Here is a 49,981-nt window from a genome sequence, read left to right as displayed (position 1 = left end):
CCGTAGGGGCCTCGGGTCCCGTAGGGGCCTCGGGTCCCGTAGGGGCCTCGGGTCCCGTAGGGGCCTCGGGTCCCGTAGGGGCCTCGGGTCCCGTAGGGGCCTCGGGTCCCGTAGGGCTGTAGGTCACGGAAGGCCGTGGGTCCCGTAGGGCCATGGGCCCTGTAGGCCCCGCGGAACGGAACCCCTTGGGGCCCGTGGGTCCTGCGGGGGACGGCCCGGAGGCGGCCGGGAGGGCGGTGTACGGACGGACGTACCCGCCCCCTACGGGTCCCCCGGAGAGGGCCGCCCCTCCCCGGAGGGCCGGGCCGGGATCACTCCAGGCTCAGCGGCACCGCGGCACCGGGCCCCCGGCCGGGACTCCCCGTAGGGGACGCCTCCCGGTCGCGGCGGGCGGCGAGCTCGAAGGCGGCGAGGACGACCCGGCTCTGGTACTCGACCTGCCGCGCGACCGGTATCCAGCGGGCGCCGCAGCCGTCGTGGTAGTCGGCGCACCACTCGTCGACGGCCGCGTCCAGCTCGGGCAGCACCGCCGCCGGGTCGCGTCCGGTCCGGGTCACCAGCTGGTGCAGCAGCCCCGCGGTGCGCAGCGCCAGCCGCCGCCCGGCGAGCCGCAGCGCGACCAGATGGGCGGTGGTCATCGGGGGCAGCGCGCGATCCGTCCCGTCGTCGGTACCGGGGTCCCAGGCGTCCGCCAGCCGGGGGGAGACCAGCAGGTAGTCGTCGACCGGCGCGAGCAGCCGGGCGGCGTCCGGGCCGGGCGGGACGTGCGGCCGCAGCCGGGCGAGGAGCCGGTGCAGCCGCCGGGTGTCGCGGCGCAGGGCGTCGCTGACGGTGCGCAGCTCCGCGTCCCGGTCGTCCGGGGGCGATCCGTCCCCCACCGTGGCGACGCCCCACATCGGGGCCTCGACGACGGCGGTGACCGTGCCGTAGCGACGCGGGTGGCACCACGTCGAGTCGACGGCCGCCTCGGTGATCGCGGCGGTGAAGTCGCCCTGGCGGGGCAGCGGGATGCGGTACAGGGCGGGGCCGAGACAGGGCCAGTACAGGGTGTCGTAGGAGCCCAGCTCGCGGGGGATGCCGAGACGGGCCGCCGCGAGGGCCATGCGGTCGGCGAGACCGGGCAGGTCGTGGGTCAGCTCGGCGAAGCCGCCGCCCACGTCGACGCCGTGCAGCGAGCACTGGAGGAACGGGCGCAGCTCCGCCTGGAGCCGCAGCAGGGTCCGGGTCTCGGGCAGGGTCGCGCGGTCGGGGCCGTCGGGCAGCCACTCGGGCTGCTCCAGAAAGCCGGGCCGGTAGAAGTTCCGGGCGTAGCGGCCGAGGGTGTACGGGCCGGTCAGCCAGCCCTCGTTGCGGCGCAGCCCGTCGGGGTCGGCGCACAGCAGCAGGTTCCACGTGGCGTCGGCGCCCTCGGTGAGCCGGGGGTCCTCCAGCGCCCGTTCGGCCAGCCGCAGGACGGTGGCGCCGCCCACGGGTTCGTTGGCGTGCGGCCCGGCGACGACGAGCACCTGGCGGCTGCCGCCGCCCACGGAGAGCAGCAGCATCGGGGCACCGGCACGGGAGGTGCCCACGCGGCGCAGCCGGGCCTGCCGGGGATGGCGTTCGACGAGGTCGGCGGCCCGGTCGCCCAGCTCGTCCACGGTCGGATAGCGCAGGATCGGCGGCAGAGCACACCTCCACGATGCGTGCCGTCGGGTCACCTGGTGTGCTCGGTGTACGCACAGTCAGTCACGACTTGGCAGGCGCGTCAACACCTTGAAAGGCAAAGGGTCATATGCCAACACGGCCCGAGTCGCCCCCGCGGAGCCCCTCGGGGGACGGGGAGGGGACGGTTCCGGGAGGACCCGACGGCACGGCGGGACCCGGGGGCGGGCGCGGCGCGGGCCCGGGGGCGGGCGCGGGCCCGCGAGGCCGGGAAGGACCGGGGCGGACGCGACGGACGGGCGCCGGTGCGTGCGGGGCCCGGTACGGGCGCCCGCCCCCGGGCCGGAGCCCCCGACGGCGGGGGCCCGGCGGGATGCCGGTGCCACCCGGACCGGGGCCGGACGCACTGATGGGTGGAGGGCGGACGGACCGGCGTGCCGGGCAGGCGGAAGGCCGGCTCGGCCCCGGGCCGGGGGCTCACGCGGCGGGTGCACGGGAATGCCCGGCCGGTCCCCGCAGCCGGGCCGGACGGGGCATGCCGTACGGGCGGGAGGTAGGCGGGCGGGCACACGCGACCCGGCGGAGGGCACCCCTACGGGCCGAGGCACGCGCACGCGGGCGCACCCGCGGGGGGCCGTGGCGCTGGACGCCGAGGACCACTACGACCACGCGGGCGCACGCGCGAGGAGGGGCCGGGCAGCGGCCGGATCCGGGAGGGGCAACCTGGCAGCGGCCGAATCCAGGGGGCCGCGGGGTGTGCCGTGCCGGCCGGGGGCCCGGAGAGGTCGTGCCGGGAGGGAAGGGCGCGGCGGGGACCCACCGCTCCGGGTCAGCCCGCGGAGAGGCGGAAGGACATCCGCCCGAACCCGATCTGGTCGCCCTCGCGCACCACCGCCGCGCCGATCACCCGACGGCCGTTCACCGTCGTGCCGTTGGTCGAGCCGAGGTCCCGCAGCACCCACATCCCGCCCTGGAGGGAGAGTTCGGCGTGCACCCGGGAGACCGTCTCGTGGGTCAGCCGCAGCCCGTTGGCCGGGTCGCGCCCTATGCGCAGCGCCCGGCCGGTGCCGGGGTGCGGCAGCAGCAGCTTCGGCAGCCGCTCGGCCTGCCACGCCCTGCGCAGCCGCACGGTGAAGCCGGAGACCGCCTCGACGCCCCCGAGCACCAGCCGCGACAGGCGCCGCTCCCGGGGCAGGTCGGCGGTGAGCGCGGCCAGCTCGTGGGAGTGGTGGGCGGCCAGGGCCAGTTCCATCCGGCGGATGAAGGTGTCGTGCGACAGACGGCCCATGGCGACGCCGTCCCGCAACGCCTTCAGCGCCTTGTCCCGCTCCGCGTCGGACAGGCGCGCGGGGTACGTGTTGAACTCGAAGGACGACGTCACCCTGGTGATTCTCGGTCAGCCGCGGCGGGGTGTCCAGAAAACCGGAGAACAGCGCCCCTCCCACCACCCCGGGCCCACGCCCCACCACCGCGCCGCCCGCCACAGGGCCCCGGCCGTCCCACCACCCCTCCCCCCCCCGCCCGGCCGTCCCGCGATCCCGCCGGGCCGTCGCCGACCCGCCACCGCGGCCCGCGCACCGCCGTACCCGCACCGCCGCACCCGCACCCGGAGCGCACCGCGCTCCCCCGTCCCGCCCCCTCCGGTACCGCGTCCGGCCCGGCGGCCCGCGCGAACGGCGGCATTCGAAGGCGGATCGCCCCCGGGTGCAGGACCATGGACGGACGAGACCACGGTGAGCGGCCGAAGGGGAACCGTCCGTGCAGTTCGAGGTGTGGGCACCGCGGGCCGACCGCGTGACGCTGGTGTGCGACGGGACCGGGTACGCCCTGGAGCGCGATCCGGAGCGCGCCGGCTGGTGGTGCGGCCGGGCCCCGGCACGGGACGGTTCGCGCTACGGCTTCTCGGTGGACGGCGGCCCGGTGCTGCCCGACCCGCGCTCGCGGCGCCAGCCGGAGGGCCCCGACGGGCTGAGCGCGGTCGTCGACCAGGGCCGCCACACCTGGCGCACCGAGTGGGCCGGACGGCCGCTCCGGGACGCGGTCCTCTACGAGCTGCACGTGGGCACCTTCACGCCCGGCGGCACTCTGGACAGCGCCGCCGAGCGTCTCGGCCACATCGCCGGACTCGGCGTCACCCACGTCGAGTTGATGCCCCTTTGCCCCTTCCCCGGCCGCCACGGCTGGGGGTACGACGGGGTGTCGCCGTGGGCCGTGCACGAACCGTACGGCGGGCCCGCGGCGTTGAAGCGCTTCGTCGACCGGGCGCACGCGCTGGGCCTCGGCGTCGTTCTGGACGTGGTCCACAACCACCTGGGGCCGTCCGGCAACCATCTGCCCGCCTTCGGACCGTACTTCACGGACACCCATCGCACGCCCTGGGGCGCCGCCGTCAACCTGGACGCGCCCGGCTCCGACGAGGTGCGGGCCTACCTCGTGGAGAGCGCCCTCTCCTGGCTGCGCGACCACCGCCTCGACGGGCTGCGCCTGGACGCCGTGCACGCCCTCGCCGACACCCGCGCCGTGCACTTCCTGGAGGAGCTGTCGACGGCCGTCGACGTCCTCTCCGCCGAGCTGCGCCGCCCGCTGTTCCTGATCGCCGAGTCCGATCTGAACGACCCCCGGATCATCACCCCCCGCGGCTACGGCGGACTGGGCGTGCACGCGCAGTGGAACGACGACTTCCACCACGCCCTGCACACCGCGCTGACGGGTGAATCACAGGGCTACTACGCCGACTTCGCGCGGGACCCGATGGCGGCGCTGGCCAAGACGCTCTCCCGGGGCTTCTTCCACGACGGCACCTACTCCTCCTTCCGCGGCCGCGGCCACGGACGCCCGCTGGACCGGGGGCGGGTGGCCGCGCACCGGCTGACGGGCTACGCCCAGACCCACGACCAGATCGGCAACCGGGCCCGGGGCGAACGGCTTTCCGCCCTGGTCTCCCCCGGGCTGGCGGCCTGCGCGGCGACGCTGACGCTGACGGCGCCGTTCACGCCGATGCTGTTCATGGGCGAGGAGTGGGCGGCGGGCACCCCCTGGCAGTACTTCACCGACCACACCGATCCCGCGCTGGCCGAGGCGGTGCGGCGGGGCAGGCGGCGGGAGTTCGCCGCGCACGGCTGGGCCGGGGACGAGGTGCCCGACCCGCAGGACCCGGCGACGCGCGACCGCTCCGTCCTCGACTGGTCGGAGCCGGAACGCGAGCCGCACGCACGGATGCTGGCCTGGTACCGGCGGCTGATCGCCCTGCGCCACGAACTGCCGGACCTCGGCAACCCGGACCTCGCGGACACCAGGGTGGCGTACGGTCCCGGGACCCGCTGGCTGGCCTTCCGGCGCGGCGACGTCCGGGTCGTCGTCAACCTGGGCCCCGACGAGGCCGCCGTCCCCCTGGGCAGCAGGGCCGCGGCGGTGCTCGCCGCGTGGGAACCGCTACGGGGGCCAGACGAGGACGGGATGCTGCGGCTGCCGGGCGAGTCGAGCGCGGTACTGCTCCAGGAGTGACCCGCGCCCCACGACCCTCCGGACGGAGCCGGGCGACGGGTGCGGGCGCAGCCCGGGGTGCACGCGCCGAGCCCGGGGGTGCGGGCCGAGCCCAGGGGTGAGGAAGCAGCCCGGCGGTGAGGACGCAGCCCGCTGGAACTGCGACCCACGCCGGAACAGGCTCTCACCGGCCCGGAAGCCCCCCGTGGACTGAGCACGGCAGGACGGCCCCGGCAGAAGGCGGACGCAGGACCCCGCGGACACGGACTCGACGGCAGGACACGGAGCCGGTGGTACGGGCGGGGCCGGCGGGTCCGGGAGGGGACGGACGAGAGCCCGGCCGGGCTCCGGGCGAGGCACGGCAGGAGCGCGCCCGGCACGAGCACGGCCGGAAGCGGGCGCGGGCGCCGACGGCCCCGGCGGGACCGTCCCGGCGAAGGGGCCCGCGGCCGGGCCCGGCTCCCCCGCCGGGGGCTCCCGTGCGCCGCTCCCTCCCGTCCCCGCCGGGGGCTGCTACGCCCCGTCCCCGTCCTCCCCCTCGCCCGGCTCGGTCACCCGTTCCAGCAGGATCGGTTCCCAGGCGCGGCGCAGCCGGGCCCTCGGCCGGGGCGGGGCGGCGGCGGGACCCCTGGCCAGGGCGTCCGCGAGCTGGACCACGGTGTCGCAGCGGGCCAGCCACAGCCCGCGCAGACAGAAGCGGGCGCCGTAGCCCGCCAGTGTGGCGGCGCGGACGGCGGCGGGCGATCCGACGGAGGCGGCGAGCCCGGCGATGTCCTCCGCCGGGTCGCCCAGCACCGCGTCGGCCCAGCCGAGGACCCCGCGCACCCGGCCGTCGGCACGGACCACGAGGTGCTCGCCCGACAGCGCCCGGTGGACCAGGACGGCGGTGCCCGGCGGGGTCCCGAGCCGCGCCGTCGCCACCCTGCCCAGCCGCTCCCGGTGGGCGGCGTCGAACTCGTCGGCCTCGGCCAGCCGTCCGGCGGCCTGCTCGGCGGACCGGCGCAGCACCTCCAGGGAGCGCGGCGCGGTGAGCGGCACGCCGAGGGTCGCGGCCCGGCGGACCGGCACCTCGCGCAGCCCGGTGAGCAGGGCCGCCAGGTCGGCCTCCCCGACGGCGGAGACGGAGTGCTCCTCGGCCGTGCCGCCGGGCATCCCGGTGTCCAGCGTGTACGGCAGTCCGGGCGCCCACTCGCCGTGCGCGACGCTCGTCGGCACCGCGACGGGGAGGTACGGCCGGACCAGCTCCCGCAGCCGCAGCTCGCGCCGCCGGAGCGGGGCGGTCTCGGGATCGAGGGCCAGGCGCAGCACATGGCGCGGGCCGACCCACCAGGTGGCGGCGGGCCCGTCGCCCCCGCGCGCGGGCCGGACCTCGGGCCCGTCGCCCCCGGCCTCCCCCGTCCCCGCACCGGCGCCTGCCGCGCCCCCGGAGTCCGCGTCATCCGCCCCCGCGTCCCCCGCCGCCGGCCCGACCCGCGCGGTCTCCGCGCCGCCCGGCGCGTCCCTGCCCGCCGGTCCGTCCGCGAGGAGGGAACGGACCAGCCGGCGGACGGTGTCCGCGGTGGGTTCGGGGGGCTGGACCATGCTCGTGCCGTCGTCCTTCGGTGCTCGGTGGGGCGGGGCGGGACGGGTCACTCCACGACGACCAGCTCCCGGGTGGTCCCGTTCAGGCGGCGCCCGCCGTCACCGGTGACGGTGACGATGTCCTCGATCCGCACCCCGAAGCGGCCCGGCAGGTACACCCCCGGCTCGACGGAGAAGCACATGCCCGGCACCAGGGGCTGCTCCTCGCCCTCGATCATGTACGGGGGCTCATGGGTGGTGACGCCGATGCCGTGGCCGGTGCGGTGGATGAAGTACTCCCCGTACCCGGCGGCGTCGATGACCGCGCGGGCGGCCCGGTCCACCTCCTGGCAGGCGACGCCGGGCCGCACCGCCCGGAACCCCGCCTCCTGCGCCTCGCGCACCACGTCGTGCACCCGGCGCTCCTCCTCGGTGGGTTCGCCGACGTGGACGGTGCGCGAGGTGTCGGAGCCGTAGCCGTCCTTGAGGCCGCCGAAGTCGAGGACGATCATGTCGCCGTCCTCGATGACCCGGTCGCCGACCTCGTGGTGCGGGTTGGCCCCGTTGGGACCGGAGGCGACGATGGTGAAGTCGACCCGGGAGTGCCCGAAGCGCAGCAGCAGGGCGGCCAGGTCGGCGGCGACCTCGGACTCCCGGCGGCCGCCGAAGCGGACCCGGCGGATCTCCTCGAAGGCGGCGTCGGCCGCCGCGCCCGCCGCGGCCAGCAGTTCCAGCTCGGCCGTGTCCTTGACGGCGCGCAGCATCGGCAGGGCGTCGGTGAGCGAGGCGTACGAGGTGTCCGGCAGGGCCCGTTGCAGGCTCAGCAGGTGCATCGCCCAGGCGTTGTCGCTGACCCCGAACCGCCCGGCGCGGTCGAGCAGCTCGGCGGTCCCGGCGTACGGGTCCCTGCCGTCGGTCCAGTCCCGCAGGGTCAGGGCGGGCGCTCCGGCGGCCTTGGCGGCGTCGGGCGCCTCCAGGGCGGGGACGACGAGGACGGGGGCCCGGTCGGGGACCAGGACCAGCAGGGTGAGCCGCTCGGTGACGGCGGTGGGCGCGTAGCCGGTGAGCCAGACCAGATCGGGCCCGGGCGCCACCAGCAGTCCGCCGAGCCCGGCGTCGGCGGCGGCCCGCGCGGCGCGCTCCATACGGGCCGCGTAGTCGGCGGCGGTGAAGGGGGCGACGGGCGTGCTGCCGGTCATCCGGAGCCTCCTGACGGGGAAGAGGGCCTACGGGCAGCATCCTGCCCGTCCGCCGCGGCCGACGCGAGCCGGTCACCGCACCGGGGCCGCGCGCCGCCCCCGATCCCCTCCGGGCCTCCCCCGATCGCGGGAGACCGAACGGAGGACGGCCCGTACGGAGCGGAGCGACGCCCCCGCCACTCCCCCACGCCCCCGGCTCCCCAGCCCCACGGGTCCACCGCGGTCCGGCACGGCCGGGGCGGGACCGGTCCCGTCACCAAGGGGCTCACCGGCCCGGCGCGGTCCCGCCCGGCCGGGGCCGTGGCCCGCCCGGGTCGCCGCGGAGGACCGGCCCGGGGACCGTTCCCTGCGGACACGCCTCAGCCCCGGCCCCCCGGGTCCCCGCGTGGCGCTCAGCCCGGTCCGCCCCGACCACACCGTGATGCGCCCGGCACAAGGACGGCTCCCCCGGACCCGCCTCGGTCCCGCCCCGCCTCGGTCCCGCTCCCCCGAGGCCGCTCCGGAGCCCGGTCCGGTCCGGCTCCAGCCGCCCGCCTCCCGACCGGGCGCGCGGGCGGCGGTGAGGCCGCTTCCGGGTCCGCGTTCACGTCCGGACCGGCGGGACCGGCGGCCTCCTCGGACGGGAGCCCCGCCGGAGACGGTCCGGACGAGCCGCGGCCCGGTGGGACAACGCCCCCGTCGGACGGGGGCCCGGTCGGGACGGGGACCGGCGGACGGCGACTCCGCCGAGGGGCGCCCCGCCGGGCCGCGCCCGGTCAGACGATGACCCCGGGAACGGCCCTCACCTGCTGGTAGACCCCGCTGGGATGGCGCACCGTCAGGGTGACCTCGTCCCCCGGTCTGGCGCGGGCGACGGCGTGGGCGAGGTCGGCGGCCGTGTCGATGCGGTCCCTGCCGAGCGTCAGCAGCACGTCGCCCCGGACCAGCCCCGCCGAGTGGCCCGGGCCGGGCACATGGACGCCGACCACCAGCGCGCCCGGCTTCTCGTCGTCCACCACCTCCACGCCGAGCGCGGCGGCGGTCGCGGCCGGTGCCGGGGTCCCGGGCGGCGTCACCGCGGCACGGGCGTCCGCCGGGGGCCCCGGCATCCCCGTCGTCCCCGCGGCCTCCGCCGCCTCCGGGGGCCCGGCCGCCGGGGCCGCCGCCCGGTGCTCCGGGCCCCGGAGCCCGGTGTGGGTGACGCCCAGCGTGCCGAGCCCGACGCCCGCGAGGAGCAGCACCGCCGCGGCGAGCAGCCCGCACAGCACCCCGGTGACCCGGCGCCCGCGCTCCCGGCCGGTGCACGGGCACGGCTCCGGTCCGGCGTCGGGGTACGGTCCGGCATCCGGGTCCGGGCCGACGTCCGGGAACGGGCCGGGCACGGTGGCGCTGCCCGGGTCCCGGCCCGGCATCGGCTTGGGTCGCAGTCCACTGTGTTCCATGGTTCGCCTCCGCCAGTGCTCTACCCTGCGCACCGGGGTGCGACGAGCCACGAACGAGTGAGACCGCCGGTTCCCTGCTCCGCCGCGTCAGCCGTGCGACAGCGCCGGGACCATCCCCGCCGGGGGACCCGGAATCCGGAACCCCGTCGACGGCACGGGCACCGCGGGCGCGCGGTCCGGCAGGAACCGGTGGGTCCGCCCGGCCAGGTACTCGGCCGTGTACCGGGGCACGCTGCGGTGCCAGTTGAGGATGCCCGCCATCCAGTTCTGCAGATCGGTCACATAGCCCGCCATGACCGCCCGCGCCTCCTGCGAGAGCTGGAAGTCGTCGTAGACGACGGGCAGTTCATGCGCCACGACGTGCTCGAACTGCCGCATGCGCTGGTTCATCAGGTCCTGTACGACGGGCAGGGCGGTCGGATAGTCGATGCCGAAGAAGTTCTGCACGACCAGGACCGCGTTGTGCACCTCGCCCTCGTACTGGATCTCCTTCTGGTACGAGAACACGTCGTTGAGCAGGCAGGCGAAGTCGATCGCCGCGTTCTCCAGGGAGCGTACGGGGCCGCTGCGGTACACGTCGGGCGGCACGGCCGGGCCGTGTCCCGCGCGGCACAGGCCCAGGGTGAGGTCGGAGCCGAAGGTGGCGCGGCGCATCTCCAGGTAGTCCACCGGGTCCGGCACCCGATGCTGGATCTGGTTGGACAGCTCCCACACCCACGCCTCGGTCATCACGTCGACCGCGGCCCGCAGGGGGCGCCGCTGCTCGGGCGTCATGCCCGCCGTGGTGCGCTCCCACAGGTCGATCAGCGAGCGCTCCATGGCGTTGGCGGGCGGCGGGACCGGCTCCCCGTCCAGCGGCATGCAGGCGGAGAGGCGGGCGGTGGTCAGCCGGGCGGCGGCCAGGTCGCGGCGGTGGCCGTAGACCAGCGGGTAGTAGTCGTCGCCGTAGGTGCCGAAGGCCAGCCAGTCGGAGGCGAGGTCGAGCTGGTCCTGGGTGGCGTCCGGGTCGAGACCGGCCGCGCACAGCGGCAGGTCGCAACTGGCCAGCTTGTCCTCGTCCCAGACCCCCTCGGCGAGGATGCCCATGCGGTGCGACCACTCCAGCAGGTGCCGCCGGGAGCCGTCGAGCGCGGGGCTGAGCGTGAGGGGGTAGGGCATGCGGATCTCGGGGATGACCGAGGGGCCGACCTCGGGGTACGGGACCTGGGTGTGGGCGCGGACCCGGCGGGCACCGGCGGCGGCGAGCAGCGCGCCCACGTCGGCGGCGGAGGTCCCGGGGCCGGACGGGCCCTCCCAGGGGGAGCCGGAGCGGGCGCCCTTGTTCATGTAGCGGCTGGAGCGCATGTGCCACTCGTGGCCGCCGGCCTGCCAGTCCTGGAGGCCCTTGGCGTACTCCGCGACGGCGGCGACCTCGGCGGGCGCCAGCCCGTTCTCCAGGGCGACGGCGGGCACCTCGGTGAGGGCGGTGTGCTCGAACTGGTGCAGCCGGGAGGTCAGTACGTCGTTGACGGTGTCGGCGGCCTCCTGGGTGGTGCAGCCGAAGAAGGTCTCCAGCACCAGCACGCCGTTGCTCAGCTCGCCCTCGTCCTCCACCTCCCGCTGGTAGGAGAACAGGTCGTTGCGCAGGTGGACGGCGTCGGAGAAGGTCTCCATCAGGACACGCAGCGGCCGGGACTCCGCCACGGAGGCCGGGACCTCCGAGGCCGCGTACTCCACGAGCCCCGCCGACCAGGGCGCGCCGCCGACCTTGCGGCGCATCTCGATGTACTCGACGGGGTTGGCGATCCGCCCCTCGTTGATGTTGGACAGCTCCCAGAGGGACTCGTTGAGCAGATGCTCGGTGGCGACGGCGAAGCGGCGCCGCCAGTCGGCCGACATCGCCGGGACGGTGCGCGTCCAGAGGTCGGCGAGACCGGCCTCGACCGGGTTCTCCGGCTCGGGCATCCCGGCGCCGAGGTCGAGCGGCATGAACAGGGGCAGCCGGTCCAGGTGGGCCTTCCCGGCGACCCGGTCCTGGGAGCGCTTGAACTTCTCCAGGAAGTGGTCGTCGAAGAAGAAGACCCACACGTACCAGTCGGTGATCAGGGAGAGGGCCGGTCCGTCGCAGTCGGGATGGGTGTAGGCGCAGAGCAGACCGTAGTCGTGCGCGTCGAGATCGGACTGCTCCCAGACCCCGGACCCCTCCAGCATGCCCATCTCGCGCGCCCAGGCGGTGGAATGGGCGCGGGCCTCGTCGAGATGGGGATTCAGCCGCGCGGGGTGCGGCATGTAGAAGTGCGGGAGTTCGAAGGGCTGTTGCGTCATGGGCGGGGCACTACCCAGGGGTTTCCCCGTGCATCCACCGGGAGGCACATGATCACACCATCGCGTGAATCATGCGGGAAACCGGGAACTTTCGCGGACCACACACTCGTACTCACGAGTTCCCCAACCGAACCCTCTCGCGCGGGCGTTCGCCCGGGGCATCCCCGGTGTCCGAACCGCCCCGCGCGGACGCGCACGGAACCGGCGGCGCCCGCCCGGGTGCGGACGCACCGGGGGACGGCGGACGCGGGCACCGGCGCGGGAGCGCCGGGGAGGCCCGGGAAGGCAGGACGGGAACGGGACGGAACACTCGGCGCGGAATGCCCGCCCTCAGGACGAACGAGTGAAGTCCCCCGAGGATGCGGGGACTTGAGCAAGCACCCCTACGGCATCTCCCGTTCGAGCCGTGCCGCCAGGGTGAGGTAGCGGGCGCGGCGGGTCACGGGGACGAGGCCGCGGATCAGGAGGTGCCACATCTCGGCCATCCGGCGCGGCTGCCGCGCCACCGGCTCCAGGGATCGGCCCACCACCCGGGTGCCGACGAAGGAGCAGACGAGGGTGTGGGCCACGGAGTCCACGTCGATGTCGGGATGGACGTCGGACTGCCGTACGGCGTCGACGAGCCGAGCGGAGGTGAGGTCCAGCCACTCCGTGAACGGGTGGCGCAGCGGCGGCCGTACGCCCACCCCCTGGGTGGCCAGCCGCAGTCCGGCGCGCAGCACCGGGCCCTCGGCGGCGAGCCGGGTGACCCCGAAGGTGAGGCGCATCAGCGCCTCCAGGGAGGTGTAGCCCCTGCCGTCCAGCTCGGTCGCCAGCCGGCGCGAGGTGGTGGCCTGGAGCTCCAGGATGGCGTGGGCCAGGTCCTCCTTGGCCGCGAAGTGGAAGTACAGGGCGCCCTTGGTGACGCCCGCGTGCTCCACGATCTCGCCCAGACTGGTCGCCTCGTAACCGTGACGGTCGATCAGATCGGCGGCGGCCCGGACGATCGTGGCGCGCGTCTGCTCGGCGCGTAACTGCCTCGCCATCGGCTGAACACTCCTGAGCTGGGACCCGGCACTCGGTGCCGGTCGCGTTGACCCCCCGTACACGATAACTCACCATCCGATGAACTCTCAGATCGCCCGGCGTTCGTCCGCCGTCCGCCCGGCCGGGGTGCCCCGGACCTCGGTACAGCGGTGCGGGCGGCCCCGGTTGACGGCGTCCACCACCCCCTGCACGAGGGGGTGCGTCTCCCGGTCGGAGCGGTGGGCCGGGCCCGGGCGGGAGTGGCGCGCCGGGGTCCGCCCCGACCGGCGCGGCATCCGGCCCGCCCCGGCCCCGGCGGACGGTGGCCGCCGGGACGGGTGCGGGTGCGGACGGGTGTGCCGGGACGGGCACGGGTACGGGTACGGGTACGGGATCAGTCCAGGCCGACCGACTTCAGCCAGTCCTTGGCCACGTCCAGCGGGTCCTTCTTCTCCAACTGCACCCGGGCGTCCAGCTCGCGCAGCGTCTCGGTGTCCAGCTTGGCCGAGACGTCGTTGAGCGCGGCGGCGCCCTCGGGCGGCAGTCCGTCCTTGCGGACCAGCGGGGTCACCTGGGCGAAGCCGAAGAGGTTCTCCGGGTCCTTGAGGACGACGAAGCCCTCCTTGACGATGGCCGGGTCGGTGGTGAAGACGTCCGCCGCCTGGACGGTGTTCTTCGTCAGCGCGGACTGGGTCAGCGGCCCGCCCGCGTCGAGCGCCTTGAAGGACTTGAACGTGAGCCCGTAGACGGACTCCAGCCCCTTGAGGCCCTGCCGGCGGGTCTGGAACTCGGGCGAACCGCCGATCACCAGCCCGGGGGCGATGTCCTTGAGGTCGGCGAGGCTCGACCCGGAGGTGAGGCCGTGCTTCTTCGCGGTGGCCGCGTTGACGGCGACCGAGTCCTTGTCCTCGGCCGGGGAGGAGGTGAGCACCGTCAACTCCTTGTCCAGCTTGGCGCGGACGGCCTCGTTCACGGCCTCGGCGGAGTCCTGGGCGGCCTTCGGGTCGAGATAGGCGAGCAGGGAGCCGTTGTACTCCGGCAGCACGGTGACCGCGCCGTTCTTCATCATCCCGTAGGTCGTCTCGCGGCTGCCTATGTTGTGCTTGTAGTCGACCTTGATTCCCTTGGCCCGGAGCGCCTCGCCGTAGATGTCGGCGAGGAGGGTGCTCTCGGCGAAGTTGTTGGAGCCGACGACGACGGTGCCCTTCGCCGCCTTGTCGCCGGCCAGGGGGTCGGAGGTGTCGGAGGAGGAGCAGCCCGCGAGGAGCGCCGTCGCGGCGGTGAGCGCGACGGCGGCCGCCACGCCGGTGTGCCTGGTGCTGGTCCTGCTGCGCTTCGCGGAAGGTGTCATCCACCGATCCAAACGATCCGGCGCTCCGTCAGTCAAGCCCCGTCCCACGCGCCCGCCCCGGGCGCCCCCGCCCGCCGCGCGCCTGCCCGCCGCGACGCCGTCCCCCCGCGTCACCGCCCGCGCACCCCCGGCGACACGGCCGCCCGGCCGACCGCCCAGAACAGCGCGAGGGTGACCAGGGCCAGGGCGGCGACCAGGGCGGCACCGCCGACGACCTTCTCGTAGTCGCGCTGGTAGAGGCCGTCGATGATGTACCGGCCGAGGCCGCCCAGGCTGACGTAGGCGGCGATGGTGGCCGTCGAGACGACCTGGACGGCCGCCGAGCGCAGTCCGCCGAGGATCAGCGGCAGCGCGACCGGCAGCTCCACCTGGAGCAGCACGCGGCTCTCGTGCATGCCGAGGCCCCGCGCGGCGTCCACCGGCGCCGGGTCCACGGAGCGCACCGCCTCGTAGGTGGTGACGAGGATCGGCGGCACGGCCAGCACCACCAGCGGGATCATCACCGGCAGCAGGCCGATGCCCACCACGACGGCGATCAGCACCAGCAGCCCGAAGCTGGGCAGCGCCCGCGCGGCGGTGGCCACCAGGGCGACCGCGTTGCCGCCGCGCCCGGTGTGACCGGTGAGCAGCCCCACGGGCAGCCCGATCGCCGCCGCCAGGCCGAGCGCGAGCAGCGTGTACCCCACGTGCTCCAGCAGGCGGTTCGGGATGCCGTCGTAGCCCTGCCAGTGGGCGGCGTCGCCGAGGAAGGCGCCGACGAAGTTCAGGACGTTCACCGGGCGGCCCCCTTCGCCCCGGCCGCGTCCGGCCGCGCGGCGCCCGTCCCGGGGCGGCGGGCGGCGCGCGGCATCCACGGCGTCAGCAGCGTGCGGGCGAGCACCAGGACCGCGTCGCAGGCGATGGCCAGGACGGCGGTGGTGAGCACGGAGTTGACGGCCAGTTCGGGCCGGTCGTACTTCTGGGCGTCGGCGAGCAGGTTGCCGAGGGCCCCCTGGTTGCCGATCAGGGCGCCGACGCTGACCAGGGAGATGCTGGAGGCGGTGGCCACCCGCAGCCCGGCGAGGATCGCGGGCACCGCGATGGGCAACTGCACCTGGAGGTAGCGCCGCAGTGGTCCGAGGCCCAGCGCGGTGGCCGCGGCCAGGGTCTCCCGGGGCACCGAGCGCACCCCGTCGACGATGGCGGGCACCAGCACCACCAGGCTGTAGACGGCCAGCGGGATCATCACGGTCAGTTCGGTCTGGCCGGTGTAGTCGATGAGGACGACGAACACGGCCAGGGACGGGACGGCGTAGAACACCGTCGTCACGCCCAGCACCGGGGGGTACAGCCAGCGCAGCCGCACGCAGAGCTGGGCCAGCGGCAGCGCGAGCAGCAGCCCGGCCAGGACCGGCAGCAGTGCCTCGCGCAGGTGCAGGCCGATCAGCCCGGTGTAGGTGTTCTGGAGGTCGCTCGGGATGTCGAAGAAGCCGTTCACGGGGCGACCCCCGCGCCGTCGGCGTCCCCGGCGCCGGAGCCCCCGGCCCCGCCCGCCGTGACGGCACCACCGTCCCGGCCGTCACCGTCCCGGCCGTCGCGGTCCCGGCCGTCACCGTCGCGGCCCGGGCCGTGATCGTCGCCGTCGCGGTCCCCCTCCGCGCCGGTGCGCCCGTCCCCGTCCCGTCCGGCGGCGCGCGCCCCGCGGACGGCCTCGCCGATGGCCTGCTGGGAGACCACGCCGGTCACCCGGCCCGCGTCGTCCACGGCGACGGCCCAGCCGGTCGGCGAGAGCACCGCGGAGTCCAGGGCGACCCGCAGCGAGTCGGTGCCGGGCCGGAACGGCCGCCCGTGGGGCAGCAGCCGGTCCACCGGGACGTCACCGGCCACCGGCGCGTCCGGTCCGGCCCAGCCGAGCGGGCGCCCCTCGGCGTCGGTGACCAGCAGGTGGCCGTCCACCGGGGCGGGCCCGGCCACGGGCGGCGGGACGGCACCGGCGGCGGTCCGCTCCGGGGCACCGGCCCGGACGACCGGGGCGGTGGTCAGTACCAGGTCGGCCGAGGAGAAGAAGGACAGCCGCCGGATGCCCCGGTCGGCGCCGAGGAAGTCCTCGACGAAGGCGTCGGCCGGATCGGACAGCAGGTCTGCGGGGGCCGCGAACTGGGCGAGCCGGCCGCCGGTGCGCATCACCGCGACCCGGGTGCCCAGCTTGACGGCCTCGTCGATGTCATGGGTGACGAAGACGATGGTCTTGCCCAACTCATCCTGGAGGCGCAGCAGTTCGTCCTGGAGCCCCTTGCGCACCACGGGGTCGACGGCCGAGAACGGCTCGTCCATCAGCAGCACCGGCGGATCGGCGGCCAGCGCCCGTGCCACGCCGACGCGCTGCTGCTGCCCCCCGGAGAGCTGGTACGGGTAGCGCCGGGCGAGCGAGGCGTCCAGGCCGACGCGCTCCATGAGTTCCGCCGCCCGCGCCCGGTACGCACGGCGCCCCCAGCCGAGCATGCGGGGCACGGTGGCGATGTTGTCGAGCACGGTGCGGTGCGGGAAGAGACCGGCGTTCTGGATGACGTAGCCCATGGACCGGCGCAGCTCGGTGACGGGGCGGTCCCGGATGTCGGCGCCGTCGAGAAGGATGCTGCCCTCGGTGGGGTCGGTCATCCGGTTGATCATGCGCAGGGTCGTCGTCTTGCCGCAGCCGGAGGGGCCGACGAGGACGGTGATGGAGCGGTCGGGTATCTCCAGGGACAGGCGGTCCACGGCTACCGTGCCGTCCGGGTACCGCTTGGTGACTGACGCGATCCGTATCAAGACGCGGGGTGTCCTTCGGTCTGGCGGGAGTCGCCCGCGCCGGCCCCGGTCCGCCGGCCGTCTCCGGCCGGGCGCGAACGGCGGCCGCCGGGGCGGGCCTGCTGCGGGCCGGGCCCGCTGTTCGGGGCCTCTCCTTCCCCCTGTCCGGCCGTTCACACCGGCCTTGCGACGGGTGCGGCCCCGGCGTCGGAGCCGGGGCCGCGGGGGGTGTGGCGAGGTGGTGGGGTGGTGGACTGGTGGGAGTCGGTGCCGGGCGGGGCCCGGTCAGTCGCCCGTCGGCGTCAGCCGCAGGGAGACGCTGTTGATGCAGTACCGCTGGTCGGTCGGGGTCGGATAGCCCTCGCCCTCGAAGACGTGCCCCAGATGAGAGCCGCAGCGGGCGCAGCGCACCTCGGTGCGGACCATGCCGTGCGAGCGGTCCTCGATCAGCTCGACCGCGTCGGTGTCCTTGGGGTCGAAGAAGGACGGCCAGCCGCAGTGGGAGGCGAACTTCGTCTCCGAGGTGAACAGTTCGGCGCCGCAGGCGCGGCAGTCGTACACCCCCGCGGTGCTGGTGTCCGTGTACTCACCGGTGAAGGCCGGTTCGGTGCCCGCCCGGCGCAGGACGGCGTACTCGCCCGGGGTCAGCTCCGCGCGCCACTGCTCGTCCGTTTTCTCGACGTCGTACGCCATGGTCATCAGCCTCTTGTCCGCGTTGTTCCGCTTATTCCGCCGTGTCCGACAGCCGGTCCAGGATGCGCGGTCCGAGGTCGGTGACGTCGCCCGCGCCCATGGTGAGAACGAGATCGCCGGGCTTCGCCATTCCCGCGACGACGGCGGGGGCCGTCTCCTTGTCGTGGACGGCGGTGACGTCGGCACCGGCCGCGCGGGCCGCCTCGACGATGACGGCGCTGGTGACGCCGGGGATCGGGTCCTCGCGGGCCGGGTAGACGTCGAGGACGACGGAGGCGTCGGCCAGGGCCAGGGCGGTGCCCATCTCCTTGCCCAGTTCCCGGGTGCGGGAGAAGAGGTGCGGCTGGAAGAGGACCAGGATCCGGGCGTCGCCGGCGGCGGGGCGCATGGCCTCCAGGTCGGCGGTCATCTCGGACGGGTGGTGGGCGTAGGAGTCGACGACCTGGACCCCGGCCGCCTCGCCCTTGAGCTGGAGGCGGCGCTTGACCCCGGTGTAGGCGGCCAGCGCGGGGGCCGTCTCGGCGGCCGGGATCCCTAGGGCCGCGGCGGCGGCGAGCGCGGCGACGGCGTTGTGGGCGTAGTGGCGGCCGGGGACGGAGACGCCGAAGGTCAGCTCCTCGCCGTCGATCAGCACGGTGACCTCGCTGCGGAGGCCGTGCGGGACGACCGAGAGGATGCGCACGTCGGCGTCCTCGGACTCCCCGTACGTCACCGTGCGCACCGAGCCGGCCAGCCGCCGGGTCAGTTCGCGGGCGCCCTCGTGGTCGGCGGAGACCACCAGGGTGCCGCCGGGGACGATCCGCCCGGCGAAGGTCTCGAAGGACGCGTGGATCTCGTCCATGGAGGCGTAGTTGGCGTGGTGGTCGAGTTCGACGTTGAGGACGACGGCGACCTCGGGGGCGTACTTGTGGAAGCTGCGGTCGCTCTCGTCGGCCTCCGCGACGAAGATCTCGCCGTCGCCGTGCAGGGCGTTGGAGCCGGGGGCGTCCAGGTCGCCGCCGATGGCGTACGAGGGGGAGCGGCCCAGCGCGTCGAGGGTGACCGCCAGCATGGAGGTGGTGGTGGTCTTGCCGTGCGTCCCGGCGACGGCGATCGGGCGCAGCCCGTCCATCAGGGCGGCCAGCGCGTCGGAGCGGTGCACGACGGGGATGCCCAGCTCGGCGGCGCGGGCCAGCTCCGGGTTGTCCTCGCGGATGGCGGAGGAGACGACCACGCAGCTCGCGTCGTCGGCCAGGTGCCCGGCGGCGTGGCCGATGTGCACGGTGGCGCCCAGGGCGCGCAGCGCCTCGGCGGTGGCGGAGTCCCGGGCGTCGCTGCCGGCCACCCGGGCGCCGCGCTGGGCGAGGATCTTGGCGATGCCCGACATCCCGGCGCCGCCGATGCCGATGAAGTGCGGTCGGTCCATGGCGGTAGGAAGGCCGGGTGCCATGCGCTGTTCTCCCCAGTGGTGCGGTCGCTGCTACGACGGTGGCGCCGCCGGCCGCCGGTGCGACGGGGCCCCGGCGGCGGTACGACGGGTGGGCGCGCCCCCGCCCGGGAGCGCGGCCCCACCCTATGCCTTGCTGTGGGAGAACAGTTTCAGGACCGGCACCCCGACCTCGTGGCGGGCGCGGGAGGCCCAGTCCCGGTGGAAGAACTCCTCCACGTAATGGGGGTCGGTGAGGACGATCACCTCGTCGGCGCGGGTCTCCCGGACGAGGTTCTTGAGGGCCTCCAGGGGATGGTCCTCGATCAGCCGGCCCTCGGCGTCGGCACCGGCGGCGCGCAGCGCGGCGAGCGAGACCTCCAGCGCGCGGCGGCCGATGCTCAGGGCCTCCTCGCCCTCGGGGGTGCCGCCCTCGCGGACGGCCTCGTCCAGTTCACCGAGGGCGACGTCGTCGATGGCTCTGAGCAGCCGGTCGGCCTGGTCGCCGCGCGGCTGGAGCAGGACGTGGAAGGCGACCGGCTCGTCCCCGTGCAGGGTGGTGACGAACTCCACGTCGACGGAGGTCAGGGCCTTCTCGATCATCAGAACGCTGGTGAACACCAGACGCCCCCTTCTGCTTCCGGGGCCCGTGGGCCCGCTCTCCGCAAGCCGTGGCGCACAGACCTGCGGAAACCATTTTTCCCCGTGATCGCACGGGTACTGCCGGATTCAGTGTGCCCGGCGCGGCTTAAACGGAACGGTAGATTCCGCCTTCATTACCGGAAGTGCGGTACCACCCGAACCCGCGTCCGGACCACGCCGTGCGACCTGGGACGGAACGAGGGGGCGGGTGGGGGTGTACGGGATGCGCGCCGGGGGGCGGGGGAGCCGGTGCGAACGGGGCGGGGCCCACCCCGGGCGTACGGGTGGGGCCGGGGCCCGAGGCGGCGGGGCGTACGGCGCGGGCGCGGGGCGTACGGGGGTCGGCACCGGACGGTGGGAGCGGGGCCGGGCGGGTGGCACCGGCACGAGGCACACGGCGGTCGGCACCGGACGGTGGGAGCGGGGCCGGGGACGGGCTACCGAGGCGGTCGAGCGGGACCGGGCATGGGAACGGGGCCGTCCGGAGCCGCCACCGGGCGGGACGGCCGAGCAGGGCGGGGCCGAGGCGGGGGAACCGGGCTGCGGTGAGCCCTGGGCGGGAGCCAGGGGGGGCCGACGGGTGAGGCCGGGCGTGCGGCGCCAGGGCCGGACCCCGACGTACGGGAGGGCCGGGAGGCGGGTCCCGGCGCGGCCCGGTGGCCCGAGCGACTCAGGACGCCCAGGGAGCCCGAGATGGCGCGGGACGCTCGGGATGGCCCGGGGGAGCCCGAGGTGACCCGGGGGAGCCCGAGGTGGCCCGGAGTGGCTCCGGACGGGGCTCTGAGCCGGGCCGACGGAAGTGGTGGACGGCAGGCCCCGAGGGCGGCGGAGGACGGGCCCCGCCCTCCTCGGGGCGCGAAGGGCCGGTCAGGCGCGCCGGTAGCGGCCGAAGAGGAAGCCCTGCTCCTCCAGGAGGGACGACAGGACGAACCGCCGGGGCACCTCCACCGGGGGCCCGCCCGCGATGCGCTGCGCGGCGCCCCCGGTCAGCACCGGCGCGAGGGTCAGGCACATCTCGTCCAGGACGCCGGCCGCGATGAACTGGCCGAGCAGCCGGGGACCGCCCTCCGTGAGCAGCCGGGTGTGGCCGAGTCCGGCCAGGGCGCTCACGGCGCGGGCCGGGTCCACCCCGGCGCCGTCCCCGGCGACGACCACCCGGGCCCCGGCCCGCTCGGCGGCGGCCACCCGGGCGGGGTCGGCCGCGGCGCCGGTCAGGATCAGCGTCGGCACCAGCGGCGAGGTGAACAGCGGAAGGGTGAGGTCCAGGTCCAGGCTCGCGCTGACCACCGCGATCACCGGCGCGGGCCCCTGCCCGGCGGCCTCCCGGCGGGCGGCGAACTCGGCGCGGGCGCGGGCCGGGCGGTACCCCTCGCGGCGGACCGTCTCGGCACCGGCGACGACCACGTCCGCCAGTGCCCGCAGGGTGCCGAAGATCCGCATGTCGGCCGCGCCGGAGATGAGCCGGGAGCGGCCGTCGTGCTGGGCGGCCCCGTCGAGCGTGGAGACCATGTTGGCGCGCAGCCAGGCCCCGGCGCGGCCGTCCGGCTCCGGATAGGCGTAGGCGGCGGCCAACTCGTCGAGGCTCCACTCGGGGCCGGACCCGTCGTCCGCGGTCGGCTCGCTCACAGGAAACAGGCGTCGCATGCTCCTCAGTCTCCCACCGCGAGCCCCACGCCTCTCCGGCACCACCGCCCCGCGGCCCCTCCTCCCCCGGATCCCGTCGGCCCCGCGACCTCCGCCACCCTGGAGCCACCGCCGCCCCGGGCGCCGCGCCTCGGCATCCCTCCGGCACCACCACCCCGCAGCCCCTCCCCCGCAACCCGCATACCCCTTCGGCCTTCGGCCCTCCGGCCACCGCAGCCTCCGGGACCACCGCCATCCCCGCGCACCGGGGCGCCACGGCGCAGGCAGCACGTACCCCCTCGCCCCGGAGCCCACCGACCCCGGCGGCTTCCGCGCCCCGGAGAGGTCGGCCACCGTCCCCGTCCCCGGGGCCCACCGCACCGGTCCCGCTCCTCCCGTGCCCGGGGACGCCGTCGGCCCGCCCCGGGGCCCGCGCCCCGCCCCACCGCTCGCGCGGGACCGGCTGCCCGCCGGGGGGCCGGGGCCGAGGGCCTACCATTGGGCACCGTGTCGTCCTCCTCCCCTGCCCCCCGCAGCGCCCCGATAGCCACGGCCTCGGCCCCCTCGTCCCTGTGCGCGCGCGAGCCCCACGTGCCCGCGGACCGGCTGGTGGCCGAGATGGTGCCGCCGCCCCGCTTCGACTCGGTCCGGTTCGGCACCTACCTCCCGGACCCGAACCAGCCGAGCCAGAGCGAGGCCGTACGGGTGCTGGAGGGCTTCGCGGCCGGACTCGACGGCGTCCCCGCCGGGGGTGCGAAGCGCGGCTTCCTCGGCCTGGGTCGGAGCAGGGCACCCAAGACCCCCGCCGGGCCGCGCGGCGTCTACCTCGACGGCGGCTACGGCGTCGGCAAGACCCACCTGCTGGCCTCGCTCTGGCACGCCACCCCGGCGGAGCCGTCCCGCAAGGCCTTCGGCACCTTCGTGGAGCTGACCAACCTCGTCGGCGCCCTCGGCTTCCAGCAGACCGTGCGGACCCTGTCCGGGCACCGCCTGCTCTGCATCGACGAGTTCGAGCTGGACGACCCGGGCGACACCGTCCTCGTCTCCACCCTGCTCGGCCGCCTGGTGGACGCCGGTGTGGCGCTCGCCGCCACCTCCAACACGCTGCCCGGCAAGCTGGGCGAGGGCCGCTTCGCGGCGGCCGACTTCCTGCGCGAGATCCAGGGCCTGTCGGCCCACTTCCGCGCCCTGCGGATCGACGGCGAGGACTACCGCCACCGCGGTCTGCCGAAGGCGCCCGAGCCGTACTCCGACGAGCAGGTGGCCCGGACCGCCGCCGCCACGGGGGGCGCCTCGCTGGACGACTTCACCGCGCTCCTGGACCACCTCGCCCGGGTCCACCCCAGCCGCTACGGCGCCCTGACCGACGGCCTCACGGCGGTCTGCCTCACCGGGGTCCGTCCGGTGCCCGACCAGTCCACGGCGCTGCGGCTGGTGGTCCTCGCGGACCGGCTCTACGACCGCGAGGTGCCCGTGCTGGCCTCCGGCGTGCCCTTCGACCAGCTGTTCGGCGAGGAGATGCTGAAGGGCGGCTACCGCAAGAAGTACTTCCGGGCGATCTCCCGCCTCACCGCCCTCGCCCGCGACGCGGCCCGCCTGGTCGACGCCCCCTGATCCGTCCCGCGCGGGGGTGCGGGGGCGCGGACGTGGCCCCGCCCCCGCGATCGGGCATATCGTGAGAGGAGCGGACGGAACGGACCTCTGAGCGAGGGAGCCGCCATGCTCCAGATTCTCCTGATCGTGATCGCCGCCGCGATCGGTGTCGGTTTGCTCTACGTCGTCTCGGCGGCGCGGATCGTCAAGCAGTACGAGCGCGGGGTGGTCTTCCGGCTCGGGCGGCTCGCGGGCGAGGCCCGCCCACCGGGCTTCACCCTGGTGGTCCCCTTCGTGGACCGCCTGCACAAGGTGAACCTCCAGATCGTCACGCTCCCGGTGCCCGCGCAGGAGGGCATCACCCGCGACAACGTCACGGTCCGGGTGGACGCGGTGGTCTACTTCCGGGTCGTCGACGCGGCCAGCGCGCTGGTCAAGGTCGAGGACTACCGGTTCGCCGTCTCCCAGATGGCGCAGACCTCGCTGCGCTCCATCATCGGCAAGAGCGACCTGGACGACCTGCTCTCCAACCGCGAGAAGCTCAACGAGGGGCTGGAGCTGATGATCGACAGCCCGGCGGTGGGCTGGGGCGTGCAGATCGACCGCGTCGAGATCAAGGACGTGTCGCTCCCCGACACGATGAAGCGGTCGATGGCCCGGCAGGCCGAGGCCGACCGTGAGCGGCGGGCCCGGATCATCAACGCCGACGCCGAGCTGCAGGCGTCCAAGAAGCTCGCGGGCGCGGCGGCCGAGATGTCGCAGCAGCCGGCCGCGCTGCAACTGCGGCTGCTCCAGACCATGGTCGCGGTGGCCGCCGAGAAGAACTCCACCCTGGTGCTCCCCTTCCCGGTGGAGCTGCTGCGCTTCCTGGAGCGCTCGGGGGCGTCCGGCAGCACCACACGGGATCCCGACTGACGGGAGCCCGTGCGGGATCCCGATCGACGGCTCCCGCACGGGCTCCCGCGCCTCGCCCGCCACCGATGCGCACCGGCCCCCGGCCCGCGCCGCCCGGCTCCCGAGCGGCGCTCCGCCGGTTCCGGGGCCGGTGCGCACCCCGTTCCGGCGGGGCGGACCGGACGACACGGGGCGGGACGGAACGGGGCGGGGCGGGGCCGGGCCACGGGTGCCGCGGCTCCCCGGCCCGGCGCGCGGAGGCCGTCACGCCCCCGCCCCCGACCCACCCCCCGGTACCACCCCGTCGGCCCCGTACCCGCCCGCGCCGCGCCCCGTCGCGCCCCTTCCGCGTCCCCGGCCGTGCTCCTTCCCCCACCCCTCCCGCGCTCCTCCCGCGCCCCGCGCGCGTCGTTCCGGTCACACGGACGGCAGGTGATAGACACGGCGGGTCACAGTCCTGAGCCCGGCAGGAAGGCCCGCCCATGCCCGCGACCCGACGTCAGGTCCTCGCCTCGACCGGCGCGCTCGGCGCGGCCGTCGCCTTCACCGGGGCCCTGGGGGAACTCTTCGCGGGCTCCCCCGCCGCCCGGGCACTCGGACGCGCCGGGTACGGGCCCCTGGTCCCCGACCCGGACGGCCTGCTCGACCTGCCCCGGGGCTTCCGCTACCGGGTGCTGTCCCGGGAGGGCGACGCGCTGCGCTCGGGCGAGGGCCGGGTCCCCTCCCGCCACGACGGGATGTCGGCCTTCCCGTCCCGCCCCGGCCACCCGGCCCGCACCTTCCTGGTCCGCAACCACGAGAACCGCGCCGACGCCCGACTCCCCGTCCCCCATGTCGAGGGGCTGACGTACGACCCCGGCGGCAAGGGCGGCTGCACCGTCCTGGCGCTGGACGCCGGGGGCGGGGTGCTGTCCGAGCGGGTCGGCGTCGCGGGCACCGCCTGGAACTGCGCGGGCGGCCCCACCCCCTGGCACACCTGGCTGACCTGCGAGGAGACCGAGGACCGGGCCGGCACCAACGGATACGAAAGGGACCACGGCTTCGTCTTCGAGGTCGACCCCGCCGACCCGCACCGCACCGGCGCCGTCCCGCTGACCGCGCTGGGCCGCTTCCAGCACGAGGCCGTCGCCGTGGACCCGGTGCGAGGGGTGCTCTACGAGACCGAGGACGCCTTCGAGCGGCCCTTCGGCCTCTTCTACCGCTTCCTGCCCGACAGGCCGCTGGGCGGCACCGGCTCGCTGCGCGCGGGCGGGCGGCTCCAGGCGATGCGGGTGCCCGGGGTGGGCGACCTGTCCACGGTGCGGGAGACCGGCACCCGCTTCGACGGCGTCGAGTGGATCGACGTCCCCGACCCCTCGGCCGCCACCGTCCCCGTCCGCCACCAGGACTTCGGCCCCGCCGGGATCACCCACGCGCAGAAGCTGGAGGGCTGCTACTGGGGCGGTCGGTGCGTCTACTTCGTGTCGTCCTTCGCCCGCAGCGCGGAGGGCTCCGGGGCCGACCACCACGGGCAGGTCTGGCGCTACGACCCGGTGGCGCGGCGGCTGACCCTGGTGGTCGTCTTCGGCCCCGGCACCGACGTACGACTGCCCGGGGAGGCCCCCGACAACATCTGCCTGGCGCCCGGCGGCGGGCTGATGGTCTGCGAGGACGGCGAGGGCGCCCAGCACGTCTTCGGCCTGACCCGGGGCGGCGAGGTGTACGCGATGGCCCGGGGGCGGCAGAACATCGGCACCCCCGAGCGGCCGGAGTGGGGCGAGTTCGCCGGGGTCACCTTCTCCCCCGACGGCGCCACCCTGTACGTCAACTGCTACATGCCGGGCACCACCTTCGCCGTCACCGGCCCCTGGCACCGCTAGGGTCTCTCGTTTGGATCATGCCGGGCTCGCGGGCCCTGGCACCGCACCTCGCCGCGTTGCCGTCGGTCGCCAGGGCCCCGCCCCGACTCCCTCCTCCGCCTCGCGACGCACGGCGCCGGACCCCGCTCCCCGATCCGGCCCGATCCAAACGAAAGACCCCAGTACCGCGACGGCGCCCGCCGTGACCGCCGACCGGACCGGGGGCCGGTCCGCGGCGTTCGTGCGGCCGGGCGGTCCGGCGGCTCCGGTCCGCCGGAGCGGTGAGGGCGAGGGAGTGTCCTGCCTCGCGTCCACAGGAGAGGTGGAGGCGTCGGTCGGCGGATCAACTCCCCTCTCCGGCAACGGAGTCGGGTCTCCAGGTGTCCCGGACCAACGGGAATCCTCACTGGTGCGGGGTGGCCGCGAGGTCGTCGGTGTCGGCGTGGCGCAGGTACCAGGTGTGGAGGCGCTCGCGGGCGGCGCCGCGTTCGGCCGGGGAGGTTTCGGTGGCGACCCGTTCGGTGGCGTACAGGCGCAGCAGATCGTGCGTCCGGTAGCGGTCGTGGTTCTCGTGGACGATCAGATGGGCGGCGGCCAGTTGGTCCAGGAGCGGGCGGACGGTGCCGGTGCGCGCGCCGAGGAGCGCGGCCGCGGCCGCGGCGCTCAGGCCGGGGGCGGGGGCCAGCGCGAGAAGGCGGAAGAGGCTCCGGGCCCGGTCGGGCAGGGCGAGATAGGAGAGGTCGAACGCGGTGCGGACGGCGGAGACCGCGTCGCCCGCGATCTCCAGCACCGTGAGCCGGTCCTCCGCGGCGCGCAGTCCGGCCATGCCGTCGGCGATGCCTAGCGCGGGACGTTCGGCGAGACGACTGGCGGCGATGGCGAGCGCGAGGGGCAACCCGCAGCAGAACGAGGCGAGTTCGGCGACGGCTCCGGGCTCGGTGCGCGCGCGGTCGCCGCCGATGACACGGTCCAGCAGGGCGATGGCGTCCGCCTCGGGCATGAGGTCCAGGAACAGGGGGCGGGCGCCGTCGCGGGCGGTGAGGCCGGGCAGCCTGGTCCGGCTGGTGACCGCGGTCAGGCAGCCCGGTGAGCCGGGGAGCAGCGGGCGGACCTGCTCGGCACTGCGCGCGTTGTCGAGGACGACGAGGACCCGCCGTTCGGCCAGCAGCGAGCGGTAGAGGCCGGCGGCCTCCTCCGGCGCGTCCGGCACCTGTTCGCCGGGCACCCCGAGGGCGCGGAGGAAGCGGGACAGCACGGTGCGCGGTGCCACCGGCGGCCTGTCGGAGAATCCGTGCAGGTCGGCGTGGAGCTGGCCGTCCGGGAATCGGCCGCGGACCCGGTGGGCCCACCGGACGACAAGGGCGCTCTTCCCGACTCCCGCGCCTCCGGAGACCGTGCAGATGCGCGCGGCCGCCGCGCCGTGGGCCGCGCCGGGTCCCGCGGGTGTCCGGTGTCCGGCACCGGCCCGCTCGGTGAAGTCGTCGAGTGCCGCCAGCTCCGCGTCCCGCCCGGTGAACGTGGCCAGAGGCGGTGGCAACTGGGCGGGCTTCCACTTCACCGTCCCGGGACGGGACGCCGCCCGTCCACCCGTGGGCCTTCCGCCGGGCACCACCGCCCGTTCGATGGTGACGGTACCGGCCGCCCGGATCTCCGTGCCCTCGGGGTCGTACGCGAGCAGCCTGCTGTGCAGCAGCCGGAGTTCCGGGCTCTGATCGAGCCCCGACTCCTCTGCCAGGCGTCTGACGAACCGCCGGTGGACGGTGAGGGCCTCCACCGTCCGGCCGGAGTGGTGCAGCGCTCGCATGAGGTGGCCGACGAACCGCTCCCGGAGCGGGTGCTCGGCCACCAGACCGGTCAGCTCCGGCACCATCGCCCGGTGCCGGCCCAGTGCCGCCTCCAGGTCGAGGCAGTCCTCCCGGGCCGTCAGCCGGGATTCGTCCAGCACGACCCCGCCCGCCGCGAGCAGCCCGCCGGGGAGCCCTTCCAGCGCGGTCCCCCGCCACAGCCCCAGCGCCTCCCGCAGACCCGCCGCGGCGGCGGTCGTCTCGCCGTCGGCGGCTCGGGCGCGGGCCCACGCCACCCGGTCGGAGAAGCTCCGGGCATCCAGCCAGTGGCCGTCCAGGGAGATCCGGTATCCGCGGCCCTCGGTCCGGAGCACGGGCGGGCCGCCGGGGTCGGCCTCGCCGAAGGCGCGGCGCAGCAGACCGGCCAGGTTGCGGACCTGCCGGTCCGCGGTGGCCGGCGGGCAGCCGTCCCAGACGTAGTCGACCAGCCGGGACACCGGGACGGTGTTGTCCGCGTGCAGCAGCAGCGCGGCGATCAGCCGCTCCGGCCGGCCTCCCCCCGGCCGGACCCGGCCGCCCGCACGGGTCCGTACGTCCAGCGGCCCCAGAACCCTGAATTCCACGAGTACCCCTCCCCAGGGCGTCGCGTATCCGCGCCGTCCAGGCCCGTGATGACTCTCCGATGACGGAAGCATGCCAGGACCGTGCCGACCGTTGGGAAGGTTGATTCCGGCCCGAACCCCTGGAAATCGGCGGTCGTCGCGCCGCGCGTCCGCATGCCCAGAAGGAGTGTTCATGACCCGTGCCGGATCCCTCACCATCACCGCGGCGGCCATCGCCGCCGCCCTCGTGGTCCCGCTGGCCGCCGCCCCGGCGCAGGCGGTCACACCTCCGGCACCGACCTGCAACCCAGCCGTCGACACCGTCCGCGAGGACATCGTGACGGCCGAAGTCGACCCGGTCGTCACCGAGTTCCACACGTCCTACGTCGCCCCGGGCACCACCGGGGAGTTCAGCCAGACCCTCCAGCAGGTCGACTCGGTCAGCACCACGATCAACCACAGCCTGGAGATCACCGCCGAGTTCAAGGCGGTCTTCGTCAAGGCCGGCGTCAAGGCCGGCTTCTCGGTGGCCACCACCAAGGCGACCACCCAGACCACCTCGATCACCACCGCGTTCAACCTCAACACCCCCGGCCACTACGGCATCTACCGCGGCACCCGGAAGGTGCAGGGCCAGTTCGTCCGCTACATCTGCGCCCGCACGGGTCCGACCAGCGGCTTCTGGATCAACACCAACCCCACCGACACCGGGACCTACGTCACCTTCTCGGACGTCGAGGTCGGCGTGGTCTCCTGTGCCGCGCCCGAGCCCGCCGGGACCCTGCGCGCCGCGGCCCGGAACCGGATCGGCTGCTGATCCCCCGCGCTTCCGGGGCCCGCCCCCGGGCCGTTCCCGTCCTTCCGCTCCTTCCCTCCGAAAGCGAGCCCACCATGTCCAGCCAGCGCCGCCCCCGCCCCGGAGCCCGCCGCCTCACCGCCACGCTCGGCACCGCGGCGGTCGTCGCCACGACGCTGCTCGCCACGGCACCGACCGCCCACGCCGCCGACCCGGTGGGCTTCACCTGCGACCCCGGCAGCTACCGGATCATCGCCGCCGGCAGCAATCTCGTCCTGGAGGTCTCGCAGGCGTCCGGCAACCACGGCGCGGTCGCCCAGAACTGGTGGCAGCCCAACTACGCGCCCGCCCGCTGGCGGGTCTGCCACAACACCGAGCCCGACGGCAAGGAGATCTACCGGTTCATCGGCTGGCGCGACCGCTGCATGGCCGTGGACCGGCGGTTCCTCGGCGCGGGCGCCTGGGTGCTCACGGACCTCTGCAACGAGACCAACGGCTCCCACATAGGCGACAACTCCCAGGAGTTCTGGCTCGTGAGGGTCGCCGGGACCGACTTCTTCGCCCTGTCCCCGCAGCACACCCAGAACTCCACCCGTATGTGGATCGCCTCCCAGGACCACTCGGCCGCCCCGGGAGCCCAGGTCGTCCAGTCCGCCCAGCCCGATCTCTACAGCATGGAGCGGGTCGGCTGATTCCCCTCCGTGGGCCGTGGGCGTCCGGCCCCGGCGCCGTCGCCCGCGGGGCGTCGGCGCGGGGGCCGGACGCGCGAGCCCGGGGTACGGGCCGGACCCTGCCGCGCCGGTCGCGCACGGGGGCGGGCCGGTGAGGGGCGCGCGGGCCGGGAGGGCGCGGTTCCGAACAGTTCGCGTCGCCTCCCGGGGTTCCTTTCACAGGTCCCGTCCACCGGTCCGCGCGCGGGCCCGGGCAGGTCAGCGACGACGGACGGCGGGGCCGCCCCGCCCGCACCACCGCGGACATGCGTGTCTCATACACCGACATGGCCGGATGAGCCCCTGGCTCCCTCCGGACGGGGGCGGAAGCATCCACGGTGTCGGCGAAACGTCCACGAGACAGGGATGGCCCATGTTCTCTCGCACCTCACGCATCGCTCTCGCCACGACAGCCACCACCATGCTCGTCCTGGGGGCGGGCGCCGCCACGGCGAGCGCGGCGCCCGCCGCCCCGAGGAACTGTGTGCTCGACGTCGACTCCGGCAGCACACGGTGCTTCGGCACGTTCCGCGAGGCCATCGCCGCCTCCACCGACGGCCGGATCACCGACGCCCCGCTGTCGGGGAGGCACATCGACCGGAGGCTGGCCGACCGCCTGACGGAGTCACCGGCCCCCACGGGGACACTGTCCGTGCAGCTCGGCGTCGTCTACACGGACTCGAACTACGGCGGTTCCACCCTCGTCCTGACCGGCGAGCGCGGCTGCCTGAGCGGCAACGGCCGGGACGGCCAGGTCAATCTCGACGGCGTCTTCGACAACTCCGTCAGCTCGCTGACCACGCTGGCCTGCTGGCTGGAGCTGTGGGACGCACCCAACACCTCCGGCACCCACCAGGAGTACCAGCAGTCGACCTCGTACGTCGGGGACGCGATGAACGACCGGGCCAGCTCGATCGCCCTGCTGTAACCACCACCGCGCGACGGCGGTCCCGTGCTCCGAGAGGAACGCCGCCCCACCGGGACGGCGGTCCCGAGGCGGAAGTGGAGACGGAGGCGGTGGGGGCCCGTCGTCACCGCCGCCGCCCGAGGCGTCCGAGCGGTTCGACCCCGCAGTCCGCCGCCGTCTCCGCCACCGTCCGGGCGGAGGCGGCGGCCGCCCCGCCCCCACACTCCCGGAACGGCGGCCGATAGCATCCGGGAACGCCCGAGCGGAACCGGAGGCACGACCGTACGGCCGCCCGGGCAGGGAACGGAACACGCGCCGGACCGAGGGAGCGGCATGATTCGTCCGGCACAGGAGCGGGACATCCCGGCCCTGCGGGACATCGAACGACGGGCCGGAGTGGTCTTCGCGGAGATCGGCATGCGGGCCGTCGCCGAGGACGAGCCGCCGTCCGCCGGGACGCTGCGCGGCTACGTCCGGGACGGGCGGGCCTGGGTCCACGACCACGACGGGGCGCCGGTCGCCTATGTGCTCGTCGACCCGGTCGACGGGTGCGCGCACATCGAGCAGCTCTCCGTCCGGCCCGACCACGCCGGTCGCCGCCTCGGCGCGCGCCTCGTCGACCACGTGGACGCGTGGGCGGCCCGGAGCGGAGCGGCCGCGCTCACCCTCACCACCTTCACCGAGGTGCCGTGGAACGGGCCGTACTACCTGCGTCTCGGATTCCGGCGGCTGCCGGACACGGAGGTCACCCCGGGGCTGCGCGCGCTCCGCAGGGCCGAGGCCGAGCACGGTCTGGACCGCTGGCCCCGCGCGTGCATGCGCCGCGGACTCCGCGACACCCCGCACCCGGACGGGGGCCGCTCCCGGCCCGGGACACCGCCTGGCCCGGCCGGGTGACGCCCCCGGCACGTCACCCCACACACTCATAAAAGTAGGACATTCCACTCATACGTTCGTACGGTGATCGCTCTCGTACGCCGTGCCACCGTCCTGTGCGCCCTGGGCGCCGCCCTCGCCGCCTGCGGCACCACCGGGTCCTCCCCCCGGGCACCCGGCCCCGGGCCGTCGGCCACCCCCGCCTCCCCGGCCGCCGCCGCGCCCTCCCGGCCCCCCACGCTCGCCCCGGGCCCCGCCGGGCTCACCCCCGTCTTCGAACACGGACCGCGCACCGGCGGGGACCGGACCGTCGCGCTGACCTTCGACGCCGACATGACCGCCGACGAGGGGCCGCGCGCGGCGGCCGGGGAGCGGTTCGACAACCCCGAGCTGATCGCGACCCTGCGGCGGCTGAAGGTACCGGCCACCGTGTTCATGACCGGGCGCTGGGCCGAGGAGTACCCCGAGGAGGCGCGGTCCATCGGCCGCGACCCGCTGTTCGAGATCGCCAACCACTCCTACAGCCACTACGCCTACACCGACGACTGCTACGGGCTGCCCACCGTCCCCGGCGACCGGATGCGCTCCGACCTGGAGCGGGCCTACTCCGCCTTCGGGAAGGCCGGGGTGCCCGACCCGATGCCGTACTTCCGCTTCCCCGGCGGCTGCTACGACGGCACGGCCCTCAAGGCGCTGAGCGCCACCGGTGTCACCGCCGTGCAGTGGGACGTGGTGGGCGGGGACGCCTTCGCCACCGACTCCGACGCCGTGGCGCGGCAGGTCCTCGACGGGGTGCGGCCGGGCTCGGTCGTCGTCCTGCACTGCACCCGCAGCGCCGCCCCCGCCACCGAGCGGGCGGTCCGCGCCGTCGTGCCCGAACTGCGCCGCCAGGGCTACCGCCTCGTCCGGGTCTCCGAACTGATCGGCGCCGCACACGGCCGGGCCTGACGGATCTACGCTGGGGGCATGAGCGACGACCACTACTGCCCCACCGGAGCGGCCGGGGCGCGCGAGGAGGAGGGCCCGCCGGAGGCCGGAGGTCCGCCGTACGCGGAGTGCGTGCTGTGCCGGGAGCCCACGGAGTACCCGGATTCCCACAAGGGGATCACGCTCTGCCCGCGCTGCGAGTGGCTTGAGGCCCAGCGGACCGCCTGCTCCGGCTGACGCCCGCCGCCGGAACGGGACGGGACGCGGAGCGACGGACGGTGTCCGGCCTTGGTGCCCGGCCCCCCGGGTCCGGGCACCAAGGGCGCCGGACCGGCACATCACCGCCCCCCGACCGGCGCCGGGAAGGGCCGCGACGGAGCACCGGGCCCCAGGACGGGCCACCGGTGCCGCCGGGTGCACCCCTGCCGCCCCGGTGCCAGCGGGACCGCGGGCCGCCCGCCCGCGGAGGCACGGCAGGGTCCGGCGGGTTGGCAGACTGTGCGCGTGAGCAACGATCCGACGACTCCCGTCCCCGACGCCCCCGCCGCTCCCCGGCCCCCCGATGACCGCGACCCGGCCCCGCAGTTCGTGCTGCCCCTCGTGGTCCGGATCGAACGGGCCGCGCCCCCCGCCCGTACCGACGCGCTGGAGACGGCCGCGCGGGCGGTGCTGCTGATGCTCGACGACGAGCGGTCCACCGGCGACGGCGTCTGGGCGCGGGCGGTGCGCGACTGGCAGGACGCCCGCATCCGCAAGGTGGTCCGCCGGGCGCGCGGCGCCGAGTGGCGGCGGGCGGAGGCCCTGGACGGCATCACGGTCACCGGGAGCGGCGCCGAGGTGCGGGTCTTCCCGCCGGTCCCGCTGGACGGCTGGCCCAAGGACCTGGCCCGCCTCCAGGTCTCCGGCACCGACCTGGACGACCCCGCGCCCCCGGCGGCGGCCGACCCCGCGGCGCCCGTGCTGTGGCTGAACCCGGACCTCGGCATGTCGGCGGGCAAGGCGATGGCCCAGGCCGGGCACGGCGCGCAGCTCGCCTGGTGGGCGCTGTCCGACGGGGAGCGGACCGCCTGGCGCGACGCCGGGTTCCCGCTCGCCGTCCGCCCCGCCGACCCGGCCCGCTGGACGACCCTCACCACCGGGGGCCTGCCCGTCGTACGGGACGCCGGGTACACCGAGATCGCCCCCGGTTCCTGCACCGTCGTCGCGGACCATCCCGCGCTGCGCTGACCGCCCGCGTCCCGGCGGGGGCCGCGGCACCGCGCCCCGGGAAGGGCTCGGCGCGGGAGGGAAAATCCCGGGCGGGGCCCGGCCGTCTCTGGGATCATCGCCCGATGTCCCACCCCCTGGAACACCTGGTCGTCCGGCACGCCCACCGCCTGCCCGCGCCGAACGGCCCGGCCGGGCGGGGCGACGCGGCGGCACCGGGCCGCCCCGCGGGTCTCCGGGCGGGTGCTCCTCCCGGTGTCCGAGGTGCGCCGCGCCGGGGTGCCGCGAACCTCAGATGTAGCTCTGAAGACGCACCCGGGGGATTCGGCCCGGACCGCACCGGCCATATCCCCGGCGGGGGCGGGCGGCCGGGTGCGCGCCGACGGGAGGGGACGGGCATGGGACGACTGGGGACGGGCATCGGCTGGCGGCCGGAGATCGCGGACGCCGTGGAGCGGATGCCCGGCGTCGAGTGGGTCGAGGCCGTCTCCGAGAACCTCTGCCCGGACCACCTGCCGGACTCGCTGCTCCGGCTGCGCGCCCGCGGCGTCACCGTCGTGCCGCACGGGGTCTCCCTCGGTCTCGGCGGCGCCGAACGGCCCGACCCGGAGCGGCTGTCGGCGCTGGCCGCGCGGGCGGAGGCGCTGGGGTCGCCGCTGGTCACCGAGCACATCGCGTTCGTCCGCGCGGGCGGGCCGCTGACCGCCACCGCCCGGCTGGAGGCGGGCCATCTGCTGCCCGTGCCGCGCACCCGGGACGCCCTCGACGTGCTCTGCGAGAACGTCCGCGTCGCCCAGGACTCGCTGCCGGTGCCGCTGGCCGTGGAGAACATCGCGGCGCTGCTCTCCTGGCCCGACGAGGAGATGACCGAGGGGCAGTTCCTCACCGAGCTGGTCGAGCGGACCGGCGTGCGACTGCTGGTCGACGTGGCGAACCTGTACACCAACCAGGTCAACCGGGGCGAGGACGCCGCGGCGGCGCTGGCCGCGCTGCCCGTGGAGGCCCTGGCCTACGTGCACGTCGCGGGCGGCTTCGCGCGCGACGGCGTCTGGCACGACAGCCACGCCCATCCCGTGCCCTCCGCCGTGCTGGAGATCCTCACCGGCCTCGCCGAGCGGGTGGCGCCGCCGGGCGTCCTGCTGGAGCGGGACGCGAACTTCCCGGCGGAGGAGGAGCTGCGCGAGGAACTGGAGGCGGTCCGGACGGCGGTGGCGAAGGGCCGCGCGGGCGCCCCGGACACGGAGGGCTCCCCCAGGGCGGTCCCGACGGCCGCCCCGGTGACGGCCGCCGCCGAGGCTCCCGGCGGGACGGTGACGGGGACGGCCCCGGACGGCGGGGCCCCGGCGGGCGGAGGCGCCCTCGACACGGACTGCGCGGACGGCCGGACCACGGAGGCCAGGGCCCCCGGCAGCGGAAACGCGGACGCCGGGACCACCGGCGCCGGGGACGTACACGGTACGGGCGGCGCGGAGCACACGGCGGATCCTGAGGGTACGGAGGGTACGGACGGCGCGGAGCGCACGCGCGCCGCGGAGCCCGCGGACGCCGCGAAGCACACGGACGGCGCGGAGCCCGCGGGCGGCGGGACCGCCGGGGCGCGGCAGCGGCTCGCCCTCGCGCAGGTCGCGCTGCTGTCCGCGCTGGTCGCCGGGGCGCCCGTGCCGGAGGGGTTCGACCGGGTCCGGCTGGGCGTGCAGGCGCGGGCCCTCGCCGGGAAGCGGGCGGACGTCGTCGCCAGGGTCGCGCCGGAGCTGCCGCTGATCCTCGGCACGGGCTACCGGCCCGCCTTCGCCGCCTACGCCCACGGCCGCCCGATGCGCGGGAGCCACCGCCGGGACGCCCTGGACTTCGCGGGCCACCTGCTCTCCCCCGGCGGCTCCGGCGATCCCCGGACCCGTCGGGAGCTGCGGCGCTGGTGGCTGGAGCGGTCGGGACCGGTCCCCCCGGGACGTACCCCGGCCGCACGGCTGGTCCGCGCGACCCGCCGCGCCCTGCTCCGCCGCTGAACCCGCCGGACCGCGAAGCCACCCCGGCCCGTCCGGCACCGCCCGCCGAGCCCTGCGATCCCTCCGAGCCCGGGATGCCACGCGGCCCACCCGGCAGGTCCGCTGAACCCGCCGGCCGCGAACGCCACCCGGCCCACTCCGCACCGTCCGTTGAACCCGCCGGGCCACGGAAGGCACCGGCCCATCCGGCACCGTACGGTCGGCGGGGACGGGCAACGGTCGAGGACCCGCGCGGCCGGTGCCCGGACCCCCGGTAACGGCGGAGACGTCGTCGGCGCGACGCGGCACGGGACAGGACGGCACACGACGGCACGGGACCGCACACGACGGCACACGACGGCACGCGACGGGACGCGACGGGACGCGACGGGACGGAACGACGAGCGGGCCGGGGCAACCGGAGCGACCGGGCGGGGCCACTCCGCCGACCACCGCCGACCCGGCCCCGCCCGACCCCGGCCGCTCCGGGCCGCTCCCGCCCGGACCGCCCCCGGGCACCACCACCCCCGTCCACCCCGCGCACCCGTCCCACCGTCCCCTCGCCCGCGCCGGGCCGCGCCTCCCGCACCCACCCCCGAGGCCGTCCCAGGGGGCGTACGGGCGCACTCGGGGGCGACACCCGCCGCCGGTGCTTGCCCCGCCCCCCGCGCCAGCGAACCATCCCTGGTGTCGCCGCCGTGCACCGAAGGGACCCTCCGCGATGCGAGCCGCCGTCCTCCGCCGGGCCACCGCGGCCCTCCTGCTCCTGGCCTCCCTCGTCGCGGCGCCCGCCGCCCGGGCCCAGGAACCCCCGGGCGCCGCCGAGGCGCGCGGCACCGCCCTGGCCGCACGGCGCGCGGCGGCGGCCCGGATCGCGTTCGGCGACTGCCCGGAGGCGGAGGGACTGCCCGCCTCCGTGCGCTGCGGCACGGTCACCGTGCCCCTGGACTACGCGCACCCGGACGGCGAGCGCCTCCGGCTCACCGTCAGCCGCGCCGCGGCCACCGGCCGGGACCCGGACGGCGGGACCGAGGTGCCCGGCCAGGGCGCCCTCGTCTTCAATCCCGGCGGCCCCGGCGCCTCCGGGCTGTACTTCCCGCTGGCCGGGATGGTGCCCGCGTGGAAGCGCCTCGCCGCCGCCTACGACCTCGTCGGCTACGCCCCGCGCGGGGTGGCCCCGTCCGCGCCACTGTCGTGTCGGCGGCCCGAGGAGTACTTCAAGGGGCCCCGCCCCGCCCCGGTGCGGCCCTCGGCGGCCTACAAACGGCAGCGGGCCGCCGAGGCGGAGCAGTACGCGCGGGACTGCGCCGAGCGGGCCGGGGACGCCCTGCGCCACTACCACTCCCTGAACAACGCCCGCGACCTGGAGGTGATCCGGGCCGCGCTGGGCGAGCGGCGGCTGACCTTCATGGGCGCCTCCTACGGCACCTATCTGGGCGCCCTCTACGCCGAGCTGTTCCCCTCCCGGGTGCGGCGGATGGTGTTCGACTCGGCGGTGGACCCGAGTCCGGAGCACATCTGGTACGGCGTCAACCTGGCCCAGTCGGCCGCCTTCGAGCGCCGCTGGTCCGACGTCAAGCGGTGGATCGCCCGCTACGACGCGGTCTACGGGCTCGGCGACACCCCGCGCGAGGTGCAGCGCGCCTACGAGCGGGCGGCGGCGGCCCTGGAGAGGGAGCCCGCGGGCGGCACGGTCGGCCCGGCGCAGTTGCAGGGCGCGTTCCTCGGGGCCGGGTACTACGACGACTACTGGCCCCACCGCGCCGAGGCGCTGTCGGCGTACCTGAGGGGGGACCCGCGGCCGCTGATCGACCAGGCGGGGACCCGGCCCCCGGAGGCGGCGGCCGGGGCGGAGAACGCCGGCGCGGTCTACACCGCCGTCGAGTGCAACGACGCGCCCTGGCCCACGGACTTCCGGGTCTGGGACCGGGACAACACCCGGCTGGCCCGCACGGCGCCCTTCGAGACCTGGGACAACGTGTGGACGAACCTGCCGTGCGCCTTCTGGCGGGCGCCCCGGCAGCGCCCCCTCGACGTGCGCACCGCGCCCGGTGAGCTGCCGCCGACGCTGATCCTGGCGGCGGAGCGGGACGCGGCTGCCCCGTACGCCGGGGTGCTGGAGCTGCGCCGGAGGCTGGCGGGCTCGGTGCTGGTGACCGAGCGGGGCGCGGGGTCGCACGGCGTCGCGGGCGGCCCGAACGCCTGCGTCAACGCGCACCTGGAGGCGTATCTGCTGGACGGCCGGGTCCCGGCGCGGGACGCGTCCTGCGCCCCGCGCCCGGAGCCTCGGCCCCGGGAGGGCTCCGGGGCGGCGGGGCGGGGGGCCTGATCAGGCGAGGTCCGCCACCAGTTCGCCGATCTCCTTGCGGCGGCCGGTGTAGAAGGGCACCTCCTCGCGGACGTGCAGCCGGGCCTCGGAGGCGCGCAGGTGGCGCATCAGGTCGACGATGCGGTGCAGTTCGTCGGCCTCGAAGGCGAGCATCCACTCGTAGTCCCCGAGGGCGAAGGACGCGACGGTGTTGGCCCGCACGTCCGGGTAGCCGCGGGCCATCTTGCCGTGGTCCGCGAGCATGCGGCGGCGGTCCTCGTCGGGCAGCAGGTACCAGTCGTAGGAGCGCACGAAGGGGTAGACGCAGATGTAGGCGCGCGGCGTCTCGTCGGCGAGGAACGCCGGGATGTGCGAGCGGTTGAACTCGGCGGGGCGGTGCAGCGCCATGTTCGACCAGACCGGCTCCAGCGACCGGCCGAGCCGGGTGCGGCGGAAGAGGTTGTACGCCTCCTGGAGCTGGTCGGCGGTCTCCGCGTGCCACCAGATCATGAGGTCGGCGTCGGCGCGCAGACCGGAGACGTCGTAGGTGCCGCGGACGGTCACGTCCTTGGCGGCGAGCCGGTCGAACAGCTCCTGGACCTCTTCGGCCCAGCCCGTGCGCTCCTCGGGCAGCGTGTCCTTGAGCCGGAAGACGGACCAGAGGGTGTAGCGGATGACCTCGTTGAGGTCCTTGGCCAGCTTGCCCTTGTTGGGGATGCGGTCGGCGGCAGGGGTGGAGGCGTCGTCACTCATGACCCCATTCTCCCGCTCCGCCCCGGGCGCCGGGCACCGGGTCCGCCGTGGCGCCCGCCGCGCCGCGCAGACGGTCCACGGCGGCGTGGGCGTCCGCGACGGTCGCCGGGATGCCGACGCCCTCGTACGCCGCCCCGCACACGTCGATGCCGGGGAGCCCGGCGAGGTGGGCCCGGACGCGGGCCACCCGCGCGTGGTGGCCGACGGGGTACTGGGGCAGCCCGTCCCGCCAGCGGGTGACCCGGGTGGCGACGGGCGCGGCGGACAGCCCGGTGGCCTCCCGGAGGTCGTGCCGGGAGACGTCGACCAGGGCGTCGTCGTCGCGGCCGAGGATCTCCGTCTCGCCGTACCGTCCGACGGAGGTGCGCACGACGGTCAGGCCGGGGTCCTCGGCGTCGATCCAGCCCCACTTGCGGGAGGCGAAGGTGGACGCCTTGATGGTGTGCCCGTCCACCGGCGGCACCAGGAAACCGCTGCCCTCGGGGAGCGCGGCGGCGTCGGCACTGCGGTAGGCGAGGGTGATCAGAGCCATGGAGGCGTACTCGACGGCGGCCAGTTCGGCCGCGGCGGCGGGCGCCTCGGCGCGCAGCAGCCCGGCGGCGGCGGGCGCGGGCACGGCGACGACGACGGCGTCGGCGCGCAGCTCCCGGCCGCCCGCGGTGATCCGCCAGCCGTCGGCGGCACGGCGCAGCCCGGTGGCGGGGGTGCGGGTGAGGATCTCGGCGCCGCGGGCGCGCAGCGCGTCGGCGACGGCGAGCGGGAGGGTGCCGATGCCGCCCTCGATGCCCGTGAACACCGGTCCGGTGGCGGGCGCGGTGGCGGTGCGGCCCTGGAGCGCGCGGACCGCCTCGGTCAGCGAGGTGTGGGCGCGGGCGGCCTCGAAGAGCTGGGGGACGGCGGAGCGCAGGGAGATGCGGTAGGCGTCGCCCGCGTAGACGCCGCCGAGCAGGGGTTCCACGACGCGGTCGACGACCTCGCGGCCGACGCGGGCGGCGACGTACTCGCCGACCGCCACGTCCTCCCCGATTCCGGTGGGGGGCAGTTCGGCGTCGCGTCCGACCCGGGCGAGGCCCTCGTCGGAGAGGATGCCGGCCAGGGCGGCGGCGGTGCCGGGGACGCCCATGACGTGGCCCTTGGGCATGGGGCGCAGGGTGCCGCGGGTCCACAGGGAGGCGGAGGCGGTCGCGGGGGGCTGGAGCCGGTCGCCGAGTCCGACGGCGCGGGCCAGGGCGACGCCCTCGGGGCGGCGGGCCAGCATGGACTCGGCGCCGAGGTCCACCCGGGCCCCGGCGATCTCGCCCGGCAGCAGCTTCCCGCCGACCCGCTCCGACGCCTCCAGCACGGTCACCCGGGCGCCGAGGTCCAGCGCCCGCAGCCCGGCGGCCAGCCCGGCGATCCCGGCCCCGACGACGACCACGTGTCCCCATGCCGCGGGACGGCCGCCCGCGCTGTCCGCACTCTGCGTCTCACCCATGTCCCCACCCTCTCAAATCCGGCGTCCCGCACCGCGCGCGGCCGGGTCCGGGCGGGCCGCGCGGCGCCGATGAGGCCGGAACGTGATCGGTTCGGAACCGTTTCGCGCCGTCGGACGCGGGTCCGGCCACGTCATAGCTACGACGCGGCGGCGGCCCCGCCCGTCACGGAGACGACATCCGATCACGAACTCGGGGGACCCTGTGGGCAGACGATCAACCCTGCGAACCGTTCCGGCAGCGGCCGGAGTCCTGCTGGCCGCGGCCCTGACCCTCACGGGGTGCGCCGCCGACGACCCGGGCTCCCCCTCCGGCGCGGACCGGGCGGCGGCCCCGGCGAAGGAGGCGGCCGGCCCGGCGGAGGCGGCGGCGGGCGCAGCGGGCGACCGGGCCGCCAAGGCGCCGTCCGGCGGCGCCCGCACGGCTCCCCGGTCCACGAGCAGCATCGTCCGCACCGTGTCGCTGACGGTGCGGGTCAAGGACGTGTCCGAGGCGCTGGCGGCGGCCCGCGCCACCGCCGAGGACGCGGGCGGCTACGTCGGCGACGAGAACACCAACCGGGGCCCGGACGGCCATGAGCGCACCCGGGTGGTGCTGCGGGTGCCGGTGGACGCGTACCAGGAGGTGCTCACCGAACTGGAGGGCGCGGGACGGCTGCTGAGCCGCGAGGCGAAGGCGGAGGACGTCACCGACCAGGTCGTGGACGTGGAGAGCCGGATCGCCTCGCAGCGCGCCAGCGTGGCCCGGGTCCGCGAACTGATGGACCAGGCGACCCGGTTGAGCGACATCGTGGCCCTGGAGGGCGAACTGGGCACCCGCCAGGCCGAGCTGGAGTCCCTGCTCGCCCGGCAGAAGTCGCTGAAGGACCGCGCCTCCCTGGCCACCATCACGCTCTCCCTGTCGGAGACCCCGCTGCCGGCGCGGGACTCCGGCGAGGACGACGACGGCCCCGGGTTCGCGGACGCGCTGTCCGGCGGCTGGGACGCGTTCGTGACGGTGCTGCGCTGGCTGCTGCTGGTGATCGGCGCGGTCCTGCCGTTCGCGGCGGTGGGCGCCGTGCTGCTGCTGGTGTGGCTGCGGGTGCTGCGGCCCCTCCGGGCCCGCCGCGCACCGGCCGCGCCCTTCCCGCCGACGGCGCCGCTGCCGGGCCCGGCGGGGGCGGAGCGGGAGCCGTCGGGGCGGAGCCCGCTGCCGGCCGCGCCGCCGGCCGCCGGGGACACGGGCCCCGCGGGACCGGGCGGCACACGGGGTGAATCCGGCCCCGCGTAGCGTGGGGGCATGAGCGTCAACGGTGCGCGCGGCGGCGCGCGGGAACGGCTGGTCGTGATCGGCGGTGACGCCGCGGGCATGTCCGCGGCGTCCCAGGCCCGGCGCCTCAGGGGTCCGGACGAACTGGAGATCGTGGCCTTCGAACGCGGCCACTTCAGCTCCTTCTCGGCCTGCGGCATCCCCTACTGGGTCGGCGGCGACGTCTCCGGACGGGACGAGCTGATCGCCCGTACGCCCGAGGAGCACCGGGCCCGCGGCATCGACCTGCGGATGCGCACCGAGGTCACCGGGATCGACGTCGAGGGCGGCCGGGTCCGCGCGCGCGACGCCGACACCGGGGACGCGTACTGGACGCCGTACGACAAGCTGGTGATCGCCACCGGGGCCCGCCCGGTGCGGCCCCCGCTGCCGGGCGTGGACGCGCCCGGGGTGCACGGGGTGCAGACGCTCGACGACGGGCAGGCGCTGCTGGACACCATGGCCCGCACCCGGGGCCGCCGCGCGGTGGTCGTCGGCGCCGGGTACATCGGCGTCGAGATGGCCGAGGCGATGATCAACCGCGGCTACGAGGTGACCGTCGTCAACCGGGGCAGCGAGCCCATGTCCACCCTCGACCCGGACATGGGCCGCCTGGTGCACGGGGCGATGGAGGGCCTGGGCATCACCATGGTCAACGGCGCCGAGGTCACCGGCCTGCCCACCGGGGACGACGGCCGGGTCCGCGCGGTGGCCACGGCGGACGGCGAGTACCCGGCCGACGTGGTGGTGCTCGGCATCGGGGTGCGCCCCGAGACCGGGCTCGCGGCGGCGGCCGGGCTGCCCCTGGGCGCGCACGGCGGGCTGCTGACCGACCGGGCGATGCGGGTGCGGGGGCACGGGAACATCTGGGCCGGCGGCGACTGCGTCGAGGTGCTCGACCTCGTCTCGGGCCAGGAGCGGTACGTCCCGCTGGGCACCCACGCCAACAAGCACGGCCAGGTCATCGGCGCCAACGTGGGCGGCGGCTACGCCACCTTCCCCGGCGTGGTGGGCACGGCCGTCAGCAAGGTCTGCGACCTGGAGATCGCCCGCACCGGGCTGCGCGAGCGGGACGCCCTGCGGGCGGGGCTGCGGTTCGTGACGGTGACGGTGGAGTCCACCAGCCGCGCGGGCTACTACCCGGGGGCGTCCCCGATGACGGTGAAGATGCTGGCGGAGCTGCGCACCGGGCGCCTGCTGGGCGTGCAGATCGTCGGCCGGGAGGGCGCGGGCAAGCGCGTGGACATCGCGGCGGTGGCGCTGACCGCGGGGATGACGGTGGAGGCGATGACGGCCCTGGACCTGGGGTACGCACCACCGTTCTCCCCCGTCTGGGACCCGGTCCTGGTGGCGGCCCGCAAGGCCACGGCAGCGGTCCGCGCGGCGGGAGCCTGACGGAAACGGGCGGCGGGAGCCTCACGGAAGGGGCGGCGGGAGCCCGACGGGGACGGGCGTCCCGACCGGGGGGCCGGGGAGACGCGGCCGGGCCACCGGACCGTCCCGGCATCCGGAGCCGGCGCGGGCGGCGGCGGGCAACGTCCTCCCCGCCGGGGCGCTCCGGCCCGCGCGGCCCGTTCGGGCTATCCGCCGGTTCGCCGTCCGCCGGGCGGGCAGTAGTCCCCTCGTGGTGATCCCCGTCCATGACATCAACCCCACCCGCACCACCCCCTGGGTGACCTACGCCCTGGTCGCGGCGAACATCGTGGTGTTCCTGTTCACGCCGGGCATGGCGGGCTCGCTGTCGGGCGGGGAGAGCCTCGCGCAGCTCTGCCACCTCCAGGCGTTCCTGGACCACTACGCGGCGGTGCCGCAGGAGCTGGTCCAGCACCGGCTGCCCCGGCTGGTGCCGACCGGGGCGACGGGAGTGGGACCGCAGGGACCGGGCTGCGTGGTGGCACCGCCCTCCTACGACAAGTCGCCCGAACTCAGCGTCCTCACCGCGATGTTCGTCCACGGCGGCTGGCTGCACCTGCTGGGCAACATGCTGTTCCTGTGGATCTTCGGCAACAACATCGAGGACCGCATGGGCCATCTGCCGTTCCTGCTCTTCTACGGCCTCTGCGGCTACACGGCCACCTACGGCTTCGCGCTCCTGGACACCGGCTCGACCGCCCCGCTGATCGGCGCGTCGGGCGCCATCGCGGGGGTGCTCGGCGCCTATCTGGTGCTGTACCCGAGGGCCCGGGTCTGGGTCCTCGTCCCCTTCCTCGTCTTCCTGCCGCTACGGCTGCCCGCCTGGCTGGTCCTGGGCTTCTGGTTCCTCCTCCAGGCGGTGTACTCCTCCGGCGGGGCCGTCTCGGAGGCGGGCACCGTGGCCTACTCGGCCCATGTCTTCGGCTTTCTGACCGGCATGCTCATCGCCTGGCCGCTGCGCCGGAACACCGCGCCCCCGCCGGAGCCCCCGGCCCTGATCTTCGGGCGCGGGGCCCGGTAGGGGCGCGGGCGGGTCAGCGGGCGGTCTCGGTGTGGACGTAGTCCACCAGGCGGGTCAGGGCGTCCGGGTCGGTGGACGGCAGCACCCCGTGGCCGAGGTTGAAGACGTGGCCCTCCAGGCCCGCCGCCGCGTCCAGCACCTCGCGGGCCTTGGTCCGCACCGCCTCGGGGGTGGCGAACAGGACGGCCGGGTCCAGGTTGCCCTGGAGCGCCTTGCCGGGGCCGACCCGGCGGGCCGCCTCGTCCAGCGGGACGCGCCAGTCGACGCCCACGACGTCCGCCCCGGCCTCGCCCATCGGGCCGAGCAGCTCGCCGGTGCCCACGCCGAAGTGGATGCGCGGCACCCCGTACCCGGCGACGGCCTCGAAGACCTTGACGGAGGCGGGCAGCACCGAGCGCCGGTAGTCGGCGGGGGCGAGCGCGCCGACCCAGGAGTCGAAGAGCTGGACGGCGGCGGCCCCGGCCTCGATCTGCACCTTCAGGAAGGCGGCCGTGATGTCCGCCAGCCGGTCCAGCAGGTCGGCCCAGAGCTGCGGGTCGCCGTACATGAGCGCCTTGGTGTGCTCGTGGTTGCGGGACGGGCCGCCCTCCACGAGGTAGCTGGCGAGCGTGAACGGCGCGCCCGCGAAGCCGATCAGCGGGGTGGCGCCCAGCTCACGGGTGAGCAGGCGGTACGCCTCGGTGACGTAGGAGACGTCCTCGGGGGTCAGGTCACGCAGCCGCGCCAGGTCCGCGCGGGTGCGGATCGGCTGCTCGACGACCGGGCCGATGCCGGGCTTGATGTCGAGGTCGATGCCGATCGCCTTGAGCGGGACGACGATGTCGCTGAAGTAGATCGCCGCGTCCACCCCGTGCCGGTGGACCGGCTGGAGGGTGATCTCGGTGACCAGTTCCGGCCGCATGCAGGAGTCGAGCATCCCGATGCCCTCGCGCACCTTGCGGTACTCCGGCAGCGAGCGGCCGGCCTGCCGCATGAACCACACGGGCGTGTGCGGCACCGGCTCACGCCGGCACGCCCTCAGGAAGGCGGAGTCGTACGTGGCGGTCGGCTGCTTGCCCGCGGGGCTCAGGTTGGCACTCACACCGCCCAGTCTCGCACGACCCCCCGCCGCTCCCGGCCCGTGGGTACGGGCGCGCCGGGGCCCCGCGCCCGCCCCGTCGTCCGGTCCCGTGACCGGCCCGGCGCCCGGCCACCGCGCCGGGCCGTCGGCAGGCCGCCGCCCACTGGTGCGCCGCGCCCTCCCGGCGGGCCGGTGGACCGCCGCGCACCGCGCGATCCGGACATCGCGCCCGCCCACGGGTGTCCCTCCCCGCGCCGGGCCCGGCTTCCGCTTAATCTTCCCCGCATGGCTGCGGCTCAGGGACGACTGTCGGACGGCGCTGGCGGAATGGACGAGCGGAAGGACACCGGGGAGGGGGCCCCGCATACGGGCACCACGGCTCCGCCGGTGTTCTCGGCGGCGGTCGAAGGGCTGCGCACCGCGCGATTGCGGCCACAGATCGAGGTGGAGGCGACCCGGGCGCCGCAGCGGCTCGCCCCCTACGCGTACGCGCTGGAGGCCGCCGTCGTCGACGACGACGAGGACCTGGCCGACGGACGCCTGGTGCTGCTGCACGACCCGGCCGGGCACGACGCCTGGCGGGGCACCTTCCGGCTGGTGACGCTGGTGCGCGCCGAGCTGGAGCCGGAGATGGCCGCCGATCCGCTGCTGCCCGACGTGTGCTGGTCCTGGCTGACCGGCGCGCTCCAGGCCCGCGGCCTGCTGTACGGCGAGCCCAGCGGCACGGTCACCCGCGCCAGTTCCCACTACTTCGGGGAGCTGTCGGCCCGGCCCTCGGCCTCGCAGATCGAGATCCGGGCGTCCTGGACGCCGCGCGAGGGGCGGGGCGGGGTCGTGGACACGGCCGCGCACCTCGCCTCGTGGTGCGATCTGCTGGCCCAGGTGGCGGGGCTGCCCCCGGCGGGCCCCGGCGACGCCTCGGTCGTGACCCTGCCCCAGCGGCGCGGCCCCCAGTCCCGCTGAGCGCCGTCCCGTGACCTCCGGCGGACCGGTGCGCGGCCGTTGGACGCGGCGCGCCGCACGGCGGAGGGGCGGAGGGGCGCGCGGCGGAGCCGCGTACGGACACCGGACGCGTCCGGGCGTTCCGGCACCGCCGCGACGCGCCCCGGCCGTCGCCGCGCGCCCGCCGGGAGATCCGGGACGACGCTGAGGGGACGCCTTTCCCGGTCCGGCCACGGGGGGGCGGGCCCGGCGGGCGATGCGCGGGATGCGCGGGATGCGCGGGATGCGCGGGATGCGCGGGATGCGCGGGATGCGCAAGCGTGTACGGCGTCCGATAGGCCGGGGGCATCGCCGTGCGCGGGGCCGACGCCCGCGCGTCACCCTCCCCCACCCTTCCCTTCCCCTCCCGCCGGCAGCCTCGTACCGGGCTCCGCCCGGTCGGGCCCGCACCCATCGCCCCCGGGCGCGGCCGGGCACGTAGAGGGAAGCCCGGACCCCGGTACCGCACACCCGGACGGCACAGGCTCCCTACGCCAGGGGTTCGCCACGGAGATGTGCGCGCCATGACCGGACAGCGGCCCGGCCTCGCCCCGGCCGCACCCCGACCCGGCCGCACTTCGACCCGACAGCACCCGCGATCCGCCGACACCCCGGGCCTGCGCGACCCCGACTTCCGCCGCCCCGGACTCCGGCCACCCCGCCACCCCCGGGCCGCCCCGCACCCCGTCACCCCGCCGCCCCCGGCAGCCCCCCGCACCCCCGGAAAATTGCGCGTCACTTTGTCGATACGGCCACTTTCGGGCGCTTATCGACACAGAGTGGAACCGTTCGGACTTCGAATGATCGACCACGTGTCCGAATTGAGCGGATTGTTACTCACCAGATCGTGATCATTCTCTAAAGGCGGGCGGGCTCGGTGCCGAAGACGACTGTGACCTTGAAAGCACGGTTCGTCCCGGCTTCACCCCCAGGAGCCGGTCCCCGTCCCTCACCCCAGGAGGCCTGGTGTCCGTTCTTCTCGAGCAGCCCGCAAGCCTGGTCGCCTACCGCCCGAACAAGCCGACCGCCATGGTGGTCGTGGCCGACCCGCGCGTCCGATCCACCGTCACCCGCCATCTGTGGGCGCTCGGTGTGCGCGACGTCATCGAGGCCTCGTCCGTCGCGGAGGCTCGTCCCCGCATCGGCAACCCCCGCGACATCTGTGTCGCCGACGTCCATCTCCCCGACGGCTCCGGCCTGACCCTGCTCTCCGAGACCCGCGCCGCGGGCTGGCCCAACGGCCTCGCCCTCTCGGCCGCCGACGACATCGGCGCCGTGCGCAACGCCCTCGCCGGCGGCGTGAAGGGCTATGTCGTCACCGGTACCCGTACCAACATCGGGCTCCCCACCAGGCCCGGTGCCGCCCCCATCGGCGCCGCGGCCGCCCGGCTGCACCGCCGCCCCCCGGGTGCCCCGAGCCACCCGGGCGGTTACCGCGAACTCTCCGGCCGCGAGGTGGAGGTGCTGCGGCTGGTGGCGGAGGGCCAGTCCAACAAGGCGATCGGCGTCTCCATGGGCCTGTCCGCGCTGACCGTCAAGAGCCACCTGGCCCGCATCGCCCGCAAGCTCGGCACGGGCGACCGCGCCGGAATGGTCGCGGTCGCCCTGCGGACCGGCATCATCCACTGACCTCCCGCCCCCGGAGCGACCGCCCCTCCCCGCCCCCTTTCCCCCCTCCGACACCCCCGCCGGCCCTCCACCGCACACCGGGCCCGCCCGTTCCGCGGCGCCCGCCCTCTTTCACGACCTGACTGGTTTACGACCTTCCGGCACCCGTCGACCGAACGTCGCGTCGACGGGTGCCGCTCATCCACGGATACTCTTGCCTGGTGACCGACGCCCACGAAACCGCAGCAGACCGTTCACTGCGCACCACCGGAGGCGCTCCTCCGGACGACGCCGGATCTTCTGTGACTCAGGCGCCGACACCCTTGCTCGAACCCCGCGAGGGCATTCCGCCGGTGATCGCCGACGCCGGTGCCCTCGCCGAGGTGACCGCCGCCTTCGCCGCGGGCACCGGCCCCGTCGCCGTCGACGCCGAGCGCGCCTCCGGCTACCGCTACGGACAGCGGGCCTATCTGGTCCAGCTCCGCCGCCAGGGCGCCGGGACCGCGCTCATCGACCCCGTCGCCTGCCCGGACCTGTCCGGGCTGGGCGCGGCGCTCTCCGGGACGGAGTGGGTGCTGCACGCCGCCACCCAGGACCTGCCCTGCCTGCGCGAGATAGGGATGGCGCCGAGCACCCTCTTCGACACCGAGCTGGCCGGCCGGCTCGCCGGGTTCCCCCGGGTCGGCCTCGGCGCGATGGTCGAGAACGTGCTCGGTTTCGTCCTGGAGAAGGGCCACTCGGCCGTCGACTGGTCCACCCGCCCGCTGCCCGAGCCCTGGCTGCGCTACGCCGCGCTCGACGTGGAGCTCCTGGTCGACCTGCGCGACGCGCTGGAGAAGGAGCTGGACCGGCAGGGCAAGCTGGAGTGGGCCCGGCAGGAGTTCGACGCCATCGCCTCCGCCCCGCCCGCCGAGCCCCGCAAGGACCCCTGGCGGCGCACCTCCGGCATGCACAAGGTGCACAGGCGCCGCCAGCTCGCCGTCGTCCGGGAGCTGTGGCAGACCCGGGACCACATCGCGCAGCGCCGGGACGTCTCCCCCGGCAAGGTGCTCGGCGACGCGGCCATCGTGGAGGCGGCGCTCGCGCAGCCCGCCGACGCCCACGCGCTGGCCGCCCTGCACGGCTTCGGCCGGGTCAACCGGCGCCAGCTCGACCAGTGGCAGGCCGCCGTGGACCGGGCCAGGGGCCTGACCGAGTCGCAGTTGCCGCAGCCCGGCCAGGCCGTGACCGGCCCGCCGCCGCCGCGCGCCTGGGCCGACAAGGACCCGGCCGCCGCCGCCCGGCTGTCGGCGGCCCGCGCCGCGGTGAGCGCGCTGGCCGAGGAACTGGCCATGCCCCAGGAGAACCTGATCACGCCGGACACGGTGCGCCGGGTGTGCTGGCAGCCGCCCGGGGAGACCGGTGCCGAGGCGGTCGCCGAGGCGCTGGCCGCCCACGGGGCACGGCCCTGGCAGGTGGAGCTGGTGACCCCGCTCCTGGTGGAGGCGCTGGCGGCGCAGCCGGGCGAGCAGCAGGAGGCCGGTCCGCGGGCGGTGTGACCTTCACCGCTTGGGCGGGGAGGGCTGGGCAGCTACGTTACCCACAAGTAGCATGGGCTGAGCGCGCGCTCAGCGCATGCGTGCCGCAGCAGTGCCATCCCGCACCTGGAGGAGAGCCATCGTGCCTCGTACCCTCAGGGACGTCGTCTTCGTCGACGGCGTCCGCACCCCGTTCGGCAAGGCGGGCCCCAAGGGCGTCTACCACGAGACCCGCGCCGACGACCTGGTCGTGAAGGCGATCCGGGAGCTGCTGCGCCGCAACCCGGGTCTCGATCCGCAGCGGATCGACGAGGTCGCCGTCGCCGCGACCACGCAGATCGGCGACCAGGGCCTCACCCTCGGCCGTACGGCGGGCATCCTGGCGGGCCTGCCCGCCTCGGTCCCGGGCTACTCCATCGACCGGATGTGCGCGGGCGCCCTGACGGCCGTGACCACGGTGGCCGGCTCGGTCGCCTTCGGCGCGTACGACGTGGCCGTCGCGGGCGGGGTCGAGCACATGGGCCGCCACCCGATGGGCGAGGGCGTGGACCCCAACCCGCGGTTCGTCAGCGAGAAGCTGGTCGACGAGTCCGCCCTGTTCATGGGCATGACCGCGGAGAACCTGCACGACCGCTTCCCGTCGATCACCAAACAGCGGGCTGACGCGTACGCGGTGCGCTCCCAGGAGAAGGCCGCCAAGGCGTACGCCGACGGCCGGATCCAGGCGGATCTGGTGCCGGTCTCGGTGCGCCGCACCTCCCCCGAGGGCGGCGAGACCGGCTGGGGCCTGGTCACCGCCGACGAGCCGATGCGCCCGGGGACCACGATGGAGAACCTGGCGGGCCTCAGGACGCCGTTCCGCGTCCACGGCCGGGTCACCGCGGGCAACGCGGCCGGGCTCAACGACGGCGCCACCGCCTCCCTGATCGCCTCCGAGGACTTCGCCCGCGAGCACGGGCTGCCGGTGAAGATGCGCCTCGTCGCGTACTCCTTCGCGGGCGTGGAGCCGGAGGTCATGGGCTACGGCCCGATCCCGGCCACCGAGAAGGCGCTCGCCCAGGCGGGCCTGTCGATCTCCGACATCGGCCTGTTCGAGATCAACGAGGCGTTCGCCGTCCAGGTGCTCGCCTTCCTGGAGCACTACGGCATCGCCGACGACGACCCGCGCGTCAACCAGTACGGCGGGGCCATCGCCTTCGGCCATCCGCTGGCCTCCTCCGGCGTCCGGCTGATGACCCAGCTCGCCCGCCAGTTCGAGGACCGGCCCGACGTCCGCTACGGCCTGACCACCATGTGCGTCGGCTTCGGCATGGGCGCCACCGTCGTCTGGGAGAACCCGCACTTCGAGGG

39 protein-coding genes (1 of these 39 running past the window's edge) are annotated in these 49,981 nt (G+C 75.8%); 20 read left to right on the top strand and 19 right to left on the bottom strand.

Annotated elements, in window-relative coordinates; all coding sequences use genetic code 11:
- Positions 1-311 precede the first annotated feature (311 nt).
- Complete coding sequence (locus tag ACZ7LB_RS24000) at positions 312-1,637, bottom strand: M14 family zinc carboxypeptidase (RefSeq protein WP_471471005.1); 1,326 nt, start codon at positions 1,635-1,637, stop codon at positions 312-314.
- Positions 1,638-2,470: 833 nt separating this feature from the next.
- Positions 2,471-3,022: an FHA domain-containing protein gene (locus ACZ7LB_RS23995; RefSeq protein WP_471471003.1), complete on the bottom strand. Its 552-nt coding sequence runs from the start codon at positions 3,020-3,022 to the stop codon at positions 2,471-2,473.
- A 377-nt stretch (positions 3,023-3,399) separates the two neighbouring features.
- Between ACZ7LB_RS23995 and treZ the strand changes: the two genes are divergently transcribed.
- On the top strand, positions 3,400-5,145 hold the full coding sequence (treZ, locus tag ACZ7LB_RS23990; protein WP_471471001.1) for a malto-oligosyltrehalose trehalohydrolase: 1,746 nt from the start codon (positions 3,400-3,402) through the stop codon (positions 5,143-5,145).
- Positions 5,146-5,637: 492 nt separating this feature from the next.
- Here the strand turns inward: treZ and ACZ7LB_RS23985 are convergent, their stop codons facing one another.
- The 13 genes from ACZ7LB_RS23985 to ACZ7LB_RS23925 form a co-directional block, all read right to left on the bottom strand.
- On the bottom strand, positions 5,638-6,705 hold the full coding sequence (locus tag ACZ7LB_RS23985) for an aminoglycoside phosphotransferase family protein (protein WP_471470999.1): 1,068 nt from the start codon (positions 6,703-6,705) through the stop codon (positions 5,638-5,640).
- 47 nt (positions 6,706-6,752) lie between these two features.
- Complete coding sequence (locus tag ACZ7LB_RS23980) at positions 6,753-7,883, bottom strand: M24 family metallopeptidase (protein ID WP_471470997.1); 1,131 nt, start codon at positions 7,881-7,883, stop codon at positions 6,753-6,755.
- Positions 7,884-8,638: 755 nt separating this feature from the next.
- Positions 8,639-9,304, bottom strand: a complete 666-nt coding sequence (locus ACZ7LB_RS23975; RefSeq protein WP_471470995.1) for a PDZ domain-containing protein — start codon at positions 9,302-9,304, stop codon at positions 8,639-8,641.
- Between the two features lie 87 nt (positions 9,305-9,391).
- A complete protein-coding gene (gene cyc2, locus ACZ7LB_RS23970; RefSeq protein ID WP_471470993.1) occupies positions 9,392-11,608 on the bottom strand; it encodes a germacradienol/geosmin synthase Cyc2 in 2,217 nt (738 codons plus the stop codon).
- A gap of 383 nt (positions 11,609-11,991) precedes the next feature.
- Positions 11,992-12,633, bottom strand: coding sequence for a ScbR family autoregulator-binding transcription factor (locus ACZ7LB_RS23965; protein ID WP_471470990.1), 642 nt, complete (start codon positions 12,631-12,633; stop codon positions 11,992-11,994).
- A gap of 374 nt (positions 12,634-13,007) precedes the next feature.
- Entirely contained in the window at positions 13,008-13,964 is a 957-nt protein-coding gene (locus ACZ7LB_RS23960) for an ABC transporter substrate-binding protein (protein WP_471470988.1), read from the bottom strand.
- A 110-nt stretch (positions 13,965-14,074) separates the two neighbouring features.
- Positions 14,075-14,740: an ABC transporter permease gene (locus ACZ7LB_RS23955; RefSeq protein ID WP_471470986.1), complete on the bottom strand. Its 666-nt coding sequence runs from the start codon at positions 14,738-14,740 to the stop codon at positions 14,075-14,077.
- Complete coding sequence (locus ACZ7LB_RS23950; protein ID WP_471470984.1) at positions 14,737-15,441, bottom strand: ABC transporter permease; 705 nt, start codon at positions 15,439-15,441, stop codon at positions 14,737-14,739. Before ACZ7LB_RS23950 ends, ACZ7LB_RS23955 begins: the two co-directional genes overlap by 4 nt.
- Complete coding sequence (locus tag ACZ7LB_RS23945; RefSeq protein WP_471470982.1) at positions 15,438-16,751, bottom strand: ABC transporter ATP-binding protein; 1,314 nt, start codon at positions 16,749-16,751, stop codon at positions 15,438-15,440. Before ACZ7LB_RS23945 ends, ACZ7LB_RS23950 begins: the two co-directional genes overlap by 4 nt.
- A 264-nt stretch (positions 16,752-17,015) precedes the next feature.
- Positions 17,016-17,423: a peptide-methionine (R)-S-oxide reductase MsrB gene (gene msrB / locus ACZ7LB_RS23940; RefSeq protein WP_471471042.1), complete on the bottom strand. Its 408-nt coding sequence runs from the start codon at positions 17,421-17,423 to the stop codon at positions 17,016-17,018.
- 31 nt (positions 17,424-17,454) lie between these two features.
- The gene (murC, locus tag ACZ7LB_RS23935; RefSeq protein ID WP_471470980.1) at positions 17,455-18,852 is read right to left on the bottom strand and encodes a UDP-N-acetylmuramate--L-alanine ligase; all 1,398 of its coding nucleotides are present in this window, start codon (positions 18,850-18,852) and stop codon (positions 17,455-17,457) included.
- A 123-nt stretch (positions 18,853-18,975) separates the two neighbouring features.
- Entirely contained in the window at positions 18,976-19,449 is a 474-nt protein-coding gene (locus ACZ7LB_RS23930) for an indole-3-glycerol phosphate synthase (protein WP_471470978.1), read from the bottom strand.
- A gap of 888 nt (positions 19,450-20,337) precedes the next feature.
- On the bottom strand, positions 20,338-21,114 hold the full coding sequence (locus ACZ7LB_RS23925; protein ID WP_471470976.1) for a pyrimidine reductase family protein: 777 nt from the start codon (positions 21,112-21,114) through the stop codon (positions 20,338-20,340).
- 486 nt (positions 21,115-21,600) lie between these two features.
- Between ACZ7LB_RS23925 and zapE the strand changes: the two genes are divergently transcribed.
- From zapE to ACZ7LB_RS23910, 3 genes are all read left to right on the top strand, one after another.
- Complete coding sequence (gene zapE, locus ACZ7LB_RS23920; RefSeq protein ID WP_471470974.1) at positions 21,601-22,707, top strand: cell division protein ZapE; 1,107 nt, start codon at positions 21,601-21,603, stop codon at positions 22,705-22,707.
- 105 nt (positions 22,708-22,812) lie between these two features.
- Positions 22,813-23,601: a slipin family protein gene (locus ACZ7LB_RS23915; protein WP_471470973.1), complete on the top strand. Its 789-nt coding sequence runs from the start codon at positions 22,813-22,815 to the stop codon at positions 23,599-23,601.
- Positions 23,602-24,062: 461 nt separating this feature from the next.
- Positions 24,063-25,439 (top strand): alkaline phosphatase PhoX, encoded by a 1,377-nt coding sequence (locus ACZ7LB_RS23910; protein ID WP_471470971.1) that lies wholly within the window; start codon positions 24,063-24,065, stop codon positions 25,437-25,439.
- 382 nt (positions 25,440-25,821) lie between these two features.
- On the opposite strand, the gene ACZ7LB_RS23905 is transcribed toward ACZ7LB_RS23910, so the two are convergent.
- Positions 25,822-27,825 (bottom strand): AfsR/SARP family transcriptional regulator, encoded by a 2,004-nt coding sequence (locus ACZ7LB_RS23905; RefSeq protein WP_471470969.1) that lies wholly within the window; start codon positions 27,823-27,825, stop codon positions 25,822-25,824.
- A 172-nt stretch (positions 27,826-27,997) separates the two neighbouring features.
- Here ACZ7LB_RS23905 and ACZ7LB_RS23900 point away from each other — a divergent pair, with 172 nt between their 5' ends.
- The 9 genes from ACZ7LB_RS23900 (at position 27,998) to ACZ7LB_RS23860 (ending at position 37,540) form a co-directional block, all read left to right on the top strand.
- The gene (locus tag ACZ7LB_RS23900) at positions 27,998-28,621 is read left to right on the top strand and encodes a hypothetical protein (RefSeq protein ID WP_471470967.1); all 624 of its coding nucleotides are present in this window, start codon (positions 27,998-28,000) and stop codon (positions 28,619-28,621) included.
- Between the two features lie 74 nt (positions 28,622-28,695).
- Positions 28,696-29,292, top strand: coding sequence for an RICIN domain-containing protein (locus ACZ7LB_RS23895; RefSeq protein ID WP_471470966.1), 597 nt, complete (start codon positions 28,696-28,698; stop codon positions 29,290-29,292).
- Positions 29,293-29,683: 391 nt separating this feature from the next.
- Positions 29,684-30,238: a hypothetical protein gene (locus tag ACZ7LB_RS23890; RefSeq protein WP_471470964.1), complete on the top strand. Its 555-nt coding sequence runs from the start codon at positions 29,684-29,686 to the stop codon at positions 30,236-30,238.
- Between the two features lie 312 nt (positions 30,239-30,550).
- The gene (locus ACZ7LB_RS23885; protein ID WP_471470962.1) at positions 30,551-31,114 is read left to right on the top strand and encodes a GNAT family N-acetyltransferase; all 564 of its coding nucleotides are present in this window, start codon (positions 30,551-30,553) and stop codon (positions 31,112-31,114) included.
- 63 nt (positions 31,115-31,177) lie between these two features.
- Positions 31,178-32,041 carry a polysaccharide deacetylase family protein gene (locus ACZ7LB_RS23880; protein WP_471470960.1) on the top strand — a complete coding sequence of 288 codons (864 nt, stop codon included), beginning with the start codon at positions 31,178-31,180 and terminating at the stop codon, positions 32,039-32,041.
- 18 nt (positions 32,042-32,059) lie between these two features.
- On the top strand, positions 32,060-32,257 hold the full coding sequence (locus ACZ7LB_RS23875) for a hypothetical protein (RefSeq protein ID WP_471470958.1): 198 nt from the start codon (positions 32,060-32,062) through the stop codon (positions 32,255-32,257).
- A gap of 267 nt (positions 32,258-32,524) precedes the next feature.
- A complete protein-coding gene (locus tag ACZ7LB_RS23870; RefSeq protein WP_471470957.1) occupies positions 32,525-33,247 on the top strand; it encodes a peptidyl-tRNA hydrolase in 723 nt (240 codons plus the stop codon).
- A gap of 377 nt (positions 33,248-33,624) precedes the next feature.
- Positions 33,625-35,232, top strand: coding sequence for an MbnB/TglH/ChrH family RiPP precursor modification enzyme (locus ACZ7LB_RS23865; RefSeq protein WP_471470955.1), 1,608 nt, complete (start codon positions 33,625-33,627; stop codon positions 35,230-35,232).
- Positions 35,233-35,932: 700 nt separating this feature from the next.
- Positions 35,933-37,540, top strand: coding sequence for an alpha/beta hydrolase (locus ACZ7LB_RS23860; RefSeq protein ID WP_471470953.1), 1,608 nt, complete (start codon positions 35,933-35,935; stop codon positions 37,538-37,540).
- Here ACZ7LB_RS23860 and hemQ read toward each other — a convergent pair whose 3' ends face one another.
- Together hemQ and hemG are read right to left on the bottom strand one after the other, a co-directional pair.
- Positions 37,541-38,272: a hydrogen peroxide-dependent heme synthase gene (gene hemQ, locus ACZ7LB_RS23855; RefSeq protein ID WP_471470952.1), complete on the bottom strand. Its 732-nt coding sequence runs from the start codon at positions 38,270-38,272 to the stop codon at positions 37,541-37,543.
- Positions 38,265-39,746, bottom strand: a complete 1,482-nt coding sequence (gene hemG, locus ACZ7LB_RS23850) for a protoporphyrinogen oxidase (RefSeq protein ID WP_471470950.1) — start codon at positions 39,744-39,746, stop codon at positions 38,265-38,267. The genes hemQ and hemG overlap by 8 nt, the downstream gene beginning before the upstream one ends.
- A gap of 202 nt (positions 39,747-39,948) precedes the next feature.
- Between hemG and ACZ7LB_RS23845 the strand changes: the two genes are divergently transcribed.
- The 3 genes from ACZ7LB_RS23845 (at position 39,949) to ACZ7LB_RS23835 (ending at position 43,465) form a co-directional block, all read left to right on the top strand.
- Positions 39,949-41,013 (top strand): DUF4349 domain-containing protein, encoded by a 1,065-nt coding sequence (locus ACZ7LB_RS23845; protein WP_471470949.1) that lies wholly within the window; start codon positions 39,949-39,951, stop codon positions 41,011-41,013.
- 9 nt (positions 41,014-41,022) lie between these two features.
- Positions 41,023-42,426, top strand: a complete 1,404-nt coding sequence (locus ACZ7LB_RS23840) for an FAD-dependent oxidoreductase (RefSeq protein ID WP_471470947.1) — start codon at positions 41,023-41,025, stop codon at positions 42,424-42,426.
- 229 nt (positions 42,427-42,655) lie between these two features.
- Complete coding sequence (locus ACZ7LB_RS23835; protein ID WP_471470945.1) at positions 42,656-43,465, top strand: rhomboid family intramembrane serine protease; 810 nt, start codon at positions 42,656-42,658, stop codon at positions 43,463-43,465.
- A 13-nt stretch (positions 43,466-43,478) separates the two neighbouring features.
- Here the strand turns inward: ACZ7LB_RS23835 and hemE are convergent, their stop codons facing one another.
- Complete coding sequence (hemE, locus tag ACZ7LB_RS23830; RefSeq protein WP_471470944.1) at positions 43,479-44,546, bottom strand: uroporphyrinogen decarboxylase; 1,068 nt, start codon at positions 44,544-44,546, stop codon at positions 43,479-43,481.
- 264 nt (positions 44,547-44,810) lie between these two features.
- Here hemE and ACZ7LB_RS23825 point away from each other — a divergent pair, with 264 nt between their 5' ends.
- From ACZ7LB_RS23825 to ACZ7LB_RS23810, 4 genes are all read left to right on the top strand, one after another.
- Positions 44,811-45,488, top strand: a complete 678-nt coding sequence (locus tag ACZ7LB_RS23825) for a DUF3000 domain-containing protein (protein ID WP_471470942.1) — start codon at positions 44,811-44,813, stop codon at positions 45,486-45,488.
- A 984-nt stretch (positions 45,489-46,472) separates the two neighbouring features.
- Positions 46,473-47,135: a response regulator transcription factor gene (locus ACZ7LB_RS23820; RefSeq protein ID WP_030249151.1), complete on the top strand. Its 663-nt coding sequence runs from the start codon at positions 46,473-46,475 to the stop codon at positions 47,133-47,135.
- Between the two features lie 200 nt (positions 47,136-47,335).
- Positions 47,336-48,652, top strand: coding sequence for an HRDC domain-containing protein (locus ACZ7LB_RS23815; RefSeq protein ID WP_471470941.1), 1,317 nt, complete (start codon positions 47,336-47,338; stop codon positions 48,650-48,652).
- 121 nt (positions 48,653-48,773) lie between these two features.
- A protein-coding gene (locus ACZ7LB_RS23810; RefSeq protein WP_471470940.1) for a thiolase family protein crosses the window boundary here: on the top strand, positions 48,774-49,981 show its 5' portion. 10 nt of this gene lie beyond the right edge of the window; the window shows 1,208 of its 1,218 coding nt (coding positions 1-1,208); its start codon is at positions 48,774-48,776; its stop codon lies beyond the right edge, outside the window.

It is taken from the genome of Streptomyces sp. NPDC107521, from assembly GCF_055598485.1.
The sequence above is the reverse complement of the archived record's forward strand: the minus strand, read 5'-3'. Positions and strand labels throughout refer to the sequence as shown.

Bases quoted from the DNA above. Each gene is read 5' to 3' on its own strand.
- hemG (WP_471470950.1), bottom strand. From the start codon at position 39,746: ATGGGTGAGACGCAGAGTGCGGACAGCGCGGGCGGCCGTCCCGCGGCA.
- ACZ7LB_RS23960 (WP_471470988.1), bottom strand. From the start codon at position 13,964: ATGACACCTTCCGCGAAGCGCAGCAGGACCAGCACCAGGCACACCGGC.
- cyc2 (WP_471470993.1), bottom strand. From the start codon at position 11,608: ATGACGCAACAGCCCTTCGAACTCCCGCACTTCTACATGCCGCACCCC.
- hemQ (WP_471470952.1), bottom strand. From the start codon at position 38,272: ATGAGTGACGACGCCTCCACCCCTGCCGCCGACCGCATCCCCAACAAG.
- msrB (WP_471471042.1), bottom strand. From the start codon at position 17,423: ATGGCGTACGACGTCGAGAAAACGGACGAGCAGTGGCGCGCGGAGCTG.
- ACZ7LB_RS23840 (WP_471470947.1), top strand. From the start codon at position 41,023: ATGAGCGTCAACGGTGCGCGCGGCGGCGCGCGGGAACGGCTGGTCGTG.
- ACZ7LB_RS23900 (WP_471470967.1), top strand. From the start codon at position 27,998: ATGACCCGTGCCGGATCCCTCACCATCACCGCGGCGGCCATCGCCGCC.
- ACZ7LB_RS23980 (WP_471470997.1), bottom strand. From the start codon at position 7,883: ATGACCGGCAGCACGCCCGTCGCCCCCTTCACCGCCGCCGACTACGCG.
- ACZ7LB_RS23925 (WP_471470976.1), bottom strand. From the start codon at position 21,114: ATGCGACGCCTGTTTCCTGTGAGCGAGCCGACCGCGGACGACGGGTCC.
- ACZ7LB_RS23915 (WP_471470973.1), top strand. From the start codon at position 22,813: ATGCTCCAGATTCTCCTGATCGTGATCGCCGCCGCGATCGGTGTCGGT.
- ACZ7LB_RS23975 (WP_471470995.1), bottom strand. From the start codon at position 9,304: ATGGAACACAGTGGACTGCGACCCAAGCCGATGCCGGGCCGGGACCCG.
- ACZ7LB_RS23875 (WP_471470958.1), top strand. From the start codon at position 32,060: ATGAGCGACGACCACTACTGCCCCACCGGAGCGGCCGGGGCGCGCGAG.
- ACZ7LB_RS23865 (WP_471470955.1), top strand. From the start codon at position 33,625: ATGGGACGACTGGGGACGGGCATCGGCTGGCGGCCGGAGATCGCGGAC.
- murC (WP_471470980.1), bottom strand. From the start codon at position 18,852: ATGGCACCCGGCCTTCCTACCGCCATGGACCGACCGCACTTCATCGGC.
- ACZ7LB_RS23885 (WP_471470962.1), top strand. From the start codon at position 30,551: ATGATTCGTCCGGCACAGGAGCGGGACATCCCGGCCCTGCGGGACATC.
- ACZ7LB_RS23910 (WP_471470971.1), top strand. From the start codon at position 24,063: ATGCCCGCGACCCGACGTCAGGTCCTCGCCTCGACCGGCGCGCTCGGC.
- ACZ7LB_RS23860 (WP_471470953.1), top strand. From the start codon at position 35,933: ATGCGAGCCGCCGTCCTCCGCCGGGCCACCGCGGCCCTCCTGCTCCTG.
- ACZ7LB_RS23965 (WP_471470990.1), bottom strand. From the start codon at position 12,633: ATGGCGAGGCAGTTACGCGCCGAGCAGACGCGCGCCACGATCGTCCGG.
- ACZ7LB_RS23895 (WP_471470966.1), top strand. From the start codon at position 28,696: ATGTCCAGCCAGCGCCGCCCCCGCCCCGGAGCCCGCCGCCTCACCGCC.
- ACZ7LB_RS23825 (WP_471470942.1), top strand. From the start codon at position 44,811: ATGGCTGCGGCTCAGGGACGACTGTCGGACGGCGCTGGCGGAATGGAC.
- ACZ7LB_RS23890 (WP_471470964.1), top strand. From the start codon at position 29,684: ATGTTCTCTCGCACCTCACGCATCGCTCTCGCCACGACAGCCACCACC.
- ACZ7LB_RS23985 (WP_471470999.1), bottom strand. From the start codon at position 6,705: ATGGTCCAGCCCCCCGAACCCACCGCGGACACCGTCCGCCGGCTGGTC.